Here is a 56256-nt window from a genome sequence, read left to right on the forward strand (position 1 = left end):
CCGACCTGTCCAGGCTGCTGGCCCTGCTGGCCGGGGTGCGCGCGCACCAGGCCTGAACCGGCCGGGCTGCGGGTCCGGAATCCGTGCGCGGGCCTGGCGCGGAGCCGGGTGCGCGCCGGCTCCGGCATGGCCCCAGGATTTACTTGCCCAGCATCGACACCACGTTGTCCGCACCCGGCGCCCCGAACGCCTGCTGCTTGAGGACATGCAGCTGGTCCCGCACCTGCGCCGCCTTCTCGAACTCGAGGTTCTTGGCGTGGTCCACCATGAGTTTCTCGAGGCGCTTGATCTCCTTGCCGATCTGCTTCTCGCTCATCGCCTCGACCTTCGCGGTCTCCTTCGCTTCCTCGAGCATCTCGCGCGCCGCGTTCGGGCTGTAGACGCCGTCGATCATTTCCTTGATCTTCTTCTGCACGCCCTTCGGCACGATGCCGTTCGCCTCGTTGAACGCGATCTGCTTGGCGCGGCGGCGTTCGGTCTCGTCGATCGCGCGCCGCATCGAGTCGGTCACGTGGTCGGCGTACAGGATCGCCACGCCGTTCAGGTTACGCGCCGCGCGCCCGATGGTCTGGATCAGCGAGCGCTCGGAACGCAGGAAGCCTTCCTTGTCCGCGTCCAGCACCGCCACCAGCGACACCTCCGGCAGGTCCAGGCCCTCGCGCAGCAGGTTGATCCCGACCAGCACGTCGAAGGTGCCCAGGCGCAGGTCGCGCAGGATCTCGACCCGTTCCACGGTCTCGATGTCGCTGTGCAGGTAGCGCACCTTGATGCCGTGGTCGCCCAGGTATTCGGTGAGCTGCTCGGCCATGCGCTTGGTCAGCGTGGTCACCAGCACGCGCTCGTCCTTGGCGATGCGGTCGTTGACCTCGCTCATCAGGTCGTCGACCTGCGACAGGGCGGGGCGCACGATGATGCGCGGGTCGACCAGGCCGGTCGGACGCACCACCTGCTCGACCACGTTGTCGGCATGCTCCTTCTCGTACTCGGCCGGCGTCGCCGACACGAAGATCGTCTGCCGCATCTTGCTCTCGAATTCCGAGAACTTGAGCGGCCGGTTGTCCAGCGCCGACGGCAGGCGGAAGCCGTAGTCGACCAGGTTCACCTTGCGCGAACGGTCGCCGTTGTACATCGCGTTGAGCTGGCCGATCATCACGTGCGACTCGTCCATGAACATCAGCGCGTCCTTCGGCAGATAGTCGATCAGGGTCGGCGGCGGTTCTCCCGGCATCGAGCCGGACAGGTGGCGCGAGTAGTTCTCGATGCCCTTGGTGAAGCCGATCTCGGCCAGCATCTCGAGGTCGAAGCGGGTGCGCTGCTCGAGGCGCTGTTCCTCGATCAGCTTGTTTTCCTTGCGGAAGTAGTCGAGGCGGTCGCGCAGTTCGGCCTTGATCGACTCGACCGCCTTCAGCACGGTGCCGCGCCCGGTCACGTAGTGCGAGCCCGGGTAGACGGTGAAGCGCGGGATCTTCTGGCGCACGCGGCCGGTCAGCGGGTCGAACAGCTGCAGCGATTCGATCTCGTCGTCGAAGGTCTCGACCCGGATCGCCAGCTCGGCGTGCTCCGCCGGGAAGATGTCGATGGTGTCGCCGCGCACGCGGAACGACCCGCGCGAGAAGTCCATCTCGTTGCGCGTGTACTGCATCTGGATCAGGCGCGCGATGATGTCGCGCTGCGCCACCTTGTCCTTGTGGCGCAGGGTCAACACCATCTTGTGGTATTCGTCCGGATTACCGATACCGTAGATGGCCGACACCGTGGCGACGATGACCACGTCGCGGCGCTCCATCAGCGACTTGGTGCACGACAGGCGCATCTGTTCGATGTGCTCGTTGATCGACGAGTCCTTTTCGATGAACAGGTCGCGCTGCGGCACATAGGCTTCCGGCTGGTAATAGTCGTAGTAGCTGACGAAGTACTCGACCGCATTCTGCGGGAAGAACTCGCGGAACTCCGAATACAGCTGGGCCGCGAGCGTCTTGTTCGGTGCGAACACGATGGCCGGGCGGCCCGCGCGCGCGATCACGTTGGCCATCGTGTAGGTCTTGCCCGAACCCGTCACGCCGAGCAGGGTCTGGTACATCAGGCCATCGTCGATGCCCTCGATCAAGCCCGCGATCGCGGTCGGCTGGTCGCCGGCCGGCGCGAAGGGCTGGTGCAGCTTGAAGGGGGAGTCCGGGAAGGTGATGACGGTTGGTTCGGGAGAATTTGCGATGGATAGATCAGCCATACTTTCAGACCTTTGCTAGAATGAGGATCCGCTTGCGGCCTTGCAGCATAAGGGCCGCTGTCTATACAACCGCTGCGAACCCAGCCGACAAACTTAGTTTATCACGATGACTTCCACTGCCTCTGCCAGCCTTTTCGGCGCCATTGAAATGGCTCCGCGCGACCCGATTCTCGGTATCACCGAAGCCTTCAACGCCGACACCAACCCCAACAAGATCAACCTCGGTGTTGGCGTTTACTATGACGACAATGGCAAGGTGCCACTGCTCGCCTGCGTGCAGAAAGCGGAAGCGAAACTGATGGAACAGCTGACGCCGCGCACCTACCTTCCGATCGACGGACTGGCGGCGTACGACAAAGCCGTGCAAGAGTTGGTATTTGGGGCCGACAGCGCCGTAATTCAAGAGAAGCGTGCGGTGACCGTGCAAGCCCTGGGCGGCACCGGCGCACTCAAGATCGGCGCCGACTTCCTCAAGCGTTTCTCGCCGGAAGGTACCGAGATCTACATCAGCGATCCGAGCTGGGAAAACCACCGTGCGCTGTTCGAAAGCGCCGGCTTCAAGGTCAACAACTACACCTATTACGACCCGGCAACCCGCGGCGTGAACTTCGAGGGCATGCTGGCCGCACTGAAGGCCATGCCGCGCGGCGCGATCGTCGTGCTGCACGCCTGCTGCCACAACCCGACCGGCGCCGACCTGAGCCAGGACCAGTGGGGCCAGGTGATCGCCGCCGTGCTCGAAGGCGGCCTGGTGCCCTTCCTCGACATGGCCTACCAGGGCTTTGCCGCAGGCATCGCCGAAGATGGCGCCGTGGTGCGCCGCTTCGCCGAGACCGGCACGCCGCTGCTGGTGTCGAACTCGTTCTCGAAGTCGTTCTCGCTGTACGGCGAGCGCGTCGGCGCGCTGTCGATCGTCGCCACCAGCGCCGACGAGGCTGCCCGCGTGCTGTCGCAGCTCAAGCGCGTGGTGCGCACCAACTACTCCAGCCCGCCGACCCACGCAGGCAAGGTGGTCGCCACCGTGCTGGCGAATCCGGAACTGCGCCAGCTGTGGGAAGAAGAACTGGCCGGCATGCGCGTGCGCATCCGCGAAATGCGCGGCGCCATGGTCGAGAAGCTCAAGGAAAAGGCCCCGGGCCAGGACTTCGAATTCGTGCGCAAGCAGGTCGGCATGTTCTCGTACTCGGGCCTGACCAAGGAGCAGGTCGGCAAGCTGCGCGACGAATCGATCTACGCAGTGGACACCGGCCGCATCTGCGTCGCCGCGCTGAACTCGAAGAATATCGATCGCGTCGTTGACGCAATCGCCAAAGTTCTCTAAAATCTTGGCTCTCTGGAACTGATGTAGTTCTTTCCAGAGAGTAGCAAGTGTGTTCTGGTGAAACAGGGTAGTTTGACAGACGTGTTTCATCAGCCATATAATGCTTACCTATTCCCTGATAGCTCAGTCGGTAGAGCGACGGACTGTTAATCCGCAGGTCCCTGGTTCGAGTCCAGGTCGGGGAGCCAGATTTTCGAAAGGCCGCATCCAAGGATGCGGCCTTTTTTGTTTCCAGGGTCTCCCATTGCACAAGAGGATAAGCGTGTGAAGCATCTGCCTCCCAGCCACGGCACTGTCATCGACGGCCAGACCTTCCGCTTCTCGAAGTCGGGGCAGGGCAGTCCCGCCATTGTCCTGCTGAGCGGGGCGGGCGGTCCGCTCGAATCCTGGCACAAGCTGTATCCCGGGATCGAGAAGCTGGGCACCGTGTTCAGCTACGACCGCCCCGGCGTCGGCGGCAGCGGCAAGCCGCGCGAGCCGCAGTATGGCGAGGTCGTGGTGGCGCAGCTGCGCCAGCTGCTGCAGGCGGCGCAGGTGCGGCCGCCCTTCGTCCTGGTCGGCCATTCCTTCGGCGGCCTGCACGCCAACCTGTTCGCGCGCGAGTTCGCGGACGAGGTGAGCGGGGTGCTGTTCCTCGAGGCCACGGCGCCGGAGGATGTGGCGGCGATGAAGCGTTACCAGTCGGGACTGCAGCGGGCGGTGGTGGGGCTGCTCGACCGCATGTCGCCGCGCCATCCCAACGACGAGATCCGCAACGAAGCCGAGACGGTGAAGGATATCCTGGAGGCGCCGGCGTTTCCGCAGGTGCCAGTGACGGTCATCTCGGGCGCCAGGCGCCTGCCGCGCTGGCTGATGCCGGACGCCGCGGTGCGCGAGCGCGAGCGCAACCAGCTGGGCCTGGCGGCGCTGTCGCCGCTGGGGGAGCGGATCCTTGCCGAACGCAGCACGCATTTCCCGCAGATGTCGGAACCGGAGCTGGTGCTGGAGGCGCTCGCCCGCCTGGTGGCGCGGACGAAGTCGGTCTTGCGCGGGTAAACAGTTCTTATTGTTATCCCGGCGTTTGCGAAATCGGGAAGAGCGGGTATAATGCGGCCTCCTTTCCCTGATAGCTCAGTCGGTAGAGCGACGGACTGTTAATCCGCAGGTCCCTGGTTCGAGTCCAGGTCGGGGAGCCAGAATACGAAGGGCCGCATGCAAGTGCGGCCCTTTTTGTTGTTGCCGACCCTATTGTTTTGCCTGCGACAGCACGCAGCGTGCGTTCACGTATTGTTCGTGCCACACCAATCCCTTCTGCTCCTGCGGCGCATTCTTCATCAGGAACTCGCGCGCCGCCTCGCACGCCTCCAGGTTCCTGAACTCGTGGGTCGTGATTTGCGCAGGTGATCCGGACGCTGCTGCGATTGCAATCAGAATATAGCTAAACATGTTCGTTCTCCACGTGTTCGTATCATCAGCAACAGTGTTGGCGGGAGGGGATGCATCTTGTGGCGACCACCGCGAAACGGCCGTTGTCCGGCATGTTAGCGGGTTTGGGAGGGCGCGCAAATGTGGGTGTCGAGTGCGTGCCGGCCTGTTCGCACAAAGGCAACGCAGGTGCACCGGCAGGCCGCGAAGGCAGGGATGCATCGCCGCCGATGGCGGCAATGCCATTGAATGAGGGAAGGGAGTGCGGGCGCCGGCTACTTCGGCATGGCCGCTACCGGCTGCGTGGATCGGTTTGTTTGCCGCTCCTGCAGGGCCGCCAGCTTCTGCTCCGCCGTCACCGTCCTGCGCTTCCACCACAGCACCAGTCCGCTCCACAGCACCCAGATGCTCAGCAGGTCCAGCCCCACCCACAGGATCTTGAGCGCCATCCCGCCGTAATCCCCGAAATGCAGGGGCTGCGACAGCATCAGGGTCGACACATACCACGGCATCTCCCCGCTGGTCACCACCTGGCCGGTGCGGGCATCGATCATCACGATCGACAGCAGCTTCGAGGTCAGCGGCGTATTGCCCTGCATGAAGGCCATGAAATGCTGGGGCGTGGCGAAGTCGTTGCCCGGATAGGCCATGAAGCTCAGCGACTTGCCCGGCTGGGCGCGCTGTGCGGCCGCCACCGCGGCTTCGGCCGACACCGCCCCCTGCACCGGCGGCTGCCGGCGGAAGGGCTCCGCCAGCGCCTTCAGTTCGCTCGCCTGCCATGCCGCGAAGATCGGCTGGTTCAGCGCATTGATGGTCCCGGTCACGCCCACCACCAGCAGCCACACCAGGGTCACCATGTCCAGCAGGTTGTGCTGGTCGAGCCACTTCACCCGCGCGGCGCGGTCGCGCCGGATGCTGCCGAAGCGCAGCTTCTTCATGAACGGCCCGTACACATGGATGCCCGAGACGATCGAGGCCGCCAGCAGCAGTCCCATGAAGCCGAGGAACAGCGTCCCGCCCAGTCCCGCATACATGTCCACATGCAGGCGCAGCATCACGTCCATGAAGCCTTTGCCGAGCGGGAATTCGCTGAGGAATTCGCCGGTGCGCGTGTCGTAGGTGTAGAAGGCCGTCAGCCCCGGCGAATCGACCCGGTCGGCCATGCGCACGTAGATCAGCTCCGGCTCGTCGGCCTCGGCCACCAGGAATTGCGGCACGTCCTGCGGCCGGCGCGCCTGGGCGTCGGCGACGATGGCGTCGATGCTGGCGCGGCCGGCGTGACCGCTTTGGCCGACCTCCAGCTGCGGCGGGTCGGCGCTGTAGCCGAGTGCGTGGTTGATCTCGTGCGAAAAGATCAGCGGCAGACCCGTGATGCAGAGCATCAGCAGGAACAGCGTGCAGACCAGGCTGGTCCATTTGTGCACGGCATACCAGGCGCGAAAGCTCATTCCTGTTTCCTGGGGCTTAGAACGACGCATGCAGGGTCAGCTCGACGCTGCGCTCGGCGCCCATCCAGCAGTTCTGGGCGCTGTGGCAGGCGCCGACGTAGCGCTTGTCGCCGAGGTTGCTGGCGGTGAGCCCCACGCGCCAGGTCTTGTTCAGGCGGAACATGGCCGCCGCGTCGAACACGGTGTAGGAAGGCACGGTGCCGCTGTTGGCCGCGTCCATCTGGCTTTCGCCGACGTAGCGCACGCCGGCGCTGAGGTCGAGCGCTGCGAGCGGCTGGTAGTTCAGCCACAGCGAAGCCTGCCTGTCCGCGACCCAGACCGGGGTCTTGCCGACCAGCGAAGGATCGGATGCATTCTCCGTCACTTCCATGTCGAGATGGGTCAGGCCCAGGGTGAAGTCGAGGCGGTCGGTGACGGCCTGGTTCCACGATACTTCCACGCCCCTGGAGCGCACTTCGCCGTTCTGGGTGTACTGCATGAAGTCCGGCGTGTTGACCACCACGTTCTGCTTCCTGATGTCGAATACCGCCGCCGTCAGCTGGGTGCCGCCGTCCTGCGAGCGGTACTTCAGGCCGCCCTCGACCTGCCTGGCGGTGGTCGGCTTGAAGGCCTGGCCGGTCAGCGAATCGACGCCCGAGGTCGGCTCGAACGAGGTCGAGTAGTTCAGGTAGGGCGCGAAGCCGTTGCCGAGCTGGTAGATCGCGGCGGCGCGGCCGCTGGTGCGGCGCTGCGCGATCGAAGTGGTGCTCGACGACGGGAAGCCGTCGTAGCTGGAATCGTTCACGTCCTCGCTGCGGTAGCGGTCGCGGCGCACGCCGCCCAGCAGGGTCAGCGCGCCGATCTTTACTTCGTCCTGCAGGTAGAAGCCGAGCTGCGACTGGCGGATCGCGTGGCGCTCGGTGTAGAAGCCGAAGGGCAGGGCGGCGACGTCGAACAGGCGGTGGTTCGGATTGCCCAGGTCGATCGACGGCGTACCGGTGCCGAGCGTGTCGCCATAGCGCACGCCGGTGCGCAGCTTCTGGTAGTCGACGCCGGCCAGCATGTGGTGGGTGAAGGCGCCGGTGCGGAAGCGGAAGGCCAGCTGGTTGTCGACCACGAAGCCGTGCATGTCCTCGTCGGTGAAATAGGCCGAGCGGGTCAGGGTGCGCCCGTCGTCCAGCAGGCCGGTGTTGTAGGTGTTGCGCTGCAGGCCGCTGGCCTCCGTGTAGCGGAAGTTCTGCAGGAAGCTCACCGTGTCGTTGAACGCGTGCTCGAACTTCCAGCCCGCCAGCGTCGCCTCGCGCTCCATGCCCGACCAGCCGGCGTCGCCGGCGAAGGTGTCGGAGTCCAGGCGGCCATACGGCGCGTCGCGCAGCGTGCCCAGCGCCGGCAGCGGCGTGGACGGGATCAGGGCCGGATCGTCCTGGTAGTACAGGTTGACGTTCAGGCGGGTCGACGGGCTGATGCGCCAGGTGACCGAGGGCGCGACCAGGCGGCGCTCTTCCTTCGTCGTCACCTGCTGGCCGTCGCGCTCGCGCGCCAGCGCGACCAGGCGGTAGTCGACGTCCGGCGCCAGCGCACCGGTGCTGTCCAGCGCCAGTTCGCGCAGGGCATTGGTGCCGATGCGCGCGCGCACCAGGTGCTCGGGTTTCGAGCGCGGCTGCTTGGCGGTCTGGTTGACCATGCCGCCCGGCGGCGCCGAACCGTACAGCACCGAGACCGGGCCTTTCAGGATCTCGACGCTTTCGGTGGCGAAGGCGTCCACCTGCGGCACCAGGTTCCACAAGCCGTCGTACTGCAGCGGCAGGCCGTCGTAGTAGTTGCGGTAGCTCTCGAAGCCGCGGATCGTGTACTGGTCGAAGATCGTCACGGTGGGGCGGCTCTCCGGGGTCACGCCCGGCACGTAGCGCAGCGCCTCGTTGACGCTGTCGGCCTGGCGCGCGCCGAGCAGCTCGTTGTCGTAGATCTCGTAGCTCATCGGCGCTTCGATCGGCTTGAGGTCCGACTTGGTGCCGGTGGTGCGGTAGCCGGTGGCGGTGACGAATACCTGGGCCGTGTCGCCTGCGGTCTGGCCGGCTGCGTAGGCCGGGGCGAGGGTGGAGAGGATGAGCAGACCCAGCAGGCTGCGCTTCGGAATCACGGGAGTAGGCATGGCGTTCTTCTTGTAATGCGAATGGAAATGAGAATGATTATCAATTACTATGAAAATCATGTCAATTCGCAAAAAAACAACGGCGCAGCACGCCAAGCCTTGCTGCGCCGTCAATCCCCGCAATGCCGGGCTGCGGAAGGGGCGGTCAGCGTTTGCCTGAGACCGGCTTGACCCGGGCGGCGGCTTCGCGCGCGCGTTCGCGGGCGGTCTCGATGTCGCCGGCGCTGGCCAGCGCCACGCCCATGCGGCGGCGCGCGAAGGACTCGGGCTTGCCGAACAGGCGCAGGTCGACGCCCGGCACGCGCAGCGCCTCGGCCACGCCCTCGAAGGCGATGCCGGCTTCGTCCAGCTGGCCGTAGATCACGGCGGAGGCGCCGGGTGCGCGCAGGCTGGTGTCGACCGGCAGGCCGAGCACGGCTTTCGCGTGCAGCTCGAATTCGCTCTGCAGCTGGCTCGCCATGGTCACCATGCCGGTGTCGTGCGGGCGCGGGCTGACTTCCGAGAACCACACCATGTCGCCCTTGACGAACAGTTCGACGCCGAACACGCCCAGGCCGCCGAGGTTGGCCGTGACCCTGGCCGCGATGTCGCGCGCGCGTTCGAGCGCCAGCGGATGCATCGGGTGCGGCTGCCACGATTCGACGTAGTCGCCATGCACCTGCCGGTGGCCGATCGGTTCGCAGAAGCCGGTCTCGACCTGTCCGTCGGCGCCGAGCGAGCGCACGGTCAGCAGCGTGATCTCGTAGTCGAAGTCGATGAAGCCTTCGGCGATCACGCGGCCCGCGTCGACCCGGCCGCCGCTGGCGGCGTAGTCCCAGGCCGACTTGACGTCGCGCGCCGCGTCGACCTTGGACTGGCCCTTGCCGGACGAGGACATGACCGGCTTGACCACGCAGGGGAAGCCGACCTCGAGGCAGGCCTGTTCCAGCTCGGCCAGGCTGCTGGCGAAGCGGTAGGGCGAGGTCGGCAGGCCCAGCTCCTCGGCGGCCAGGCGGCGGATGCCTTCGCGGTTCATGGTCAGCTGGGCGGCGCGCGCGGTCGGGATGCAGGTGATGGCGCCCGCGGCTTCCAGTTCGGCCAGCGTGGCGGTGGCGATGGCCTCGATTTCCGGCACCACCAGGTCGGGGCGTTCCTGCGCGATCAGGGCGGCGAGGGCGGCGCCGTCGGTCATGTCGATCACATGGGCGCGGTGCGCCACCTGGTGGCCCGGCGCGTTCGGGTAGCGGTCGACCGCGATGACTTCCACGCCCAGGCGCTGGAGGGCGATGATCACCTCCTTGCCGAGTTCGCCGGAGCCGAGCAGCATCACTTTGGTGGCCGAAGGGGAGAGCGGGGTGCCGAGAGTGCGGGAAGTGGTCATGGTCTGTCTGTGGAGCGTTGGTGGACTGGCATGCGGCCAGGGTGGTGGGACTATAGCAAAGGGGCCGGCCCCGTGCAGGCGGCGCACCGTTTGCATCCGGCACTAGGCAAACCGGGATTGCCCCGCTATAATGCGGCCTCTTTTCCCTGATAGCTCAGTCGGTAGAGCGACGGACTGTTAATCCGCAGGTCCCTGGTTCGAGTCCAGGTCGGGGAGCCAGAATCATCGAAGGGCTGCGTGCAAACGCAGCCCTTTGTCATTTCCGGCGCGCCAACGAAAGGCACGCCCTGCGGCGTGCCCTGGTCCGTGCGCGCCGCGCCTCAGTCGGCCAGGCAGTGATCCGCCCGCCACCCATACAGCCACTCGAGCGCGTCGTAGAAGCGCTCGGGCGAGGGTCCTTTCCACAGGTCGTTGCGGACCAGCCGCTCGACGCCGCTGGCATGGCACAGGCGGCCGAATTCGCGCGTCATCAGCACCACCCGGGCGGTCCGCGCCACCCGCGAGCGTTCCAGCGCTATGAACGCTCCCTGGGCGAGGTAGTGCAGCAAGGGGCGGGCGACGTCGCCGGGCAGGGTGCTGCGGCCGTAGCTCCAGCGGCCGATCGGCTCGCGGTCGGCGGTGGCCCAGCGCTTCCAGCTGGTCGGCAGATGGAGCAGCTGGTGCGGCAGCGGGTGCATCCGGGTGAAGCAGGACAGCACTTCTTCCTGGCCACGGCTGTGGAAGGTCACGACCAAGTTGTACTGTTGCGCTGGCGCTCGACGCCGGGGGCACGGTCGGCGCCGGCAAGACCCAGGGCGGCGTCATGCCCGGCCTCAGGCACGTCTTCTGATCCAGCGGGCATACCCGATGCGCATCATCCCAAGGGGCTACCAGCATGTCGTGTTCGGCGTGATCCAGTCGGGGCTGACCTGCGCGGTCAGCGCCTTCGTCGCCAGCGCTTCCCGCATCGGCCAAGGCGGCTTCGTCCGCCACTGGTTCTCCTTGTGGCTGCTCTCATGGGCGACCATGCTGCCGGTCGTGCTGGTCGCCGCCCCGTCCATCCGCCGGATCATCGAGCGCTGCACGCGGCACTGGGGCGCCGGGAGCCGGCAGGCCGGCCAGGCAGGCCTGCAGGAACTCGACGCAGACCCGGATCTTGGCCGATCCCGCCAGCCGCTGGGGATAGACCGCCCACACGTTGGCTTCCTGGGTGTAGTCGGGAAGTATCCTCACCAGCTTGCCTTCGTCCATCGATGGCTGCACGTCCCACAGCGAACGCAGCACGATGCCCAGGCCGTCCGTCGCCCAGCGCAAGGCGATTTCGCCGTGGTTGGTCGACAGCGAGCCCGAGACCTTGACCGTCTCGTCGCCGTTCCTGCCGTGCAGCCGCCATACGCCGAAGGGGTGGTCCCTTTCCTTGATCGCCAGGCAGTTGTGGCTCGCGAGCTCCTGCAGGCTTTTCGGCGTGCCGTGGCGCGCCAGGTAGGCGGGCGCGGCGCACAGGATGCGGTGGTTCGACATCAGGCGCCGGGCGATGAGCGTGGGGGCGATCTCGTCGCCCACCCGGATATCGAGGTCGAAGCCCTCCGCGACGATATCGACCAGCCGGTCGAAGACCTCGAAGCGGATCTGCAGCCCCGGGTAGGTCCCGACCAGCTGCGCCATCGCGGGCGCCGCCACGTTCCTGCCGAAACCGAAGCTGCTGCTGATCCTGACCCGTCCGCGCGGCTCGCGGCGGCGCTCGGAGACCTCGTCGAACAGGTTGTCGATGCCTTCCAGGATCGCCTGCGCATGGGCATAGATGCGTTCGCCGTCCTCGGTGATGACGACGCGGCGGGTCGAGCGCTGGAACAGGCGCACCCCGAGTGACTCCTCGAGGATGCCGATGCGCTTGCTGACATAGGCGGGCGACATGCCCAACTCTTCCGCCGCGGCGGCAAAGCTCGACCGGCGCGCGGCGGCGACGAAGACCCGCAGGTCGGCATTCTCGAGATTATTCACGATTCGTGTCTTCTGAAATCACATTGAAGGGGATTATAAACAGAAGCAGTGCAATGTATCCTTGCTCTCAATTAAACCGGTCTCGAAAGGAAATGCCATGAAAGTGTTCAAGATTGCGGCCATCGCCGGCGATGGTATCGGCAAGGAAGTCCTCCCCGAAGGCATCAAGGTGCTGGAAGCAGCCGCGAAGCGCTTCGGCCTGCAGCTCGAATTCACCCACTTCGAGTGGGCCAGCTGCGACTACTACCTGAAGACCGGCGACATGATGCCGCCCGACTGGAAGGAACAGCTGTCCGGCATGGACGCCATCTATTTCGGCGCGGTCGGCTGGCCCGAGACGGTGCCCGACCACATCTCGCTGTGGGGTTCGCTGATCAAGTTCCGCCGCGAGTTCGACCAGTACATCAACCTGCGCCCGGTGCGCCTGTTCGAAGGCGTGCCTTGCCCGCTGGCCAACCGCAAGCCGGGCGACATCGATTTCTTCGTGGTGCGCGAAAACACCGAGGGCGAGTACACCAACCTGGGCGGCATCATGTACCCCGGCACCGAGCGCGAAGTGGTGATCCAGGAGTCGGTGTTCAGCCGCCACGGCGCCGACCGCGTGCTGCGCTATGCCTACGAGCTGGCCAATTCCCGGCCGCGCCGCCACCTGACCGTGGCCACCAAGTCGAACGGCGTCGCGATCAGCATGCCCTGGTGGGACGGCCGCGCCGACGCCGTCGGCAAGGATTATCCGGAAATCACGGTCGACAAGCAGCACATCGACATCCTCACCGCGCGCTTCGTGCTGCAGCCGAACCGCTTCGACGTGGTGGTGGCCTCCAACCTGTTCGGCGACATCCTGTCCGACCTCGGCCCGGCCTGCACCGGCACCATCGGCCTGGCGCCGTCGGGCAACCTGAACCCGGAACGGAAATTCCCCTCGCTGTTCGAACCGGTGCACGGCTCGGCGCCCGACATCGCCGGCAAGGGCATCGCCAACCCGGTGGCGATGATCTGGTCGGGCGCGATGATGCTGGCCTTCCTCGGCGACGGCCCCGACGCGGGACCGGAGCTGCGCAACGCGCACGACGCCATCGTGGGCGCGATCGAGCAGGTGCTGCGCGAAGGTCCGCGTACCGGCGACCTGGGCGGCAAGGCCACCACGATCGAAGTCGGCGACGCGATCGCCGCGCTCCTGGCGCAGGGCTGACGAAAAGACCGGGCGCCTACACCGCCAGCGCTGCCGCCCTGGGTGCGCCGGCGGTCATCGCGGGCAGGCGCATGAACCAGGGCTGGGCCTGTTCGAGCTGGGCCGCCAGCTGCAGCAGCCGGTCTTCGCGGCCGAAGGGCGCCACGAACTGCACGCCCAGCGGCAGCCCGTCGGCGGTCCAGTACAGCGGCACCGACATCGACGGCGTGCCGGTCATGTTCGACAGTTGGGTGAACGGCACGTAGCGCAGGTTGTCGCGCGCGATCCGGTCGACCGTGCTGTCGAGCAGGCCGAGGCGGGCCAGGAGTCCCAGCAGGCCGCTGCCTTGCAGGAAACCCAGCACCGCCCGCTGCCCGGCCGGCACGTCGCCGGCGCCGTGGCGCACCGGCGGATGGGCCAGGGTCGGCGTCAGCAGCAGGTCGTAGCGCTGGTGAAAACGCCCGAGCGCCCGGGCGAAGGTATTCCACTGCGCCAGCTGGGCGGTCAGCGCCGGCGCATCCATGGCCCGTCCGAGCGTCACCAGCAGGCGCGTCATCAGCTCGATCTCATCGCCTTCCGCGCCGCGCGCCCTGTTTTGCGCGACCAGCGCCGGCACCTGGCCGAAATAGACGTGCAGGTAGCTCTTCGCCAGCGCCGCGCCGTCGATCCCGGGCGCGGCTTCCTCGACCTCGTGGCCCAGCCTGGCCAGCAGCGCCGCCGCATGGCGCACCGCGTTCACCGCTTCCGGATGCACTTCGGCGCCGATCGGCGAGACGGCGCTGAAGCCGATGCGCAGCCGGCCCGGCTCGCGCCGCACCAGTTCCGCATACGGTGCGCAAGGCGGGGCGATCACGAACGGGTCGCCCGGCTCGGGACCCTGCAGCACGTCGAGCGCGCGCGCCGTGTCGCGCACGCTGCGCGACAGCACGCCCTCGCTGTTGGCGCCGAACCAGATCTCGCCCGCCTGCGGCCCGGACGAGACCCGGCCGCGCGACGGGCGCAGCCCGAACAGGCCGCAGCAGGCCGCGGGGATGCGGATCGAGCCGCCGCCGTCGTTCCCGGCCGCCATCGGCACGATGCCGGCCGCCACCGCCGCGGCCGCGCCGCCGCTCGAGCCGCCCGGCGTGTGGGCGAGGTTCCAGGGATTGCTGGTGCGGCCGAACAGCCCGGGATCGGTCACGGCCTTGAGGCCGAACTCGGGCAGGTTGGTCTTGCCGAACACGACCAGCCCGGCGTCGAGGTAGCGCCGCACCACGGCCGCATGCTCATGCGGTATGTAGCCGCGCATCGAACGGCTGCCGCTGCAGGTCGGCAGGCCGGCATAGTCCTGCAGGATGTCCTTCAGCAGGAAGGGCACGCCCGCGAACGGGCCATGCAGCGGCTCGCGCAGCCGGGCGCGGGCCTGGGTCTCCATCAGCCGGCAGACCGCGTTGACCCTGCCATGGACGTCGGCGTTGCGCGCCAGCGCCAGTTCCAGCAGTTCGCCGGGGGTGACCGCGCCCTCGGCGACGAGGGCGGCGAGGGACGTGGCGTCGTGGCGCAGGTAATCGGCAAATTGCATGGGGCGGCTCCAGGTGAACTTGCCCAAGATGACATATTCCGGCGCCGGGCCTGTCAAGCGAAACCTGTAGAGGGGGAACTCAGCGCCGCCTGCGTTCCAGCAGTTCGTAGATGCCCATGCCCGCCACCATGGCCCCGAAGAACAGCAGCGGTTTCATTCCGCCCAGCGCCACCGAGACCAGGGCCGGCCCCGGGCAATAGCCGGCCAGGCCCCAGCCCACGCCGAACACCACGCTGCCGAGCACCAGGCGGCGGTCGATGGCCGAGGAGGCCGGCAATTGCGGCGCTGCGCCCAGCAGGGTGCGGCGGCGCCGCACGACGAAGGCGTAGGCCGGCGTGGCCACCAGCAGGGCGCCGCCCATCACGAACAGGAGCGACGGATCCCAGGCCCCCGCCAGGTCGAGGAAGGCCAGCACCTTGGCCGGATTGGCCAGGCCGGACAGCAGCAGGCCGGCGCCGAACACCAGTCCGGCCAGCAGGGCGGTGAGCAGGCTCATGGCGCGGCCAGCCCGGCGACGTGGCGCAGCAGGAACACGCTGGCGAAGCCGGTCGCCATGAAGGCGGCGGTGGCGGCCAGCGAGCGCGGCGAGCGGCGCGCCAGGCCGCAGATCCCGTGGCCGCTGGTGCAGCCGGAGGCGTAGCGGGTGCCGACGCCGACCAGCAGGCCCGCCAGCAGCAGGGCCGGCACGCTCGCCGCCACCTCGGCCGCCGGCAGCGGCGCCAGCAGCGCCCAGCCGAGCGGCGCGGCCAGCATGCCGGCGATGAAGGCCAGGCGCCAGCCGGTGTCGCCGCGCACCGGGCGCAGCAGGCCGCCGAGGATGCCGCTGATGCCCGCGATGCGCCCGTTCAGCAGCAGGAAGGCGGCGCTCGCCAGGCCGATCAGCAGCCCTCCGGCCAGGGAAGTCCAGGGAGTGAAATGGTTCCAGTCGATGCTCATGGCCCCTCCACGTGGCGGCAGTGCACGAAGCATAGTTGTAGCACCGCCGGCGCTCGAGAGCCAGTCCTAGCGCCGCTGTTTCTTGCTGTTCGAGGTGAAGGTGCGGGTATGGAAGCCCGGCGGCTTGTTCGCCACCCAGGCGATGAAGGCCTGGATGTCCTCGTGCGCGCGCAAGGCTTCCCAGGTATGGTATGAATGATGCAACTCGCGCTCCGACAATGTCGAGTGGATCTTGCGGTGGCAAATCTTGTGGATCGGGAACTGTTCCTTGCCTTTGTAGGTTTTCGGAATCAGGTGATGGCGGTCGATGTTCACCGTTCCCAGAACGCGCCCGCACAGCGGACAGGTTTCCTCCTCGGACACGATTGCTCCTGCGAATGACGGCATGTATCCCATATGGCGCCGTAGACGGACCTTGCAAGAGCATGTCGTCAATACATAGCACGGAAACATTATTCCCGACACATTTTACAAATGCATGGTGTAGAATTAATGCTTACCTTTTTGCAATACCCTTGGTGGGACCAGCCCTGAAAGCGACGCCGTTGCAATGATCGAAGACGACTCCACCGCTTGTTCCGTGCTGTTGATCGACGATGAGTCCTTTGCCCAGGACATCATCGCCCATGGCTTGCAAGGCTGTACCGGCCACACGCTGTGCTATGAATCGAGCGCCCCCCGTGCGGTCGAGGTGGCGCGCGCGGTGAAGGCGACCGTGGTGCTGGTCGACCTGCGCATGCCCGACCTCGACGGCTTCGAGGTCACCGCGCTGCTGCGCGCCCATCCCGAGACCGCGGACGTGCCGGTCATCCTGCTGTCTTCCGAAGACGATCCCGACATCAAGGCCAAGGCCTTCGCCGTGGGCGCCAACGACTACCTGGTCAAGTGGCCCGACCCGCGCGAACTGGTGGCGCGGGTGCGCTACCACAGCGGCGCCTGCGTCGCGCGGCGCCAGCGCGACGCGGCCTTCGCCTCGCTGCGCCTGAGCCAGGAACAGCTGGCCGCGAGCCAGTCGGCGCTGCACCAGGCGCAGAAGATGGAAGCGATCGGCCAGCTGACCGGCGGCGTGGCGCACGACTTCAACAACGTCCTCCAGATCATCGGCGGCAACCTCCAGCTGCTCAAGCTGGTCGGCGGCCTGCACGACGCCGCGCGCATCCGCGTCGAGATGGCGCTGGCGGGCGTCGAGCGCGGCGCCAAGCTGGCCTCGCACCTGCTCGCGTTCGCGCGCCGCCAGCCGCTGCAGTCGGTGGTCATCGACCTCGGCCACCTGCTGCGCGAGATGGACGACATGATGCGGCGCGTGCTCGGACCGAGCGCGCGCATCGTCACCGAGATCGAGCCGGGCCTGGGCCGCACCATGGTCGATCCGAACCAGCTCAACAACGTGCTGCTGAACCTGGCCATCAACGCGCGCGACGCCATGGCCGGCGGCGGCACCCTCACGATCAGCGCGCGGAACGCCGGCGCCGGCAGCGCGCTGCCGCCCGAGGTCTCGCAAGGCGACTATGTGCTGATCGAGGTGGCCGACACCGGCAAGGGCATGCCGCCCGAGGTCGTGCTGCGCGCCTTCGAGCCCTTCTTCACCACCAAGCCGACCGGGCAGGGCACCGGCCTGGGCCTGTCGATGGCCTATGGCTTCGTCAAGCAGTCCGGCGGCGAGATCCTGCTGAGCAGCGAGGTCGGGCGCGGCACCAGCGTCCGCATCTACCTGCCGCGCTGCGAGGCCGCGCCGAGCGTCGCCGAGCCGCTGCAGCCCATGCCGCTCAGCGGCGGCCTGGAGACCATCCTGGTGGTCGAGGACGAGGACGAGGTGCGCTCGTCGACCTGCGGCATCCTGTCGGCGCTCGGCTACGAGGTGCTGGAAGCGGCCGATGCGTCGGGGGCGGCCGAGATCATCGAGGGCGGCCGCCATGTCGACCTGGTGTTCACCGACGTGATCATGCCGGGACCGGTCAGCAGCCTGCAGCTGGGCGAGATCGTGCGCGAGCGCCTGCCCGAGTGCCAGATCCTGTACACCTCGGGCTATGCGGAAGGCGTGCTGGCGCACGAGGGCAAGCTGGACGCCTCGGTCCACCTGCTGCAGAAACCCTACCACCCGGATGCGCTCAGCGCGCGCATCCGCCACCTGCTGCGGCGCACCCGCCGGGCGCCGGGGCGGGCGGCTTCCCAGGCTCAGCTGGGCTTGACGTAGCGGCGCGAGCCTGGCGGCGGTTCGTTCAGCACCGCCCAGAAGATGCCGAGGTCGGAGATCGCGCGCACGAATTCGGTGAAATCCACGGGCTTGACCACATAGGCGTTCACCCCGAGTTCGTAGCTGCGGATCAGGTCCTGTTCTTCCTTCGACGAGGTCAGCATGACGACCGGGACCGGCTTCAGGCTCTCGGTCTGGCGGATTTCCTTGAGCACCTCCAGGCCGTCGACCTTGGGCAGCTTCAGGTCGAGCAGGATCACGGCCGGGTTGCCGACCGCGCGCCTGGCATACTCGCCGCGGCGGTGCAGGTAGTCGAGCGCCTCGGCGCCGTCGCGCACCACGACAACCTCGTTCGCGAGCTGGCTTTTCGCCAGCGCGATGAGGGTCAGCTCGAGGTCGTTCGGGTTGTCTTCCACCAGCAGGATGGGCTTGAGCATGATGCGGCCTTAAGGGGTTGGGAGTTGTTTCGGGATACTGAAGGAGAAGGTCGCGCCTTCGCCCTGGACGGAGTCGGCCCAGGCGCGGCCGTTGTGGCGCTCGACGATGCGGCGCACGTTGGCCAGGCCGATGCCGGTGCCCTGGAAGTCTTCCATCCGGTGCAGGCGCTGGAACACGCCGAACAGCTTGTGCACGTAGTCCATGTTGAAGCCGGCGCCGTTGTCGGCCACGTGGAACACGGTGTCGGTGCCGGTGTCCTCGAAGGTGATGCGGATCACGGCCGGGTCGCGCTGGCTGGTGAACTTGACCGCGTTCGACAGCAGGTTGTACACCGCCAGGTGCAGGAAGCTGGGATCGGCATGGACCGTGGGCAGGGCGTCGATGTGCCAGTCCACGTTGCGGTCGCGCATGTCGATGGCCAGCTTGTCGATGCAGGCCGAGACCAGTTCGGCCATGTCGACCGTGGTCGGGCGCAGGGCCGCGCGGCCCATCTGCGAGAACGACAGCAGGTCGTCGACCAGCTTGCCGGCCAGGCGCGCCGATTCCTTGATGTTCTTCAGGAAGCGCTGGCGGCGGCCGGCGTCCTCGGCGCCGTCCGACTCGAGCAGGAGGTCGGAAAAGCCGACGATATGGCGCAGCGGCGCGCGCAGGTCGTGCGAGACCGAGTACGAGAAGGCTTCCAGTTCCTTGTTGGCGCGTCCCAGCTCCTCGGCCAGTTCGGCCATCTGCTCGGCGCGCTCGAGGGCGATGCCCAGCAGGGCGCTGCGGAACTCGGTCGTCAGCTCGATCTCGGCGCTGTGCCAGGGCAGGCTGTGGCCGTGGATGGTCTCGCGCCAGGCGGCGAAGCTCTGGCGCGGCGACAGCTGCGTCGGCGCGTCCGGCGACGCCTGCTTTTCGTACGGGTTGCCGGCCCACTCGACGGTCCGCACCAGCTCCGGGCGGAACCACAGCAGGTAGTGCTTGTGGATGCGCGAGATCGGCAGCGCCAGCAGGCCGCTGGCGTTGCGGACCAGGTCGCGCGCCGGCGGATACAAGGACGCCAGGTGGCTGGTGTGGAATACCTCGGTGTGGCCCTGCACCGCGAGCCAGGTGGAGAGGTCGCGGATCGCCTGCTCGTCGGGCGTGTCGCCGTAGCCGAGGATGCGGTCGTCGGCGACGATCGCGACCCCGCCCGCGCGCGCGAAGCGCAGCAGCTCGGGGAACACGCCGCTCATGTTTTCCAGGAAGTCGCTGCCCTTGGTCAGGTGGCCGAGCAATTCGACCATCACGCGCCGCACCTCGAGGCGGAACTGCAGTTCGCGCGCGTCCTCGCGCGACTCGATGCACAGCGCCAGGATCTGGCCCAGCTGCTCGCAGGCGGTGCGCTTCTCGACCGGCACCGGGCAGGGCGTGGCGTTATGGCAGGAGACCAGGCCCCACAGCTTGCCCTTGACGACCAGCGACACCGACATCGAGGCCAGGGTGCCCATGTTGCGCATGTATTGCAGGTGCACCGGCGAGACGCTGCGCAGGGCGGCGAACGACAGGTCGTTGGCGGCGCCGGTCGCGGGATTGCGCGGCGGCACCAGCGCGGAAGGGTGGTAGTTCGCGTCCTGGATCAGGCGGATCGGCGACAGCGTGTACAGTTCGCGCGCCTGGGCCGGGATGTCGCTGGCCGGGAACGACTGGCCGAGGTAGGAGTGGTAGCCTTCGGCCTTCGATTCGGCCACCACGCGGCCGTGGCCGTCCGGGTCGAACTGGTAGATCATCACGCGGCCGAAGCCGGTGACCGCGCGCACGTGGCGCGCCGCCACGTCGGTCAGGGCCGGGATCGAGGCATGCTCATTGACCTTGGCCAGGAAGTCGCTGATCAAGGGGTACAGGTGGCGGAAGTCGGCCGGCTGCGGACGGTCGACCCGCTCGAACTCGGCGATGACCAGCTTGTCCCAGGCGTGGCCGAGGACGTCGAAATGGCGGCCGTTTTCCAGGGTCACGGTGCCCAGGTAGAGCGGGCGCGATCCCAGCGCGCCGCCGCCCAGTTCCGGCGCCAGGCGCGCATGCGCGGCCGCGCCCAGGACGCTCGCCAGCGGCCGGCCCAGCACCTGGGCCACGGCGCAGCCGGTCCAGTCTTCCAGGTTGGCGCTGGCCTGCAGCACCTCGAGCGCGGGCGACAGGGTCAGCATGAAGCCATGCGGCTGGATGCTGCCGGGCGTGCGGATCGGCTCGCGATCGCAGGAGGAGAGGTCGAGGTCGGCGGGTTGGGCCTGGGTCATGTGCTCTTGGTGAGACGCGAAATAACAGGCAAGTATTGTAACGGAAACGCCACCCGGCAATTCACACCCTGCCATTTTCACAACAGCCGAGGCGCCGGCCTGGCTCAACAGGGCGGGGTCTTATTGCTGGGCAGATGTATGATAGGATGATTTTTTGGCCCCCCAGTATTTCAGGAAGCGCAAGGCCCATGGACTCTTCTTTACCAGCAAGGCAGGAACTGACCGGCGAACTGCGGTTTCAGTATCTGATCGCTGGCATCAGCGATTACGCGATCTACATGCTCGACCCGCAGGGCTACGTCAACAGCTGGAATGCGGGCGCCCAGCGCTTCAAGGGCTATGTCGAACAGGAGATCCTGCACCAGCACTTCTCGCGCTTCTACACTCCCGAAGACCAGGCCAGCGGCCTGCCGGCGCGCGCGCTGGCCGAGGCCCTCGAGCAGGGCAAGTTCGAGGCCGAAGGCTGGCGGGTGCGCAAGGACGGCACCCGCTTCTGGGCCCACGTCGTCATCGATCCGATCTACGACGAGCACCGCACGCTGCTGGGCTACGCCAAGATCACGCGCGACGTCACCCAGCGCAAGCTGGCCGAGGATGCGCTGCGCGACAGCGAGCAGCGCTTCCGCCTGCTGGTGCAGGGCGTGACCGACTACGCGATCTACATGCTGTCGCCGGAAGGCGTGGTGTCGAACTGGAACGTGGGCGCCGAACGCATCAAGGGCTACACCTACGACGAGATCGTCGGCCAGCATTTCTCGCGCTTCTACACCGACGAGGACCGCCTGGCCGGCGTGCCGGCGCGCGCGCTCGGCACCGCGGGCGTCGTCGGCCGCTACGAGGCCGAAGGCTGGCGCATGCGCAAGGACGGCACCCGCTTCTGGGCCCACGTCATCATCGACGCGATCCGCGGCGATGACGGCGAGCTGCTCGGCTTTGCCAAGATCACGCGCGACCTGACCGAGAAGAAGGCGGCGGCCGACGAACTGGCGAAGACGCAGGCGGCGCTGTTCCAGGCGCAGAAGATGGAATCGATCGGCCAGCTGACCGGCGGCATCGCGCACGACTTCAACAACCTGCTGTCGGTGCTGGCCAGCGGCCTGGAAGTGCTGAACATGAGCCGCCCGGGCGGGACCGACGCCAAGACGATCGACAGCATGCGGCGCGCGATCGACCGCGGCGCCACCCTGACCCAGCAGCTGCTGGCGTTCGCGCGCCAGCAGCCGCTGCAGCCCGAGACCCGCAACGTCAACCGCCTGATCAGCGGTTTCGAGTCGGTGCTGCGGCGCGCGGTCAACACGGCGATCCGGTTCGAGCTCAGGCTCGATCCGCAGGTGCGCAACACGGTGATCGACGCGGCGCGCTTCGAGTCGGCGCTGCTGAACCTGGTGGTCAACGCGCGCGACGCCATGCCCGACGGCGGCCGCATCGAAGTCTCGACCGCCAACGTAAAACTGGCCGCCGGCGACGCCGGCACCGCGCCGCCGGGCGAGTACGTGTGCATGACCGTGACCGACAGCGGCACCGGCATGCCGCCGGACGTCGCGGCGCGCGCCTTCGAGCCGTTCTTCACCACCAAGGAAGTCGGCAAGGGCACCGGGCTGGGGCTGTCGCAGGTGTATGGCTTCATCAAGCAGTCGGGCGGCGAAGTCACGATCCGCAGCGGGGAAGGCGAGGGCACCGCGATCTCGATCTACCTGCCGGCGGTCGCCGCGCACGACCACGACTTCCATCCGGTCCAGACCGAGGCGGTGCTGATCGTCGAGGACGAACCCGACCTGCTGGACGTCGCCTCGGCGCTGTTCATGAGCATGGGCTACGACGTCATGACCGCCGCCAGCGCCCAGGAGGCGATGAAGGTGCTGGCCAGCCGCGACGTCGACATCCTGTTCACCGACGTGGTCATGCCGAACGGGATCAACGGCATCGAACTGGCCGCCTACACGCGCGAGAACTACCCGCACATCAAGGTGATGCTGGCTTCCGGCTATCCGCAGCCGGCCCTCAAGCTGGACCGCAACCGGCTCGGCGAATTCGCCTTCGTCAGCAAGCCCTACCGCCTGTCGGACCTGGCGCGCAGCCTGCGCAGCGTGCACTGACGGCGCCGCACGTCGGTACGCCGTTGCGTTGAACAGTTACAACCCGAAGATGATGTCGCTGATCCGCTCGTACAGCGGATCGGCCGACGGCCCCCGGTTCGGCCAGTTCAGGATGTCGAAGTGGTCGTAGCCCGGATAATTCCCGAGGAAATTCCAGGTCCCGCGCAGCGAGCTGCCGTCGTAGTCGCGCGCCGGGTGGCCCGCGGGCGCGCGCATGCTCACCGTGTTGACCACGCCGTCGTTCGGAAACCAGTCGCTGTCGATCCGCACCCGTCCCGGCGCATGCTGGGTGTAGCCGCCGATCCCGTTCTGCAGCAGGGACGGCACGATCCATTCGCCGGCGAAGGACTTGAAGTAGGGGATCATGTCCGCGCGCGGATACTGGTGGGACGTGGTCTGGATCGGCGCGATCACGCGGTCGGTGCCGTTGCAGCACCAGCTGCCGGCCTCGGTCGCCAGCGTGCCCACCGAATAATAATAGACATGCGGGGAGGTGCGCGCCCAGCGGTTGAATTCGCGCGCGCCATCGGGCGCCAGCTCCCAGCGGGCGGCGCGGTTGCCGAATAGCTCGCGCAGCGGCAGGCGCAGGCTGGGCAGGACCGCAAGCACGGCGTCGCTCAGGGTGGTGCCGTTGTGCGGGGCCGAGATGGTCGTCACGCTGCGCACCCAGCCGGCCTTCCCGCCGCCGTACAGCTCAGCGCCGCCTTCGTCCTCGGGCGAGCCGTGTTCCAGCAATTCCACCAGGGCGCGGATCGTGGTGCCGCCCTGGCTGTGGCCGATCAGGTGGATCGGGTGGCGCGCGTCCCATGCGGGATAGAGCGCCAGCGGATAGCCGTGCGGGTTGTTCGCCGGGTCGGCGGCCCAGCACTTGCCGGGCGGCTTCTGCAGCTGGCCGGGGATGCCCTGGCGCCGCACGTGGGCCGCGCCATAGTCGACGCAGCCGCCCTTGATCTGGGCGTACAGGTCGGCGGCGCGGTCCCAGTTCGAGTTGATCGGGCCGACGCCCGCCGCGTACACCGTGCGCGGCCCGCGGTAGACGCGCATGTGGGCGGCGATGTCGCCGTAGCCGCCCCAGTAGCTGAAGCCGCTGCGCTCGAACTCGTCCGGACCGAAGCCGAGGAAGCCGTGCACCAGGATCACAGGATCGTTATTGGCGGCGCCGACAGGCAGGCCCAGCGCGGCAAGCGCGAGCAGGGCGGCGGCGCACGTGTGAGAAACGCGCAACATCTTCCTTCTCCAATCAATGGCATCAGGCACATTGTCGGAGTTGCCGGGACAGGCCGGTTTGCGCTGGGTCGGACGGCGATGCGACAGCGGTTTTCACGCACGGAAACAGTGCGCGCCAGGCTTGACACGGGCTGCGCCCCGGCCGCCGCTGGCGGCCGGGGAGGGATCATCAGCGGGTGCTACCCACCGAGGTGGTCGGCGCGGAGCTGGCCGGCGCCGCCGGCGCCGGCGTGGCCGAGGCGGTTGCGCGGATCTTCTCGGCCTGGTCGATGCGTTCGCCGTTCCAGACCACATAGTCGTCGACCGAGTACAGGGTGCACGGCTCGGTGCTCTTGGCCGTGCAGGTGGCCAGCGCGCGGCCGCCCGGGTCTTCGCCTTCCTCGGCCCAGGTCCAGGCGCCGCTCGGCGACACCGCGAAGGCGCGCGGGGTCATCTTGGTCAGGTAGTCGCCATAGGCGCGCTTGCCGTTCTCCGACAGGAAGGGTACGGCGTCGACGTCGTCCACCTTCGCATACCCGGTCTTGGCGGGGCTGGGCGGGGCCGGCACCTCGAACAGCACCCTGGTCGGCATCCCGATCTCGTTCAGGAATTTCTCGGTGTCGGCCAGCCACACCTTTTCGCCGTCGCGGCTGGCCAGCATGCCGTGCGCGTCGCGCTTGAAGGGGGCGAATTCGACCAGGCGCGCGCGCCCGCCGGCCTGCTCGAAGGCGGCGTGCATGCGCTGCGCCAGCTCGGGGCCGAACAGCGAATCGTTCTGGCCATACATCCACAGGCTCGGCAGCTTGTTCCTGGTGCCGTATTCGGCGAAGGCCGACACCAGCTGCGAGCGCCATGCGCAGCGGTCGCTGTCGTCGCGCAGGCCGCCGGCGAAGTTGATCAGGCCGCGCACGCCGGGCAGGTCCTGGGTGCCGAGCGCGATCGTGGCCAGGCCGCCGTAGGACTGGCCGGCGACCACGATGTGCTCCTTGTCGATCCAGCTCTGCTGGTGCGCATAGGCCAGCGTGGCGCGGATGTCCTCGGCCTGGCTGTAGCCGTTGGCGGTCATGTCGCAGCCGTGGTCGCGGTAGCGGCCGGTCGAATTGGCGAAGCCCTGGCGCATCGGCACCATCACCGCGTAGCCGCGCTTCACGAAGGCGGTGGCCATGTGATAGAAGCGGTCGCGCTGCTGCAGGCTGGGGCGGCCCGAGTCCTTGCCGTGGTTGATGATGATGAGCGGGAAGGGGCCGGAACCGTTCGGCTGGAAGACGGTCGTCTCCAGCATCGCCTGTCCTTGGGAGCCCGCCGGCACCTGGACGATGCGCTCGTTCATCCTGTAGTCAAGTTGCAATTCCTGCTGGATCGCGACCCCTGGCAACATGCCCAGGGAAACGATGACGGCGGCGAACAGGGAACGGACAGATGGGCGTGCTTTCAACATGGAGGGGACTCTGGATTGCGTGCCGATGAAAATAATTTCCGTAAGGAATAACTTGATTCTAGGCAGGCAGAATAGGTAGAGCAATATCCGTTTGGCCAGTTACAACGCAAAATTTTTGCATGTGATCAAAGAGGCTATTCAATTGCTCCACGGACATGCGCAGCTGGGCCGGTTCCGAGTTCGCCGCGCTCGCGCCCGACAATGCCCCCGGCAACTTCGTCAAGATCGCCCAGCGCATCCCGGCACGTCTCAGCATCGATGCCGAGCATCGACGAGTTGACGCAGGAAGCCGCGCTGGACGCCGCCGCGCTGGCGGTGGCGGCGAACACCGCCTCGGGCTACCTGAACCTGCTCGGGCTGCACGCCCAGCTGGCCTTGGCGAAAGCAACCCTGGCCTCGCGCGAGCGTTCGTTCGCGCTGGCGCGCCACCAGTTCGAGGTCGGCTATGGCTCCCAGCTCGAGATGGCGCAGGCCGAGGCCGAGCTGCGCGCCACGGCCGGCGCCATTCCGCAGCTGGAGCGGGCGATCGCCCAGCAGGAACAGGCGCTCAATCTGCTGGCGGGCGCCAGCCCCGGCCCGGTGGCGCGCGGTACGGGCCTGGCGGCGCTGCACATGCCCGACACGGCCCCCGGCCTGCCATCCGAACTGCTGCGCCGCCGGCCCGGCATCGCCCAGGCCGGGCGCGCCGTGGCGGCCAGCGACGCCAGCCTGGCGCGCCTGCTGCGTTCACCTGTGGAATTGTGGAGCATCGGCGGCAGCGCGCTGGCGCCGATGCTCGACGGGGGCTGCCTGCGGGCCCAGGCCGGGATCGCCGCCACGGTACGCGACCGCGCCGTGTTCACCTACGAGAATGTGGTGCGCGGCGCGTTCTCGGAAACCGAGAATGCGCTGGCCGGGATCGACACCCTGACCCGCCAGCTGGTCGAAGCCGACGGTGGCCGCCGGCGAGGTGCTGCGGGTGGCGCATAACCGCTATGCGAACGGCTACGCCTCGTATCTCGAAGAGCTGGACGCCCAGCGCACTGCCTTCGACGCCGACCTCGGCGTGCTGCAGTTGCGCGCCAGCCTGCTGGCGGCGCACGTCGACCTGTACCGCGCGCTCGGCGGCGGCTGGACTCCCGCACCCTGACGCGCTCAGAGCACGCTGACGGCCTGCTCGAAGTTCAGGCGCGGATTGCGCGGGTGGAGCGATTCCGGGTCTCCGTAGCCGAGGTTGACCAGGAAGTTGACGCGATAGCGCCCGTCAGGGAAGAACTCCTTGTGGACAGCGGCCGCATCGAAGCCGGACATCGGGCCGGCGTCGAGGCCGAGCGCACGCGCCGCCAGGATCAGGTAGCCGCCCTGCAGCGAACCGTTGCGCTGAGCGGTCGCGTCGAGCAGGGCGGGATTGGCGTCGAACAGCGCCTTGGCGTCATAGGCCGGGAACTGTTCCGGCAGATGCTCGTGGAAGCTCGAGTCGTGCGCGACGATGACCACGGCCGGCGCAGCCAGCGTCTTGTCGCGGTTGCCTGACGACAGGGCGGGGGCGAGCCGCTGTTTCGCTTCAGGCGAGCGCAGGATGACGTAGCGCGCCGGCTGCGCGTTGAAGGCGGTCGGTCCCCACTTCAGCAGGTCGTACAGGGCGGTGATGGTCGCATCGTCGACGTCGCGCGGCAGGAAGCGGCTGTAGGTGCGGGCGTTGCGGAACAGTTGGTCGAGTGCGGTGTCGTTCAGTGGTGCAGGCAAGGTGGTGGCTCCTCCGGCAGGTTCTTCGATTATAGCGCCGGGTTCGCACCGGGTGAACGAAGCATCCCGAGGAAGCATATTCGGAACCCGTCCTGGCGGGCTGCCCTGCGGTCCATGCTGTGCGGCGCGCAGCAGGCTGTCGCTTTGCAGCCAGCGGCGGCGTCCCTTGTGCTGCTTTGGCAGCAGTCCGGTCCTCCAGGCGCTTGGCACGCATCCTGCTCGGCTAAAGCCAGCCTGCCGCAGATCGCCATGGCGCCACCATCACAAGAGGATCCTGCATGACTACTGAATTCATCTGGCAACTGCCGACCAGCGGCGACGGCCGCTACGGAAACGCCGAGTCGACCCGCCGCGGCGAACGCACCACGCCCGGCCATGTTCCCTTCACCGAAGGCGTGAGCGATCCGCGCGGCGACCGCTTCAACTACTTCGACTACCTGCACCAGGTGGCGCGCGCCGCCGACCTCACCGGTTTCGACGGCGTGCTGGTGCAGCACGACCTCGAAGGCGACGAGTCGTGGATCGCCGCCGCCTACCTGGCGCGCGGCACCCGCCGCGTCAGGCTGATCGCAGGCTTCGATGCGTCCTGGGGTTCCGCGGTGTACGCGGCCAAGAACGCGGTCAGCTTCCAGCGCGCCAGCGGCGGGCGCTTCGCCTGGCAGATCGGCCAGGGACCGGACGCCGCGACCCGCCGCCGCCATGCCGACAACGTCGACGACGGGGATGTGCTGGCGCGCATCGACGAGCTCGTGACCGTCGCGCGCGGCGTGCAGACGGGTGCGCCGTTCGACTTCAAGGGCCGCTTCTTCGAAGTGCAGGGCGGCGGCTTCCGCGGCCCGCTGGCGGGCAATCCGCTGCCGCCGGTGTACCTGGGCGGTGACTCCGAGGCGGCCTTCGCCCTGTCGGCGCGCCAGGCCGACGTCCACGTGCTCGACGCCGCGCCGCTCGAGCAGTTGCGCCCGGCCATCGCGCGCCTGCAGGCGCTGGCGGCGGAGCAGGGACGCCCGCTTTCGATCGGCCTGCGCATCGACGTGCTGGCGCGCGAGAGCGCGGAAGAAGCCGTGCGCGACGCCGAGACCTACTGGGCGCAGACGGGACGCGGCGCCGAGGATCCGGCCGGCTTCGCCGACAGCCAGTTCTGGGAGGACTTCGCCACCCGCCGTACCGGCGCCCGCGGCGCGCTGGTGGGCAGCTACGGGCAGGTCGAGCAGCGCCTGGCCGAGTATGCCGAAGCCGGCATCTCCAGCTTCGTGCTCGGCGCCACGCCGCACCTGGAAGAAGCCTACCGCTTCGGCGAGCACGTGCTGCCGCGCCTGCGCGCCCGGCTGAACCAGGACCGCCAGGCGGCCTGACCGATCCCCGCATCCATCCAACGGACAACCACCATGACCATCGATATCTTCTGGCGCATTCCCACCCATGGCGAACCGAGTTCGCACCGCAGCCGCGCGCCGCATCGCGGCGACTGGTTCCCCGGCAACGACAACCTGCGCGAGGCCAGCCTTGCCGGCGGCAGGGGCGGTTTCAGCTACATCGACTATATCGCCGAGATCGCCCATGCGGCCGAGATCTCCGGCTTCCAGGGCGGCCTGATCCCGTCCTTCCCGATGACCGACGAACCGTGGGTGATCTCCTCGCTGCTGGCGCGCGAGACCAGCAGCTTCCGCTTCATGATCCCGTTCCAGCCGGGCTTCCTGAACCCGGTGGTGGCGGCGCGCATGACCGCCAGCCTGCAACGCGCCACCGGCGGCAGGGCCTTGTACAACGTGATCACCGGCGGCGGCGGGCCGGCGCAGCTGTGGTGGGGCGATCCGGCCGGCCACGACGACCGCTACACCCGCACCACCGAGTTCCTCGATGTCGTGCGCGGCGTCTGGCGCGGCGGACCGTTCTCCTACCAGGGCAAGTTCTACCAGGTCGAGGACGCGGGCCTGGCGCATCCGCTGTCGGAGCAGGACTTCCCGGAGATCTACTTCTCAGGTTCTTCCGACGCGGCGCTGGCGTCGGCGTCGAAACATGCCGACTACTACCTCACCTGGCTCGAGCCGTTCGAGCAGCTGCGCGAGAAATTCGCGCGGGTCAAGGAGAGGACCGAGCGCCTGGGCCGCAAGATCAAGTGCGCGGTGCGGGTCGACATCGTGGCGCGTCCGACCGAGGAAGAGGCGTGGGCGGAAGTCGCCAAGGGCTTCGCGAACGTGGACAAGGCCACGCTCGACCAGTTCCTGGGCGTGGACGGCAGCGACTCGGTGGGCGCGGCGCGCCAGCGCGGCAACCGCCCGACGACACTCAGCAGCTACAAGGACCTGATCGTCGAGCCGAACATCTGGTCCGGCTTCAACCTGCTGCGCGGCGGCCAGACCCAGGGCATCGTCGGCAGCTACCAGCAGGTCGCCGAGCGGCTGGACCAGCTGGTGCAACTCGGCGCCGACGCCTTCATCCTGGCCAGCACGCCGCACCTGGAGGAAGCCTACCGGGTGGGCGAGGAAGTGCTGCCGCTGGTACGCGGGCATGGCGGCCAACAACTGCTGCGCGCCGTCGGCTAAGCACCGCTGCCGACGCAGCCTGCGACCCGGCCGGAGCAATCCGGCCGGGTTTTTTTGTTGGCCATTCAGGGTCAGGTCTGTCATTCGGACACCGATGGAACACCTTTGCTCTATCTTCAAATGCTGGTTTGTTTATCCCAAACTCGTCAATGCTCGGCTCACATTGATCACCGAAACCCGCGCATCACGGACAAGGTCGGAAAGAGGAAAAGAGTCTCAGCATACTTAAAGCCGTTTTGAGATTTCGCAAGGATTGTGCGTCCATGTCCGAATGACAGACCTGACCCTGAATGCCGCATTTCGTCCTGCTCATCTGTGAAGAATTTTTTTTGTGCGGTCACCGTGTCGACGCTGTCCCTTGTGCGCTGTTCCTCGCGCGGCAGCCGGCTTGCGCTGCACTGCACCAATTCCAACAACCGCTCCTGAATTGCTAGCAAATCAGCACAAAAAGCCCCGGTCCGGGCTGCTTTTCCCCGGCACGGAGCTTGCGAAGAAAGAAAGCATCCAATCACCGTTTCCAATAAGGATGCATATGCGCAGTTCGAACTCCTCCGCCCAGGCCGGGCAAGCCGCCGTCTTCCCTCAAACCCTGCTGGTGCGTGCCTTGCGCGCCGCCTTCGCCGTGGCGCTCGGCTCCGGCGCCATGGCCGGCATGGCGCATGCCGGTCCGGCCGACGCCCCGGCCGCGGAAGCCGCGCCTGCGGATGCCGGGGCGGGGACCGCGGATAGCGGCGCATTCGAAGCGGCGCCCGAACCCGCGGGAGCGGGCGCCGGTGTCGTGCTGCAGACCGTCACCGTGACCGCGCAAAAGCGCGAAGGACGCGCCCAGGACGTGCCGAGCGCGATCAGCGTGCTGGGCGGGGCGGAGCTGCTGGCCGAAGGCGTGGGCCGCTCGGCCAGCGAGATCCTCAACTATGTGCCGAACGCCTCGGCCGGCACCCAGCAGCACAGCCGCCCGCGCTGGTGGATCCGCGGGGTCGGCGCCGGCCAGCAGCAGCTCGATTTCCCGAACCCGGTGGGCTTCTACCGCGACGACGTCTATATCAGCAACTCGAGCGCCACCGGCTTCCCGCTGTTCGACCTCGAGCGCGTCGAAGTGCTGCGCGGCCCGCAGGGTACGCTGTGGGGCAAGAACACCACCGGCGGCGCCATCAACGTGGTGTCGCGCAAGCCGACCGACTACACGGACGGCTATTTCAAGGCCGACTACAGCAGCAATGAAACCGTCCTGCTGCAAGGCGCGCTGGGCGGCAGCATCGCCGGCGACGTCCTGGCCGGGCGCCTGTCCTTCCACTCGGAAGAGCAGCGCGAAGGCAACTTCAACAACCTGTTCAAGGGCAGCAAGGACGGAGAGCTCAATGACAATGCGGTGCGCGGCCAGCTGCGCGCGAAGATCAATCGCGACTTCACCGCCAACCTGTCGCTGCACTACCGCGACTACCAGGTCGACGGCGCGACCACCACGACGGGCAGCTACGCGGCCAACGGCTTGTACCGGAACGGCTACTTCCCCAGCGCGAATCCGAAGGATGTCAGCACCAACGCACCCTCGGTCCAGAACATCGAGCAGCGCGGCGCCAACCTGACCCTGGACCACGGCTTCGGCGACTACGCGCTGACCTCGGTGACCGGCTACGAGGACTTCGAGTCCGACAACCTGGGCGATTCGGACAACACGCCGCTCGAGATCAGCCGCGGCCGCACCCAGGCGCGCAGCCGCCAGTTCTCGCAGGAGCTGCGCCTGGCCTCGCCCAAGGCGGACCGGGTCGACTGGGTCGGCGGCCTGCATTACTTCCGGGAGACCATCGACTCGGATGCGGCGGTGGCGCGCCTGCCCGAGGCGCAGGCCGCCGGCCTGGCCGGCAGCACCCAGCCGGTCGGCTACAACAACACGGTCTACAAGCACAAGACGCGCAGCTTCGCCGTGTTCGGCAGCGCCACCGTCGACTTCACCGACCGGCTGCTGGCCACGTTTGGTGTGCGCTGGACCACCGAGACCAAGGACCTCGACCTGCGCCGGGTGCAGGCCGCTTCCGGTTCGGTGGCCTTCGGCAGCGCCGACGACTGGTGGAACAGCGTCATCGGCGGCAACTACGCGGCGCCCGCCGTCGCGCGCAACAACTTCAGCTCGAACCCGTCGACCACCTGGCGCGCCTGGACCTACGACTTCACCCCGCAGTACAAGATCGACGACAACAAGCGCGTCTACCTCAAGTACGCGCACGGCATCAAGTCCGGGGGCTACAACACCAGCGCCACCGATGTGCGCGCCCTGAACACTGTGGAGCCGGAGGAACTCGACTCGCTCGAGCTGGGCCTGAAGTCGGAATGGCTGGGCAGGCGCCTGAACCTGAACGCCAACCTGTTCTACTACGATTACCGCAACGTGCAGGTCAACATCACCGGCATCTTCAACGGCGATCCGACCCAGACCGTGAACTACCTGCAGAACGTGGAGCGCGCGCACGTGGCCGGCGCCGAACTCGAACTCGAGGCGCGCCCGACCGACGCACTGCACCTGCAGGCCAGCGTCGGCCTGCTGCGCACCCAGTTCGACCGCTTCCAGATCCAGAACAATGGCGGCACCCGCAACGGCAACGAGTTCGTCCGCTCGCCCCACGTCACCGCGCTGCTGGCCGCCGACTACCGGATCCCGCTGGCCGGCGGAGGCAAGATCGTGATCGGCGCCGACGCCCACTACACCGGCAAGCAGTTCTACTATGTCGACCCGCAGACGCCGTCGCGCTACCTGCTGAACCAGCCCGGCTACACGCTGACCAATGCGCGCATCATCTACACGGCGCCGGGCGGCCACCACGTGTTCACGGTGTATGCCGACAACATCGCCGACAAGGTCTACAAGAACCACACGCTGACGGCCTTCGTGCCGGGGACCACCAACGGCGACGTGATCTATTGGGCCCCTGGCCGCAGGGCGGGCGCCTCGTACACCTATCACTTCTAGGCGCGCCTGTTGAGGGCGCAGCAGCAGCGCCAGGCGACGCTGCTGGCCAGCCAACACTTGCCCCCATGGCCTGCTGGCAGCCGCGCATGCACCCGGCGCGGCAGGCGGGCCAAGGCTGGCACACCGTTTGCAAGACAGTAGCCATCAGTCCACCAACCATCGGAGCACCATTCATGAGCGACACCGCAGAAGCAGTCAAACCCGACACCGCCACCCGCCTGAACGAGAAGGTCCTGGCCTTCGTCGAACAGACCCGCAAGGATGCCCAGCTGGCCTTCAGCGCCCTGCGCGAGACCGGCAGCCTGACCGCCTTCGGCACCGTCGGCTTCGTCGAGCGCGTGCCGGGCGAAGACCTGGTCGTGATCGTCAACGACCCGGGCCCGTTCCGCAAAGGCGAGCCGCTGGTGGCCACCGTGGCCGGCCTGGACGGCACCGTCCACGCCGGCAATGGCGGCGCCGGCGCCGGGCGCTACCTGAAACTGTTCCGCACCCATCCGGACGTGACCACCATCTCGCACGTGCACTCGCCGGCGCTGGGCGCCTGGGCGCAGACCCATCGCACGCTGCCGATCCGCTACGTGCCGGTGCAGCGCTTCCAGCTGATCCGCGAAATCCCGATCTACATCGACCGCCGCCAGCCGGAGGTCGACTTCATCCTCGACGAGATCGCGAAGAACACGCATGCGACCGCGATCCTGGAAGCCAACGGCGGTTCGACCGTGTGGGGCAAGCAGGGACTGCTGAAAACCGCTGAGTTCATCCTGCTGCTGGAAGAGGGCGCGAAGATCCAGATCCAGGCCGAGGCCATCGGCGGCTCGCGCGACTTCGGTCCCGGCGTCCTGCTGCAGCAGTGGAAGATGAGCAAGCTGATCGAGCAGGCGCGCTCGCTGTCGCTGCTGCCTGCGACCGACCTGTAAGCGCGCCAGTCGCGCCATCCAGCAACGAGGATTTCAATGATGCCTGATTCAAGATTTGATGTGCAGCGCCGCAGGGCCGGCCTGCTGGGGGTGGCGCTGGTTGCGCTGCTGGCGCCGTTCCCGGTCCGGGCCGCGGAACCCTTGCCGGATGCGCTGAGGATCGCCGCCGTCTCGCGCACCGGACCGTCGGGCAAGACCTTGTTCTCGGGTTCCTCGGCGCTGGTGGCGGAGCAGGGCTGGCTGGCCGCCGAACTGGGCAAGCTCGGCGTCAAGCTGCAATGGGTGCCGGTGACCACCAACTCGGTGGCGGTCCAGGTCAACGAGGCCTTCGCCAACAAGTCGATCGACTTCGCCCACTACGGCGACCTGCCGTCCATCATCGCCAACGCGTCCGGCCTGCGCACCCAGCTGGTCGTCCCCGGCGGCAGCATGAACAACACCTACCTGGTGGTGCCGGCGCATTCGACGGCCCGTTCGATCAAGGACCTGAAGGGCAAGAAGATCGCCCTGCATCGCGGCCGGCCCTGGGAATTCCCGTTCTCGCGCCTGCTCGCGGCGAATGGCATGAGCCAGAAGGACGTGCGGATCCTGAACCTCAACCCGCAGGCCGGCGCCTCGGCGCTCGCCAGCGGCAGCGCCGACGCCTTCTTCACGCTGAGCGACGCCTTCCTGCTCGAGGACAAGAAGGTCGGCAAGATCATCTGGTCCAGCAAGCAGGCGCCGCAGGACTGGAAGATGCGCGCCGAACTGTGGGGCGACAGCGCCTTCCTGAAGAAGTATCCGCAGCTGGCCCAGCTGGTCGCGACCGCCTACGTGAAGGCGCACCAGAAGGTCGCCGGCGGCAATGGACGCGAGGACTACATCCAGCATGAAGTGGCGGCCGGCCACGCGCGCAGCCTGATTGAACGCGAGATGGAGGGCGACACCACCAAGTGGAACGAACGCTGGGCGCCGCTGTTCACTCCCGAGCTGCGGGCCCACTACGCCGCCGGCGCGGCCTACGCGCAGCAGGCCCGCCTGATCGGCAAGCCACTCGATACCAGCGGCCTGTATGCGCCCCAGTTCGTGGAGCAGGCGCTGGTGCAGCTCAAGCTGCAGAACTACTGGGCCGGGCGATGAATCCGGGCGCCATCTCGCCAGGCGCGCGCGGCTTGCCGCCAGCCGTGCGCGCCAGGAAGGCGGTGCAGCCGGAGCGCACCGAACCGCCCAGCGCCGCTCCCGTGCGCGCCGCCCGGCCGCGCGCACGGCGCGGCCTGCTCGAGCGCTGGCTGTCCTGGCGCTGGTCGGCCTGGACCTCGCCCCTGCTGGTGCTGGCGGCCTGGGTCATCGCCACGGCGCTGGAATGGGCGCCCGAACAGATCCTGGTGCCGCCGCTGCAGGTGCTGGCGAGCGCCTGGGAGCTGGCCGACAGCGGGGAACTGGGCGAGCACGTCTCGATCAGCCTGGTGCGCCTGCTGTCCGGCTTCCTGATCGGCAGCGCGGCCGGCATCGTCTTCGGCCTGCTGGTCGGCCTGTCGCCGCGCCTGGACGCGTACACGGCGCCGAGCTTCCAGGTGCTGCGCCAGATCCCGTCGGTGGCGCTGATCCCCTTGTTCATCCTGGTGTTCGGCATCGGCGAAACCTTCAAGCTGGTCATCGTCGCCAAGGCCAGTTTCTTCATCGTGGCGCTGGCCGTGCACGATGCGGTCACGGGCCTGCCGGCCCGCTATGCCGAAGTGGCGGCCGTGCTGCGCTTCTCGCGCCTGCAGGTGATCCGCAAGGTGGTGCTGCCGGCCATCGTGCCGGCCACCCTGACCGGGGTGCGGATCGCGCTCGGGCGCTCGTGGATGGTGCTGGTGGGGGCGGAGCTGCTGGCCGCCGAGAACGGCCTGGGGCAGATGATGGAAATGGCGCGCCAGATGTTCCGGCTGGATGTCGTCATGGTCGGGGTGGTGCTGACCGGCCTGATCGGCGTCACGCTCGACCGTGGATTCCGCCTCCTCGAGGCTTACCTGATGCGCTGGCAGCGCCGTTGATGCAGGAGCGACGATGAAACCGATATTGACCGCGGTGGCCGGCCCGCTGCGCGGATTGCTGTTGCCGGCGCTCCTGCTGCTGGCCTGGCAGTGGGCATCCGGCAGGGGCGCCAGCGCCGCCTACGTGTTCGTGCCGTTGGAGCAGCTGTGGGACGGCCTGCGCGAGCTGCTCGCCAGCGGCACGCTGGCGCTGCACGTCGGCGCCAGCCTGGAACGGGCCCTGACCGGGCTCGCATGCGGCGCCTTGCTGGGCATCGCGACCGGGACCCTGATGGCGCAGTCGCGCATCGCCGAGCGCCTGGTCGGGCCGCTGTTCCACAGCATCCGCCAGGTGCCGCTGCTCGGCCTGGTGCCCCTGATCGCCCTGTGGGCCGGCAGCGGCGAGTTCGCCAAGCTCCTGATCATCGGGATCGCCGCCTTCTATCCGACCGTCCTGAATACCTTCGAGGGCATGCGCCAGGTCGATGTGCGCTACCGCGAAGTCGGGGCCATGCTCACCCTGACGCGCGGCCAGATGTTCCGCCACGTGCTGCTGCCGGCCGCGCTGCCGGCGATGATCACCGGCGTCACCCACGCCCAGGTGTTCGCCTGGCTGGCCTGCCTCGGCGGCGAGCTGCTGTTCGCCGCGGCGCCGGGCATCGGCTCGCTGCTGCAGACCAGCGAGCAGGCGGGCCGGATGGACGCGGTGCTGCTGTCGGTGCTGGTCATCGCCCTGCTGGCGCAGGCATTGAACCTGCTGTTCACGCGCGCCGCGCGGCTGCTGGTGCGCGGAAGGACCAGCCAGTGAGCGGCGCCGGTCCAATCGCGGCGCCGCTGCATGGCGCGGACGAGTTGCGCCGCTTCCTGGTCGGCTTCATCGGCCTGACCCTGCTGTCCGGGATGACGATCGGGATGAACAAGGTGCTGGCCACGATGTTCGGCCTGCACCTCGGCGTCAGCAACTTCCAGCTGGCCCTGATCAGCAGCGCGGAAAGCTGCGCCATGGCGCTCGGTACGCTCCCGGCCGGGAGGATCCTCGCGCGCGGCAACCCGAAATACCTGTATGCCGGCGTCAGCCTGAGCTTGTCGGCCCTGTTCTGCATCCTGCCCTGGCTCCCCGGCTGGCAGTGGGTCGCCTTGCTGATGTTCCTGGTCGGCCTGTGCATCGCATTGCGCGTGGTCGCGATGAGCACCGTGTTCCTGGTGCGCCTGCCCGAGCTCGGGCAGGGCAAGGCCGGCTGGTACAAGGGCACCTTGACCTTCGGGATGCAGTTCGCCGGTCCGCTCACGGGCAACTACCTGATCGCGCACCTGGGACTGACGGCAGGCTTCTTTGTCTCGGCGCTGATGTTCGCGATCCTCGCCGTGCTGGGCTGGCAGGTGCTGCCCTCGCATGCCGGCCACCGCGCCGGCGCGGCGCGCGATGCTTCGGGCTGGCGCGAGCTGCTGCGCCTGCCGGCGGTGCGCAACACCTACCTGTTCGAGGTGCTGGCCAGCTTTACCGCATCGAGCGTCGGCGTGTTCTCGATCCTGCTCGCGATCCAGGTGCTGCACTGGCCGCACGAACACGCGGTCTGGCTGATGGCGGTGCAGGGGCTGAGCTTCGTGGCGGTGCTGTTCGGTCTCGGCAACGCCGTGCTGGGTAGCCGTCACCGGGAACGCTATTACGGCGGCGCCCACCTGGCGATCATGGCCGCGCTGCTGCTGCTCGGGCTGTTGCCGTCGACCGCCAGCTACCTGTGCGCATCAAGCCTGCTGGGCCTGGGACTGGGGATCAACACGCTCGTCAACACCAACCGGATCGCCCATGCGCCGGTCGACAAGGCGCGCGTCTCGGCCCACCTGACCCTGTTCGGGATGGCGGCGGGGACGCTGGGCGCGCTGGCGGCCGGCCGCCTGGGGGACCTGATCGGACTGCGGCAGGTGTTCCTGCTGTGGCTCCTGCCATGGCTCGCCGCCTGGCTGTTCTATCACTTCCGCGCGGCGCCGGCCGCCGCGGTACAAGGAGAAAGCATATGAGTGGAATACACGCCCCGCTGGCGGGGGAAAGCCGCCAGGTCGCCCGTTCACCGCGGCGCGCCGGCGGCCTGCGCATCGAGCATGTCAGCAAATCGTTTCCGCTGAAAGGCGAAGCGCTGCTGGTGCTCGACGATATTTCGCTGACGGTCGAACCGGGCGAGTTCGTCGCCATCGTCGGCGGCTCGGGCTGCGGCAAGTCGACCCTGCTGCGCCTGCTGGCCGGGCTCGACACCGATTACCAGGGCACGCTGCTGCACGACGGCGCGCCGATCCACGGCCCCGACCTGCAGCGCGGCCTGGTCTTCCAGGACCACCGCCTGTTCCCGTGGCTGACGGTGGAGCAGAACATCGCGATGGCGTTCACGAATACCACTGTGCCCGCCGCCGAGCGCCGCTCGCGGGTGGCCGCCGAGATCGCGCGCGTCGGCCTGGACGGCTTCGCCGGGGCTTATCCGCACCAGCTCTCGGGCGGCATGTCGCAGCGCGCGGCGATCGCGCGCGCCCTGGTCGGGCGGCCCGATGTGCTGCTGCTCGACGAGCCGCTCGGCGCGCTCGATGCGCTGACGCGCCTGCACATGCAGCAGGAGCTGCGCCGCCTGTGGCTGGACGAGGGCATCACGATGCTGATGGTGACGCACGATATCGAGGAAGCGGTCTACCTGGCCGACCGGGTCGTCGTGCTCGAAGCGCGCCCGGGGCGGGTCAGGCGCATCCAGGACGTCGCGCTGGCGCATCCGCGCCAGCGCCGCGAGAGCAGCTTCGTCGCGCTGCGCGACGGCCTGCTGGCCGATTTCGGCGAACTGGCGGAGACGCCCGCCCAGCCGGCGCCGTTCGGGGCGGCGACAGCCAGGTAGGCCGGGTTGCCGCCCGCCGGGGCGGGCGCTGCTACAATCGGCGGCCATGAACCAGCCTGCCACCAAACGCCCCGTCTGCGCCACCTGCCTGCGCGCCCGTTCCGCCTGCATCTGCGCCTGGATCGCGCCCGTGCAGGCGCAGGCGGCGCTGCTCATCCTCCAGCATCCGCTCGAGGTGGGCAACGCCAAGAACAGCGCGCGCCTGCTGCACCTGAGCGTCACGGGCAGCGAACTGGCGGTGGGCGAAAGCTTCGAGCCCGGGGCGCTGGAGGCGCTGCTGCATGCGGGCGGGCGCACGCCGGTGCTGCTGTATCCGGACACCCCTGGCGATGCGAACCTGCCGGCGCCGCCGCCCATGCCGCCGCTGCCGGCGCAGGCGCTGCGGCTGGTGCTGCTGGACGCGACCTGGCGCAAGAGCCGCAAGATGCTGTACCTGAACCCTGCGCTGCAGCGCCTGCCGCGGCTGGCGCTGATGGATGCCGCGCCGTCGAACTACCGCATCCGCAAGGCCCATGCGGCGCACCAGCTGTCGACCCTGGAAGCGGCGGCGCAGGCGCTGGGCCAGCTGGAAGGGGAGGACGGCCGCTACCAGGCCCTGCTGGACGCCTTCGATGGCTTTGTGGCGCAGCAAGCCGCCTACACGCCGCACTTGAATTCAGCCTGAGCGCCGCGTAATATACTGTATAAATGTACAGTATGGAGCCAGCCGTGGCCAAACCCGACCAAGCGACCCGCCGAGAGCCTGTGGAGGAGCAAGCAATGCCCGGCCCGCGTCCGCCTGTTGCACGCAAGGGGCGCGGCGCGGTGTCGAACCTGCAGGGGCGCTACGAGGTCAACGGCCGCGAGCGCTTCGACGACGGCTGGGAGCATGACGAGGACGAGGCGCCGGCCCTGCGCACCGTCGTGACCGACGAGGTCGCCAAGAGCATCCTGACCCGCAACACTTCGCCCGACATTCCCTTCAACGTGTCGCTGAATCCCTATCGCGGGTGCGAGCACGGCTGCATCTATTGTTTTGCGCGGCCGACGCACAGCTACCTCGGCCTGTCGCCGGGGCTGGATTTCGAGACCCGCTTGTTCGCCAAGGTGAACGCGGCCGACCTGCTGCGGCGCGAGCTGGCGCGCCCCGGCTACGTGCCCGAGCACATCGCCATCGGCGTCAACACCGACGCCTACCAGCCCTGCGAGCGCGAACGGCGCCTGACGCGCCAGGTGCTGGAAGTGCTGCACGAATGCGGGCACCCGGCGGGCCTGATCACCAAGTCCTCGCTGATCGAGCGCGACATCGACCTGCTGGCGCCGATGGCGGCCCGGCGCCAGGCCTGTGCGGCGATCACCATCACCACGCTCGACCCGCAGATCGCGCGCACCCTGGAGCCGCGCGCCGCCGCGCCGGCGCGGCGCCTGCGCACCATCCGCACCCTGACCGAAGCGGGCATCCCGGTGAGCGTGAGCGTGGCGCCCATCATTCCTTTCGTCACCGAACCCGAGATCGAGCGGATCCTCGAGGCCTCGTTCGAGGCGGGCGCGGTCGGCGCGCACTATGTCGTGCTGCGCCTGCCGCACGAGATCAATCCGCTGTTCCACGAATGGCTGGAAGCCCACTTCCCGGAGCGCGCCCAGCGCGTGATGAACCGGGTGCGCGACCTGCGCGGCGGGAAGGACTACGACAGCGACTTCGGCAAGCGCATGAGCGGGGAGGGCGTGTGGGCCGACCTGATCCGCCAGCGCTTCGACAAGACCATCAAGCGGCTCGGCATGAGCGAGCTGAGCGGGCGCTTCGGGCGGCTCGACGGCTCCAAGTTCCGACGGCCGCTGGTGGTGCCGGCGAGCCTGGGCAAGCGGTCTGGCAACGCGGCGGGGCAGCTCGACCTGTTCTAAGCTGGCTGCCCAGATCGAAGGCACGAGCCGCCATTATTCTGCGGAAGTATGCGTGACACCGCTCTGTTCGAAGAACCAGTCCTGGAATCGGTTCAATGCGCTGTCGTCCGCCTTGTCCTCGCGATAGGCAAAGTAATGGCGTGTCTCTTCAAGCACCAACTCCTCTTCGACCGGTTTGGTCAGTTGGCCCTTGTCGATGAGGGGGCGGACCAGGTGGTCAAAGCCCAAGGCAACGCCCTGGTTGCTCAGCACCATGTGGATCAGCACGTTGTAGTCATTGGCGTTGAAGTAGTGTGCGCCATTTCTCAGTCGATCCTCGATGTCCAGGTGATGGATCGCCAGCCATATGCCCCAATCCACGTGCTCGGCAACCTGGGATCGGCCGTAAGGACTCAGGTTCAGTAGCACACCACTTCTCAGTCCCTCGAGGCTGCGAATCTCGGGATGTTCGCTGAGATAGCCCGGCGTGCATACCGGGTAGATCCGGTCGTGGAACAGGGGCCTGCTCACATAGCCATCGCGCACCCGCGCCATCTTGGTGATGAACACGTCCGGTTGGATTCCCGGCTCCAGCGAGAGGAAGTTCTGCGTGGTGACGAGATCGAGGTCGATGTCGGGGTTGGCGCTGAAAAAGCTGGGGAGCCGGGGCGCCATCCACAGTGCCGAGAACGCAGGGGAGCAGCAGAGCACCACCGTGCGCCTGGCGTTGGCGCCGTAGTCTTTCCGGATGCGTGACGCGGCTTGCGCAATGTTGAGAAAAGACAGCTGGGCCGCTTCGAAGAAAATGGATCCAGCAGTCGTCAGCTTGACCGCGCGTCCGACCCGCTCGAACAGGATCGTACCGAGATGCTCTTCGAGTTCCCGGATCTGGCGACTGATCGCGGCCTGCGTCACGCACAAAGCCTCGGCGGCGCGGGTAAAGCTCTGATAGCGCGCAGCTGCGACAAAGCACTTTACCGCCCTCAGTGAAGGCATGTTGAGCAGAGTCTGGTCGGTGGAGAGAGGTTTTTTCATAACGCCATGTTATCAATTCCGCGGACAAAAAGTCGTTTGTGCTTGATTCGTGGCCTCTCTACACTGGGATCACTAACAAAACATTATAGAAGCAGCATCCCGTATTTGCTCATGAATCAACGCCTATCCACCTCCAGGCTGGCGGATAGGGTGTTCGAGAAATAGTACGGCGTTGGATGAGTTGGCTGCCGCACAACTAATCCAAAGCGGGATTCCCTTTGCTGTCGCACTGATTTATTTCTGCAAGGCAGTGTTTGCCGATACTAAAAAAGCAGAAACGGAGACAACATGATCAAAGTAACTGTTACACCCAAAGACGATGCGATGTGCGGTTGGTATCACACCGCCCCGGCCCGCCAGGCCAGGCCCGCGCATACAGGCGAGAAAAACACCCGTTGGGCAGTCGTGGGCGCCGGCTTTACCGGCCTGGCTGCGGCGCGGCAGCTGGCATTGAATTTTCCAGACGAGGAAATCGTCCTGATCGATGCGCAGGAAGTCGGTTTCGGCACCTCGGGCCGCAATGCCGGCTTCGCCATCGACCTGCCTCACGATATTGGCGCCGATGACTATATCGGTGACATCGATATCGCCAGGAGTACCCTCAAGCTTAACCGGCTGGGCCAGGGCATTCTCCATGCGCTCGTCGAGAAGCACGGGATCGATTGCCATATGCGGCCCAGCGGCAAATACCAGGCCGCTGTCGAGAACCGCGGCATTGCGGTGCTGGATGCCTACCGGCGCGGCCTGGACAAACTGGGCGAGCCTTACGAGGTCATCGCGGGCAAGGACCTGCCGGATCACATCGGCACCACGTTCTACCGCCAGGGTCTGTTCACGCCCGGCACCATGCTGCTCCAGCCTTCGGCCCTGGTCAAGGGCCTGGCGGACAGCCTGCCCTCCAACGTGACGCTGTATGAAAACACGGCGATCACCGACGTGGACTATGGCGACAAGGTGGTGCTCAGGCATCCCCGGGGCCGCATCGTCACGGACAAGCTGGTGCTGGCCAACAACGCGTTCGGCGCGCGCTTCGGCTACCTGCAACACACGGTGCTGCCGATGTATCTCTACGCCAGCCTGAGCCGGCCGCTCACCGAAGCCGAACAGGCGCAGTTGGGCGGCAAGGCGTTCTGGGGCGTGATTCCCGCCGATCCGTTCGGCAGCACGGTGCGCCGCACGCACGACAACCGCATCCTGATGCGCAACAGCTTCAGCTTCAACCCGGACCAGCAGTCCAGGCCGCATTGCCTGGAGCGCTTCCTGCACAAGCACCGTCTCTCCTTCGAACGGCGCTTCCCGATGCTGCCGGATGTCGGGTTCGACTACACCTGGAGCGGATCGCTGGCCCTGACGCAAAACCACAAGGGATTCTTCGGCCAGCTCGCGCCGAATGTCTACGGCGCGCTGTTTTGCAACGGACTGGGCGTTACCCGGGGCACCGTCACTGGCACTTTGCTGGCAGACATGATTGCCGGAAAGCGCCATGAACTGATCGACTTCTTACTGTCCACCTCCGGCCCCAATACGCTACCGCCAGAACCGTTTTTATCCATCGGCGTCAATGCCACGCTGTGGTGGGGACAGCGCAAGGCTGGCCAGGAAAGCTGAGTCTCGACGATCGACACCGGTCGTCGATCCAATCGGATGGCTGCAATCCAGTCCGGGAGCTATTCACTAATTAAAACCATTCAGTGCTCTCTCCAGATCGCGGAAGTGATTCGGAAGGATATTCGTATCCGCAGAACTATTAATACACCAGGAGACAATCTGCCATGAGTAACAGCGCCGTATATTCCAAAAACAGTCCTTTAATATCCATCGAAGATGTTCCATTAAATTGGTTCCACCAGTTGATGACCTTGCGCGCAGGCGGAGGATGGATTCTCGATGGCTATATTCTGAGCATTATTGGCGTGGCTATCGTGCAGTTTTCGGATTACCTGAAACTGGATTCGTTCTGGCAGGGGATGGTGGCTGCCTCGGCCATGCTCGGCACTTTTTTCAGCGGATTCCTGGGTGGCTGGCTGACCGACAAGCTGGGGCGCCGACGCCTGTTCTTCGTTGGCCCGATCCTGTTCATCGTGGGTTCCCTGGGGTCGCTCTGGGTCGAATCGGGCATGGCCTTGTTCATTCTCCGCTTCCTGGTCGGCATGGGGGTGGGCCTGGAATATCCCGTGGCAGGTTCGCTGCTGACGGAGTTCTTGCCGCAGAAGAATCGTGGTCCGCGCCTGGCCGGCCTGACCATCCTGTGGTTTGTCGGCGCCGCACTGTCTTACATCATCGGTAACTTCATCCTGGCCCACGGTGGGGAGGAGGGATGGCGCCTGGTGCTGGCAAGCTCCGCGGTGATCGGCCTGCTGCTGTTGCTGGTACGCCTGGGAACGCCCGAATCGCCGCGCTGGCTGGTCAGCAAGGGACGCTTTGCCGAGGCGGACCGGGTCATCAAGAAGGTGTATGGCCCGTCGTTTTCGGTGGCAAACATGCCCAAGGAAGATTCGGAAAAGAAGGTGTCGCTGGGTGACTTGATGCACTCCGGCTATGGCAAGCGCATGCTGTTCGTGATCGTCTTCTGGACTGCTGCGGTGGTACCGATGTTTGCCGTGTATTCCTTCGCTCCCGTGGTCCTGCAGGCGCTGAACCTGAAAGGCAACTGGGCTGCCTATGGTTCGGTGCTCATCACCCTGCTGTTCGTCGTCGGCTGCGTGATCGCTACCCGCCTGATCGATGTCATGGGCCGCCGGCCTCTCGTCATCCACAGCTTCCTGTGGTCCAGCCTGGCGCTGTTGGGATTGGGCGCCTTCTCGAACGGGGCGGAGATCGTGGTTCTGCTGATGTTCGGCGCCTATGCGCTCTTTATCGGCGGCGCCCAGGTGCTCGAACTGGTGTACCCCAACGAGCTGTTCCCCACCGAAATCCGCGCATTCGCGGTAGGCATCGGCTCATCGATGACACGCGTCGGTTCTGCCGTGGGCACATGGATGGTGCCGTTTTCCCTGCACAGCATCGGCATCGGCAACACCATGTATGCGGCTGCGGCGGTATCGATCGTCGGCCTGGTCGCTTCAATCTGGCTGGCGCCCGAGACGCGCGGCATGAGCCTCGAACAGGCGTCGTCGCTCAAGCGCTGATTCTGCTTCCACCCTGGATTTGACGAAATCGTCCTTACCTCATTTAAAAGAGATCATCATGAAATTCGAAGGCATCTATACCCCCGCGATCACCCCCCTGAACGCCGCTGGCGCAATCGACAGGACGGCATTTGCCGACGTGCTGGAGTACCTGGTCGCCGAAGGCGTCCACGGCATCATCATCGCAGGCTCGACCGGCGAGTATTACGCCCACACGACACAGGAACGTCTCGAGCTCGCAGCCTTGGCCAAGGAAGTGATCGGCGCGCGCACGCAGCTGATCATCGGCACCGGCGCGATCCGCACCGAGGAATCCGTCGAGTACGCCAAGCTGGCCAAGGAGATCAAGGCCGATGCCATCCTGGTGGGAACGCCGCCGTATGCGCTGCCGACCGAGCAGGAGAATGCGGCCCATGCGCTGGCCATCGACCAGGCCGCAGGCCTGCCCATCATGCTCTACAACTATCCGGGCCGCATGGGCATGTCGATGGGCCGCGAGTTTTTCCGCACCGTGACGCAGGCGTCGAAGAATGTCGTTGCGATCAAGGAAAGCTCGGGCCAGACCGGACAACTGCACATGCTGGCGCGTGAGTTTCCCGGCATTAGCCTCTCCTGCGGCTGGGATGACCAGGCCCTGGAGTTCTTCGCCTGGGGCGCGCGCAGCTGGGTGTGCGCCGGCTCGAACTTCATCCCGCGCGAGCACATCGCGCTGTACCAGGCCTGCGCCGTCGACAAGGATTTCGACAAGGGCCGCCGCATCATGTCGGCCATGCTGCCGCTGATGGACTTCCTGGAGGGCGGCAAGTTCGTGCAGTCGATCAAGCACGGTTGTGCGCTGGCCGGCCTGCGTCCGGGTGGCGTGCGCGCGCCTCTGCAAGGCCTCGACGACAGCGAGAAGCAGGCCTTGCAGGCCGTCGTCACCCAGCTCAAGAGCGACGTGGCAGCCATCGTCGGAGGGAAAGTCTGATGGCCGCCGAACTGTTGACCGCTGCCCAGTACACGGCCCTTGCCGGGAGCATCGCACTGCCGACGCAGGCTTTCGTCGATGGCGCCTTCCGCCCCGCGCTGTCGGGCAAGACGTTCGAGACCACGAATCCGGCTACCGGCGACGTGCTCGCGCAGATCGCTGCCTGTGGCCCCGAGGACGTGGATCTCGCCGTAGCCCATGCCAGGGCGGCATTCGAGGATGGGCGCTGGAGCCGCATGGCGCCTGCCGCGCGCAAGCACACGCTGCTGCGCTTCGCCGACCTGCTCGAGCAGCATGCGCACGAGCTGGCTGTCATGGAGAGCCTGGACAGCGGCAAGCCGATCCGGGAATGCCAGAACACCGACGTGCCCGAGACCATCCACACCATCCGCTGGCACGCCGAGCTGATCGACAAGATCTACGACCACACGGCCCCGGTGGGTTCGAACGCGCTGGCCCTGGTGGTGCGCGAGCCCATCGGCGTGGTCGGCCTGGTCCTGCCCTGGAACTTCCCGCTGCTGATGCTGGCCTGGAAGATCGGGCCGTCCCTGGCGGCAGGATGCTCGATCGTCGTCAAGCCAGCCAAGGAAACCACCTTGACCGCGCTGCGCGTGGCCGAGCTGGCGCACCAGGCGGGCGTGCCTGCCGGCGTGTTCAACGTCCTGCCAGGCGGCGGCCGTGAAGTGGGCGAACCGCTGGGGCGCCACCGCGACGTCACCATGGTGAGCTTCACCGGCTCGACCGACACGGGCCGTCTGTTCCTGCACTACGCGGCCGAGTCGAACCTCAAGCGCGTGGTGCTCGAATGCGGCGGCAAGAACCCGGCCGTGGTGCTGAAGGACGTGGCGGACCTCGACACCGTGGCCCGGCACCTCGTCAACGGCGCGTTCTGGAACATGGGCGAGAACTGCTCGGCCTCGTCGCGCCTGATCGTCCATGCCGACATCAAGGCGCAACTGCTGGAGCGCATCGGCGTGCATCTGCGCGAATGGAAGATGGGCAATCCGCTCGATCCGGACAATCGCCTGGGCGCCATGGTCAGCAAGGCGCATTTCGAGAAGGTGCGTTCCTATCTCGAGCAGGCCGCAGCGGAAAAGCTGAAGCTGGCCTTCGGCGGCGAGACCGAGCAGGGCATCTACGTGCAGCCCACCGTGGTCGATGGCGTGGGCCAGGCCAGCCGCCTGTTCCAAGAGGAAATCTTCGGCCCCGTGCTCTCGGTCACGACCTTCACCACGATCGACGAGGCCATTTCCCTGGCTAACGACTCAGTGTATGGCCTCGCAGCCTCGGTCTATACGGACGATCTGCGCAACGCGATCAAGCTGTCGCGCGAGATCCGCGCCGGCGTGGTCACGGTAAACTGCTTTGGCGAGGGCGACGTCAGCACGCCATTCGGCGGCTACAAGGAGTCGGGCTTTGGCGGCCGCGACAAATCCCAGTGGGCGCACGACCAGTACACCGAGATCAAGACCATCTGGATCGACGCCCAGGCGTGAATCCGCACCAGCAGTGAACACGGCGCCCCGCGGTAGCGGGCGCCGTGTCGCATAACCTCGAGTGACGAAACCATGAAAAACACGAACAAGGCCACGCTGATCGGCCTGGTGGCCATCTTGCTGTGGAGCTCGATTGTCGGCCTGATCCGCAGCGTCAGCGAGCACCTGGGCCCCACGGGCGGGGCCGCCATGATGTACAGCGTGGCCTCGGTATTTCTGCTGCTGTCCGTCGGCTACGTCAAGCTGAGCGAATTTCCGCGCCGCTATCTCATCTGGGGCAGCCTGCTGTTCGTGACCTATGAGCTGTGCCTGGCGCTCTCGATTGGCTATGCCAACACCGCCCGCCAGGCCATCGAGGTGGGCATGGTCAACTATCTGTGGCCAACGTTTACCATCGTCGCGGCGATCCTGTTCAACCGGCAGAAGAGCAACTTCCTGATCGTTCCCGGGTTCGTGCTGTCCATCGTCGGCATCTGCTGGGTGCTGGGCGGGGAACAGGGTCTCGATCTGGCCGGCATGCTGGCCAACGTGCGCGACAACCCCCTCAGCTACGGCCTGGCGTTTGCCGGCGCATTGCTCTGGGCCGCCTATTGCACCGTGACGGCCCGGATCGCGGGCGGCAAGAACGGCGTGACGCTGTTCTTCATCCTGGTCTCCGTGACCTTGTGGATCAAGTACTTGCTGGAAGGCGGCGGCCACATGGAGTTCAGCGTCGAGGCCATCGTCTACCTGGTCCTGGCCGCCGGGGCCATGGGCTTCGGTTACGGGGCGTGGAACGTGGGCATCTTGCACGGCAACGTCACGATCCTGGCAGGCGCCTCGTATTTCATCCCGGTTTTCTCCGCGGCGCTCTCGACCATCCTGTTGCGCGCACCGCTGTCCTTGGCCTTCTGGCAAGGCGCAGCCATGGTGTGCGGCGGCGCGATCCTGTGCTGGCTGGCGACGCGCGCGAAACGCGTCCTGCAAGTCGCCGACTGAGTCGGCTCCCGCAACCGTTCACATGCACACCCCGGCCACGTGCCGGGCAAGGGGGATTTTTACCCTTCGAAAAGAGGCGAGAAGAGCGCCCTGGAAAACAACGCCAATCATGGAGACTTCAACATGCACCGCAATCAAGCCCTGCTGCTGGCCTGTGCCGTCCTTGGCACGCTGGCGTCGTCGACGCCCGCCCGGGCGCAAGCCGCCGTCTCCGTCAACGGCATGCTCGATCTCGGCGTGTTTCACGGCTTCGACGGTGTGAACCAGGTGGGCACCGTCCAGCGCAGCAATATCGCCTTCTCGGGATTCGAGGATCTGGGCGGAGGTGTGAAAGCCGTGTTTCGCATGAGCACCCGCGTGGAACTGGATACCGGCATCAGCGAAGGCGCGGGTTTCAAGCCCTTCTGGCACGACGAAGCGACCGTGGGCCTGAAAGGCGGCTGGGGAACGGTGCGTGTGGGGCGTGCGATGACGGCGATGTGGGCACAGGACTGGAAGTTCGATCCTTGGGCTAACTACAACCGCATCGCCTCGCCGGCCTGGCAGCACTGGCATTACCTCACGCCCAGCGATCCTTTCGCCAACAACGGCACGGCAGAGTATGGCCGGCTGAACAACGGCATGTTTTACGACTCACCGATGGTGGGCGGCTTCACGCTGCGCTTGAGCGGGTCTCCCGAGCGCCAGCGTGAACCGGGCGCCACGGGCCGGCCGTATTCCGCCGTGCTGGAATATGAACGCAAGGCCGTGCTTCTGATGGCGGCCTTCGAGCGCAACAGCGTTGGAGACAACAATGCCTTCGTGGCAGGCAAACTCACTTTCGGCGCCGCGGCAGTCATGGCCGCTTACGACGATAGCCGCACCTTCGACGACAGCGGCATATCGCGTTCTGCCACCTTGTCAGCGACCTACCGGCTGGGCCGGACCACGCTGAAGGCGGGCTACAGCCGTCAGCGCCTGAATGCGGACACCAACTATGTCGCCTCGCTGGGCGCGGACCATGCCTTGTCCCGGCGCACCGTGCTGTACGCCAGCCTGGGACGCAAGCGCGACGCGCGCCAGGATGGGCGCACGGCGTTTGGCGTGGGGATGTCACACGCATTCTGAGTGCCGATGCGGGGGTGAATCCGGTTTTTTCATCCTGACGAGGGGATTTGTCATGGATGCGCTCTACTGCGGAGGACAGGCTTTACGCCTGTCCTCTCCGCTCACGCCTGGAAGTGCGCGCGCTCGATGTGGTCGGCGGGCAGGCCTTCCTTCTCCGCGTGCAGCCCGAAATCGAACTCGATCGTGTAGTAGGGCGCATCGACCTCCCGGGCGCGCAGCGCGGCCGGATCCTCCACCTTCTTCATCTCCGGCACCAGGCCTTCGCGGGTGGCGAAGGCGAAGTCGTCCCACAGGTAGGGATCGTTCTCGATGTTGATCTGCGTGGTCAGCTTGCGGTGGCCCGGCGCGGTCACGAAGAAGTGGATGTGCGCCGGACGGGTGCCGTGGCGGCCCAGCAGCTTGAGCAGCTTGTCGGTGGAGCCGCCCGGCGGCACGCTGTAGCCCACCGGGACCTTGCTGCGGAAACGGTAGCGGCCGTCGGCGTCGGTACGGATCGAGCGCCGCAGGTTGTACGGGCTCTGGCTCGGATCGAAGAAGGAATAGCGGCCCAGGTGGTTGGCCTGCCACACTTCCACCAGCGCGCCGGCGACCGGCTTGCCGTCCGCGCCGCGCACCTGGCCCCCCATGAACAGCACCTCGCCGGGCTGCTCGTCCTGGTCCAGGCGCGCGCTGCCCAGCGATTCGGGCGCGCCGGCGACGTACAGCGGTCCTTCGATCGTGCGCGGAGTGCCGCCCGACACGCCCTGGCGCGCTTCCGCCTCGTCCATGCGCAGGTCCAGGAAGTGTTCGATACCCAGTCCCGCCGCGATCAGTCCCCATTCGCCGTTGCGGCCGGCCTCGGTCATGTAGCTGGCGGCGCTCCAGAATTCATCGGGCTGGATGTCCAGCTCTTCGATCGTCAGGCACAGGTCGCGCACGATGCGGTTGACGATGGCCTGCACGCGCGGATTGCCGCTGGCGGTTTCGGTGCTTTCGATCTTGCTCAGCAGTGCTTCGATGGCTTGCTTGTCCATGGTGGTCTCCTGGTTGGTATGAATAATGTAACTCGCTCACAGCGCCCGGAACAGCGGGCTGCGCGCGCCTTGTCCGGCATCGGCCGCGGACAGGAATTTTTCGGTGAAGATGTCCTTCTCGAACAGCCGTCCCTGCATCAGGGCCGAGATGCTGGCTTCGATCATCGGCGGCGGGCCGCACAGGTAGGCGCGCCAGCCGCGGAAGTCCTGGCCGAAGCGGCGCGCCGCCAGCTCATGCACGTAGCCGCGTTCACCAGTCCAGCCTGACGCCGCCGGCTCGCTCGACAAGACCGGCAGGTACTCGAAGTTCGGGTGGCGCGCGCTGAGTTGCTCGAACTCGGCCCGGTAATACAGCTCGTCCAGCGTGCGCGCGCCCTGGATCAGGCGAATCTGGCGGGTGTCGCCCGATTCCAGCAGGTCCAGGACCATCGAGCGCGGGCTGGACAGCCCGGAGCCGCCGGCGATGAACAGCAGGGGGCGCGGATCGCTCTTGCGGACGAAGAACCGGCCCTGCGGTCCCGACAGCATCACGTTGTCGCCGACCGCCAGCTGCTCGTGGACGTAGGAGGTGACTTTCCCGCCCGGCACCAGCCGGATGTTCAGCTCGATTTCATTCGACGATGGCGCCGAGGCGATCGAGAAGGCGCGCGGCGCCGCCTCGCCGGCCAGCCACAGGTTCACGTACTGGCCCGGCTGGTAGGGCAGCGTGTCGCCGCCCTCGATCTCGAGGAAGACGCCCTTGATGGTCGGGGTCAGCGTGTCGATGCGCGCAACCCTGGCCCGGTAGTCCATCAGCGGCAGGCATTGCGCATCCGGATCCGGATCGATGTCGGCCTCGATGGTGATGTCCGACTGCACCGTGGCGCAGCAGGCCAGGCACTTGCCCTCGTCGCGCTCGAAGTCCATCAGCGCAAAGGGCGAGGCCTCGCCGTGTTCCAGCTCTCCGCCGCTGGTCTGCACCTTGCAGGTGCCGCACAGGCCGTGGCCGCAGGCGTGCGGCAGCCACACGCCCGCACGCAGGCAGGCGTCCAGGATGGTCTGGCCTTCGGCCACGTCGACCGTCTGGCCCAGCGGCTCGATCGTCAGTTGGTAGCTCATGCTGCTCTCCTTCAGTTGCCGCTGCCGCCGATGCCGGTGAGTTCCGGGGTTCGCAGGCGCAGCACGGATTTGTGGCCCAGGCCGTTGGCGGCCAGGCTGGCGTCGAGGTCGGGCATGAAGGGTTCGCCGGAGCGCAGCCAGCTGGCCGTGTTCCAGTCGATGGAGGCGCCTTCGGGGTGCGCCGCCAGCAGCGGCTGCAGCACCTCGCTCACCAGCGCCCTGAACGGCATGGCGGGCGGCAGGGGCAGGGTGAACGGGCTGCAGAACAGCATGTGGCGGTCCCACCCGAAGTACACGAGCTGGTTGCCGTGGAAGTTCTCGACGCGGTCGCGGACTTCGCCCTGGTAGTCGGGTGCTAATGCGATCACTGGCATGATGGTCTCCTCGCGTGCCGCTCAGGCGGCGCTGTCGTTGTTGTTGGTGTTGGCGGTCCAGCGCTCCCAGTTGGCGCGGTCCGCGGATTCGGCGTAGTCGCCGGCGTCTTCGGGTTTCAGGTGGTACCAGTCCAGCACCTCCGGCAGCGTCGGGCCGCCGCAATTGCCCTGGAAGATCTGGTGCACCGGCAGCCAGGCCTGCACGTACTTCTCCGGCTCGTCCTTGAAGATGTCGCAGCAGCCGTCCGAGCAGAAGTGGTAGCTGTCGCCCTTGTGCTTCGCTTCGCGGTAGCAGATCTGCGTCGGGTCGCCCGGCTCGGGGAAGGCCATCGGGATCTGGCACACCTGGCACAGCATCGGCAGGCCAGGATTGGACCAGCGCTTGCCGGCCTTCTGCTGTTCCTGCCAGTAGCGCAGGCGCGGCAGGTAATGCTGTTCGAAGCTGTCCGGATACTGTTCCTTCAGCCATGCCAGCTCGCTTTCCTCCGGCACCCAGGTGTGGAAGGCGGCGGCGTGGTTGAAGTTGTAGAAGATCGACCAGGCGATGTGCGACAGGTGGTCCTTTTCCTGCGCGGCCTGCTCGTGGTACTTGGGCATGCGTATTCCGTAGCGGGCCAGGTCCGCGAACAGGGCGCCGCCATTCTGCTCGAAGTAGATCTCCCAGGCTTCCTTCCAGCTCATCACGCGCTTCGGCAGCATGTAGTCCATCATCATCGACACCAGGGTGAGCAGGCGGTAGCCGCGCCAGAACCACTTGTCCACCCACTTCTGGATGATCGGCAGGTTGGCCGGATCCTGCTCCAGCATGAACTTCACGACTTCCAGGCCGAGCGTCATGTGGCGCGATTCGTCGGACTGGGCGGAGAAGCCGAAGGTGACGGTGGCCATGTCGCCGTTGTAGGCCGCGCCGGACATGAAGGGCATGAACAGCAGGTTGGTCAGCACGTATTCGAACGAGAACGAGATCGAGGTGATGAACTCGAACGGGCCGGCCGTCATCGCGTCCTCGAAGTAGGACTTGGGCACCGACAGGTACCACAGGCGGTCGTGCATGTGGCGCCAGTCCGCGAAGCCGTTGAAGAACTTGTTGTACTGGCTGATGGTGTGGACCTGGGTCTGGCAGTGGCGCAGTTCGTCCACCGACTGCATCTGGCAGGCCACGCGGGCGCCCGCGCCGCGCAGGTTGCGGCCGGCCATGGCGAAGCCGCGGTGGGCGGCGTATTCCAGCGGCGAGACCCCGGTCAGGAACAGCTTGAGCGCGTTCACATAGCGCGCGTCCGTGACGTTCAGCTGGCCGTTGTTCTGCTGGAAGGCGTCGATGATGGCGTACAGCTTGCGCTCTTTCTCGGACTGGAATTTCCAGTAGGCGTCCATGGTCATGCGGAAGGGATCCTCCCAGCCGTCCCAGTTGTGGATGACGATGCCTTCGAATGTATCGTGCGGGAAGACGGCGTCCATCGCCTGGTAGCTGGTGTCCCAGCCCAGGTCGCGGGTCAGCAGGGCGTACTTGTCCTTCAAGGACATCTTGGCCGCCGGCTTGGCGGTCGCCTGGTCCGGCGCTGCCTTGGTTACGGTGTTCATTGCTTGTCTCCTTTGTTGTATTCAGCGCCAGGCCAGCACGAACTGGTCTTCGGTTTCGTCGATGTTGCCGGCCAGTGAGATCAGGCCCAGCTGCAGTTCCTGCATGTCCCAGTTGCGGCCGATCAGGTCTTCGATGGTGGCGCGGTTGATCTCCAGGCGGCCCGGCGCATCGATCTTCACCATGGCCGGGTAGCGGTGCACGGTGGCGTGCGGGTTGTCGGCCTCGATGGCGTCGATGATGGAACGGGTGTCGTCGTTGGTCTGCAGGGCGATGAAGACGAGTTGGGTGCTCACGATGCGGCTCCTTCGCGGGTGAGGCCAAGGGTGGCCAGGCGTTTCTCCAGCGGCGCCGAGACGGCCGCCAGCACGTCGCCGCCGTCCTCGCCGAACAGGCGGCCGGCGATGGGCGCCAGCGCGCCGGCGAAGCGGTCCAGCCATTCGAAGGCGAAGCGCGAGAGGACGGCTGCGTTGGCGCTGCTTTCCTGGGCGGCGGTCTTCACCACCGCATCGACCCAGCGGGTGGTCTCCGCGTACCACGCCTGCATGAAGTCGGTGGCCAGGGCGTAGGAGGGGCCGTGCCGGGTCGCCAGCTGGGTGTCGAGCTTCTGGTAGAACAGCGGGTAGACCAGGGCGTCGAACACCAGGTTCTGCGCGACGAACAGCTCGAACCAGTCCTGGCGCACCAGCAGGTCTTCCACCGCATGGCGGGTGGGCTGCCATGCCGGGTCCTGCAGCCATGCGGCCTTGGCTGCGTCGACCGCGGGCTTGCCGCCGATGAGCAGGCCGATGCGGGTGAGGTACTGGGCCAGGGCCAGGCGGTCCATGGTGTGGAACATGGACGCTTCCGTGATGGCGGAGCCGTAGCCGTAGGCGGTGATGGACGCGTTGTTCATGTTGGCGGCCCACTCGGCATGCCGCAGCACGACCACGGTGGAGGCCAGCAGCTCCCTCACATCGTCGGGCAGGCTGGCCAGCAGGGCGCGCTGTTCGATGAACTCCAGGTTCCTTTCCATCGATTCCTGCTGGCGCGCGCGGGTGTTCACCCAGGTGCCGTAGTAGAACTGGCGCGGGTCCTTCAGCGCATACCAGTCCGCCATGACGACCGCGGTGCGGCGCCTGTCGTACAGCTCGTACTGCGGCTGCCACAGCGGGCGGTAATGGAAGCTGGTTTCAGGCTGCAGGTCGAACATCGCTTCCTGGTAGCGGGTGGCCGGCTTGTCCGCACCCAGCCGGCGGGCGATGTGGGCGAAGGTCTGCCGCACCGGCTTGATGCTGTCTGTCCGAATGTCGATTTGCATGCTGTTGTCTCCTAGGTGTTGTAGTCGCGGGCTGTTTCTGCGCTGCCCGGGACGCTGTCGTGCCAGTGGCGCCGTTCGTGCTCGAGCTGCGCGGGTGAGGCGTCCGGCAGGACGATGGCGTGCTGCTGGCGCAGGAAGGCTTCGTATTGCGCCGGACGCATGGTGAGTTCCACGCACAGGTCCGGGTCGCCGATGGAAAATTCGAACTGCACCCAGCCGGCGTCGCGCGAGGTCACGCGCACGAAGCGGCTGGGTACGTGGGGTGCTTGATGCATGTCTCCTCCTGTTTTTTCTGGTGCCGCCACAGCTGTTTAGCAATGCGCGTGCCAGGGAGGTAAGTCCTTGAATTTACAAGTGAAGCAGCGCCAGACCCCGGCTTGGGACAGCGCGCGGGTTCATGATTTCATGAGGTGCCGAGGCGGGGCCTTCAGCAAATGCGCAGGCAGGGGCGACGCCGGGCGCGGAAGAGCGACATTCAGGGTCAGGTCTGTCATTCGGACACCGATCGAGCACCTTTGCTCTATCTCAAAATGCTGAGTTTTTTATCCAAAACTCGTCAATGCTCGGCTCACAGTTGTCACCGGAACCTGCGCATCACGGACAATGTCGGAAAGACGAAAAAGGTCTCAACATGCTTAGAACCGTTCTGAGATTTCGCAAGGCTTGTGCGTCCATGTCCGAATGACAGATCTGACCCCGAATGCCCTGGGGCGGGGCCTTCAAATGCGCGGGAGGGAAGAAAAACGCCCGGGGTGATGCCGGGCGGGCGGGGGCTTATTTGAGGCCGTTGAGCTTGTCCAGCCGATAGGCCAGTTGCGGACGCGTGATGCCGAGCAGGCGGGCGGCGTGGGTGATGTTGCCGTCGGCCTTGGCCATGGCGGTGCGGATCAGGCGCGCTTCGAGGCGGTTCAGGCTGAAGTCCTCGCCGAGCAGCCGTTCGCACAGTTCGTCGGGGCCGGCCTTCGCGGCAGGGGCGGGCGGCGCCTGCAGGCGGCCGGAAGGGGCGACGGCTTTCATGCCGCCGGGTTCGGCCAGCGCGGGGAACAGCACGTGCACGTCGATCATCTGGTTGCTGTCGGTGAGGATGACGCCGCGCTCGATCATGTTCTCCAGTTCGCGGATGTTGCCCGGCCACTGGTAGTGCATCAGCGCCTGCATGGTCTTGTCCGAGACGCCCAGCGTGCGCTTGTTGTACATGGTGTTGTACTTGCTGATGAAGTGCTCCGTCAGCAGGGCGATATCATCGGTGCGCTCGCGCAGGGGCGGTATGTGGACCGGGTAGACGTTCAGGCGGTAGTACAGGTCGGCCCTGAACTTCCCCTTCGCCACGGCCTCTTTCAGGTCCTCGTTGGTGGCGGCCACGATGCGCACGTCGATCCTGTGGCTGTGCGTGCCGCCCACCCGTTCCAGTTCCCCTTCCTGCAGCACGCGCAGCAGCGAGGCCTGGGCGCGCGGGGACAGTTCGACCACTTCGTCGAGGAAGATGGTGCCCCGGTCGGCCCGCTCGAACTTGCCGGGGCGGCTGACCGCGGCGCCGGTATACGCGCCTTTCTCCACCCCGAACAGTTCCGCCTCGATCAGGTCCGGCGGGATGCAGGCGCAGTTGATCGCCACGAAGGGCTGGCCCGCGCGCGGCGAGGCGGCGTGCAGGCCGCGTGCGAACACTTCCTTGCCCACGCCGGTCTCGCCCAGCAGCAGCACATTGGCGCGGCTGGCGGCCGCGCGGCGTATCAGCTGGCTGGCTTCCCTGAAGGCGCGCGAGCGCCCGACGGAATTGGCCAGGGTGTCCTGCTTGCCGGCCCGGATGGTCTCCTGCAGTTCGCTTACCTGGCTTTGCAGGGCGAACAGCTCTTCGGCGATGGAATTGCGCAGCAGTAGCTGCTCCGTCTCGGCGTGGTCTTCCCATTCCTCGGCGGGCTTGCCGACGATTTCGCAGTGCGCGCTGCCGCAGCCGGCGCAGGCGACTTCCTTGTAGATGATGGGGCGGCCCATGAAGTAGGTGGTGTAGCCGCTGGCGTAGCCCAGCTGGCTCCAGCATACCGGATCCTTGCTGATGTCGTGATGCTGGAGGTAGACCTGGGCCTCGAAGGAATTGCGCCATTCGAAGCGGCCGAAGAAGCTTCCCTTGTCCAGGTCGAAAT

The 56256-nt window shown here is 66.8% G+C and carries 49 protein-coding genes, 3 tRNA genes and 2 pseudogenes (2 of these 54 only partly in view); 29 read left to right on the forward strand and 25 right to left on the reverse strand.

Translation table 11 applies throughout. The annotated features are described in order from the left end of the window. Nucleotides 1–56 carry the 3' portion of a hybrid sensor histidine kinase/response regulator gene (locus H162_RS0107860; RefSeq protein WP_051109896.1) on the forward strand. Its footprint begins 1963 nt before the window's first position, so 56 of the gene's 2019 nt are visible here — the last part of the coding sequence; its start codon lies off the left edge, out of view; the stop codon is at nt 54–56. A gap of 83 nt (nt 57–139) precedes the next feature. Here H162_RS0107860 and uvrB read toward each other — a convergent pair whose 3' ends face one another. Continuing rightward, on the reverse strand, nt 140–2227 hold the full coding sequence (gene uvrB / locus H162_RS0107865; RefSeq protein ID WP_020652909.1) for an excinuclease ABC subunit UvrB: 2088 nt from the start codon (nt 2225–2227) through the stop codon (nt 140–142). 106 nt (nt 2228–2333) lie between these two features. Between uvrB and H162_RS0107870 the strand changes: the two genes are divergently transcribed. The 4 genes from H162_RS0107870 to H162_RS0107885 all read left to right on the forward strand — a co-directional run bounded on the left by H162_RS0107870 (nt 2334) and on the right by H162_RS0107885 (nt 4723). After that, nucleotides 2334–3548, forward strand: coding sequence for an amino acid aminotransferase (locus tag H162_RS0107870; RefSeq protein ID WP_026354382.1), 1215 nt, complete (start codon nt 2334–2336; stop codon nt 3546–3548). A gap of 112 nt (nt 3549–3660) precedes the next feature. Continuing rightward, nucleotides 3661–3736, forward strand: a tRNA-Asn gene (locus tag H162_RS0107875). Between the two features lie 76 nt (nt 3737–3812). Next, nucleotides 3813–4583 (forward strand): alpha/beta fold hydrolase, encoded by a 771-nt coding sequence (locus H162_RS0107880; protein WP_020652911.1) that lies wholly within the window; start codon nt 3813–3815, stop codon nt 4581–4583. Nucleotides 4584–4647: 64 nt separating this feature from the next. Further along, nucleotides 4648–4723 (forward strand) — tRNA-Asn (locus tag H162_RS0107885). A gap of 49 nt (nt 4724–4772) precedes the next feature. Here the strand turns inward: H162_RS0107885 and H162_RS0107890 are convergent. The 4 genes from H162_RS0107890 to purT all read right to left on the reverse strand — a co-directional run bounded on the left by H162_RS0107890 (nt 4773) and on the right by purT (nt 9891). Then, entirely contained in the window at nt 4773–4973 is a 201-nt protein-coding gene (locus tag H162_RS0107890; protein WP_020652912.1) for a hypothetical protein, read from the reverse strand. A 254-nt stretch (nt 4974–5227) separates the two neighbouring features. Continuing rightward, nucleotides 5228–6400 carry a PepSY-associated TM helix domain-containing protein gene (locus H162_RS0107895; protein ID WP_020652913.1) on the reverse strand — a complete coding sequence of 391 codons (1173 nt, stop codon included), beginning with the start codon at nt 6398–6400 and terminating at the stop codon, nt 5228–5230. Between the two features lie 16 nt (nt 6401–6416). Further along, nucleotides 6417–8531 (reverse strand): TonB-dependent siderophore receptor, encoded by a 2115-nt coding sequence (locus H162_RS0107900; RefSeq protein ID WP_040786805.1) that lies wholly within the window; start codon nt 8529–8531, stop codon nt 6417–6419. A 145-nt stretch (nt 8532–8676) separates the two neighbouring features. Then, entirely contained in the window at nt 8677–9891 is a 1215-nt protein-coding gene (gene purT, locus H162_RS0107905; RefSeq protein WP_026354383.1) for a formate-dependent phosphoribosylglycinamide formyltransferase, read from the reverse strand. Nucleotides 9892–10034: 143 nt separating this feature from the next. Here purT and H162_RS0107910 point away from each other — a divergent pair. Then, nucleotides 10035–10110 (forward strand) — tRNA-Asn (locus H162_RS0107910). A gap of 101 nt (nt 10111–10211) precedes the next feature. Here the strand turns inward: H162_RS0107910 and H162_RS0107915 are convergent. Beyond that, a pseudogene (locus tag H162_RS0107915) lies at nt 10212–10637 on the reverse strand (FAD-dependent monooxygenase); the annotation flags it as partial. Nucleotides 10638–10737: 100 nt separating this feature from the next. Here H162_RS0107915 and H162_RS33140 point away from each other — a divergent pair. Further along, nucleotides 10738–10890, forward strand: a pseudogene (locus tag H162_RS33140) (DUF2798 domain-containing protein); the annotation flags it as partial. Here the strand turns inward: H162_RS33140 and H162_RS0107925 are convergent. After that, on the reverse strand, nt 10885–11871 hold the full coding sequence (locus H162_RS0107925) for a LysR substrate-binding domain-containing protein (RefSeq protein ID WP_020652918.1): 987 nt from the start codon (nt 11869–11871) through the stop codon (nt 10885–10887). The pseudogene H162_RS33140 and the gene H162_RS0107925 sit on opposite strands and share 6 nt — an antisense overlap. Nucleotides 11872–11968: 97 nt before the next feature. On the opposite strand from H162_RS0107925, the gene H162_RS0107930 reads away from it, so the two are divergent. Then, nucleotides 11969–13063: a tartrate dehydrogenase gene (locus tag H162_RS0107930; RefSeq protein WP_020652919.1), complete on the forward strand. Its 1095-nt coding sequence runs from the start codon at nt 11969–11971 to the stop codon at nt 13061–13063. Between the two features lie 16 nt (nt 13064–13079). Here the strand turns inward: H162_RS0107930 and H162_RS30380 are convergent, their stop codons facing one another. The 4 genes from H162_RS30380 to H162_RS0107950 form a co-directional block, all read right to left on the reverse strand. Next, nucleotides 13080–14603, reverse strand: a complete 1524-nt coding sequence (locus H162_RS30380; protein ID WP_040786807.1) for an amidase — start codon at nt 14601–14603, stop codon at nt 13080–13082. A 79-nt stretch (nt 14604–14682) separates the two neighbouring features. Beyond that, the gene (locus H162_RS0107940) at nt 14683–15099 is read right to left on the reverse strand and encodes a DUF6691 family protein (RefSeq protein ID WP_020652921.1); all 417 of its coding nucleotides are present in this window, start codon (nt 15097–15099) and stop codon (nt 14683–14685) included. Beyond that, the gene (locus H162_RS0107945) at nt 15096–15539 is read right to left on the reverse strand and encodes a YeeE/YedE family protein (protein ID WP_020652922.1); all 444 of its coding nucleotides are present in this window, start codon (nt 15537–15539) and stop codon (nt 15096–15098) included. The genes H162_RS0107940 and H162_RS0107945 overlap by 4 nt, the downstream gene beginning before the upstream one ends. A 66-nt stretch (nt 15540–15605) precedes the next feature. Beyond that, nucleotides 15606–15902 (reverse strand): hypothetical protein, encoded by a 297-nt coding sequence (locus H162_RS0107950; protein WP_229451978.1) that lies wholly within the window; start codon nt 15900–15902, stop codon nt 15606–15608. A gap of 187 nt (nt 15903–16089) precedes the next feature. Between H162_RS0107950 and H162_RS0107955 the strand changes: the two genes are divergently transcribed. Further along, nucleotides 16090–17733, forward strand: a complete 1644-nt coding sequence (locus tag H162_RS0107955) for a response regulator (protein WP_020652924.1) — start codon at nt 16090–16092, stop codon at nt 17731–17733. Here the strand turns inward: H162_RS0107955 and H162_RS0107960 are convergent. Both H162_RS0107960 and H162_RS0107965 read right to left on the reverse strand, forming a co-directional pair. Next, nucleotides 17715–18170, reverse strand: a complete 456-nt coding sequence (locus tag H162_RS0107960; protein ID WP_020652925.1) for a response regulator — start codon at nt 18168–18170, stop codon at nt 17715–17717. The genes H162_RS0107955 and H162_RS0107960 overlap by 19 nt on opposite strands. Nucleotides 18171–18179: 9 nt before the next feature. Further along, the gene (locus H162_RS0107965; protein WP_020652926.1) at nt 18180–20423 is read right to left on the reverse strand and encodes an ATP-binding protein; all 2244 of its coding nucleotides are present in this window, start codon (nt 20421–20423) and stop codon (nt 18180–18182) included. A 188-nt stretch (nt 20424–20611) separates the two neighbouring features. Between H162_RS0107965 and H162_RS0107970 the strand changes: the two genes are divergently transcribed. Further along, nucleotides 20612–22519: a hybrid sensor histidine kinase/response regulator gene (locus tag H162_RS0107970; RefSeq protein WP_020652927.1), complete on the forward strand. Its 1908-nt coding sequence runs from the start codon at nt 20612–20614 to the stop codon at nt 22517–22519. Between the two features lie 36 nt (nt 22520–22555). On the opposite strand, the gene H162_RS0107975 is transcribed toward H162_RS0107970, so the two are convergent. Both H162_RS0107975 and H162_RS0107980 read right to left on the reverse strand, forming a co-directional pair. Further along, on the reverse strand, nt 22556–23746 hold the full coding sequence (locus tag H162_RS0107975; protein ID WP_020652928.1) for an esterase/lipase family protein: 1191 nt from the start codon (nt 23744–23746) through the stop codon (nt 22556–22558). 169 nt (nt 23747–23915) lie between these two features. Continuing rightward, nucleotides 23916–25163: a dienelactone hydrolase family protein gene (locus H162_RS0107980; protein WP_229451980.1), complete on the reverse strand. Its 1248-nt coding sequence runs from the start codon at nt 25161–25163 to the stop codon at nt 23916–23918. 258 nt (nt 25164–25421) lie between these two features. On the opposite strand from H162_RS0107980, the gene H162_RS30390 reads away from it, so the two are divergent. Continuing rightward, nucleotides 25422–26132 (forward strand): TolC family protein, encoded by a 711-nt coding sequence (locus H162_RS30390; RefSeq protein ID WP_051109897.1) that lies wholly within the window; start codon nt 25422–25424, stop codon nt 26130–26132. After that, nucleotides 26098–26292, forward strand: a complete 195-nt coding sequence (locus tag H162_RS33940; protein WP_020652931.1) for a TolC family protein — start codon at nt 26098–26100, stop codon at nt 26290–26292. Before H162_RS30390 ends, H162_RS33940 begins: the two co-directional genes overlap by 35 nt. 5 nt (nt 26293–26297) lie before the next feature. On the opposite strand, the gene H162_RS0107990 is transcribed toward H162_RS33940, so the two are convergent. After that, complete coding sequence (locus H162_RS0107990; protein WP_020652932.1) at nt 26298–26888, reverse strand: malonic semialdehyde reductase; 591 nt, start codon at nt 26886–26888, stop codon at nt 26298–26300. A 278-nt stretch (nt 26889–27166) separates the two neighbouring features. On the opposite strand from H162_RS0107990, the gene H162_RS0107995 reads away from it, so the two are divergent. The 11 genes from H162_RS0107995 (at nt 27167) to H162_RS0108045 (ending at nt 40061) form a co-directional block, all read left to right on the forward strand. Next, complete coding sequence (locus H162_RS0107995; protein ID WP_020652933.1) at nt 27167–28240, forward strand: LLM class flavin-dependent oxidoreductase; 1074 nt, start codon at nt 27167–27169, stop codon at nt 28238–28240. Nucleotides 28241–28273: 33 nt separating this feature from the next. Further along, a complete protein-coding gene (locus tag H162_RS0108000; RefSeq protein ID WP_020652934.1) occupies nt 28274–29431 on the forward strand; it encodes an LLM class flavin-dependent oxidoreductase in 1158 nt (385 codons plus the stop codon). A gap of 532 nt (nt 29432–29963) precedes the next feature. Then, entirely contained in the window at nt 29964–32396 is a 2433-nt protein-coding gene (locus H162_RS0108005; RefSeq protein ID WP_020652935.1) for a TonB-dependent receptor, read from the forward strand. 173 nt (nt 32397–32569) lie between these two features. After that, on the forward strand, nt 32570–33313 hold the full coding sequence (locus tag H162_RS0108010) for a class II aldolase/adducin family protein (RefSeq protein ID WP_020652936.1): 744 nt from the start codon (nt 32570–32572) through the stop codon (nt 33311–33313). Nucleotides 33314–33352: 39 nt separating this feature from the next. Further along, nucleotides 33353–34432, forward strand: a complete 1080-nt coding sequence (locus H162_RS0108015; protein WP_169444455.1) for an ABC transporter substrate-binding protein — start codon at nt 33353–33355, stop codon at nt 34430–34432. After that, nucleotides 34429–35328: an ABC transporter permease gene (locus tag H162_RS0108020; protein ID WP_020652938.1), complete on the forward strand. Its 900-nt coding sequence runs from the start codon at nt 34429–34431 to the stop codon at nt 35326–35328. The genes H162_RS0108015 and H162_RS0108020 overlap by 4 nt, the downstream gene beginning before the upstream one ends. Nucleotides 35329–35341: 13 nt before the next feature. Next, nucleotides 35342–36115 (forward strand): ABC transporter permease, encoded by a 774-nt coding sequence (locus H162_RS0108025; protein WP_051109898.1) that lies wholly within the window; start codon nt 35342–35344, stop codon nt 36113–36115. Further along, complete coding sequence (locus H162_RS0108030) at nt 36112–37326, forward strand: MFS transporter (protein WP_020652940.1); 1215 nt, start codon at nt 36112–36114, stop codon at nt 37324–37326. The genes H162_RS0108025 and H162_RS0108030 overlap by 4 nt, the downstream gene beginning before the upstream one ends. Continuing rightward, nucleotides 37323–38180, forward strand: coding sequence for an ABC transporter ATP-binding protein (locus H162_RS0108035; protein WP_020652941.1), 858 nt, complete (start codon nt 37323–37325; stop codon nt 38178–38180). Before H162_RS0108030 ends, H162_RS0108035 begins: the two co-directional genes overlap by 4 nt. Nucleotides 38181–38226: 46 nt before the next feature. Further along, complete coding sequence (locus tag H162_RS0108040) at nt 38227–38844, forward strand: tRNA-uridine aminocarboxypropyltransferase (RefSeq protein ID WP_020652942.1); 618 nt, start codon at nt 38227–38229, stop codon at nt 38842–38844. A 95-nt stretch (nt 38845–38939) separates the two neighbouring features. Continuing rightward, nucleotides 38940–40061 (forward strand): PA0069 family radical SAM protein, encoded by a 1122-nt coding sequence (locus tag H162_RS0108045; protein WP_020652943.1) that lies wholly within the window; start codon nt 38940–38942, stop codon nt 40059–40061. Between the two features lie 33 nt (nt 40062–40094). Here H162_RS0108045 and H162_RS0108050 read toward each other — a convergent pair whose 3' ends face one another. After that, nucleotides 40095–41075: a LysR substrate-binding domain-containing protein gene (locus H162_RS0108050; protein WP_020652944.1), complete on the reverse strand. Its 981-nt coding sequence runs from the start codon at nt 41073–41075 to the stop codon at nt 40095–40097. 288 nt (nt 41076–41363) lie between these two features. Here H162_RS0108050 and H162_RS0108055 point away from each other — a divergent pair, with 288 nt between their 5' ends. From H162_RS0108055 to H162_RS0108080, 6 genes are all read left to right on the forward strand, one after another. Further along, nucleotides 41364–42683: an NAD(P)/FAD-dependent oxidoreductase gene (locus tag H162_RS0108055; protein ID WP_026354389.1), complete on the forward strand. Its 1320-nt coding sequence runs from the start codon at nt 41364–41366 to the stop codon at nt 42681–42683. 164 nt (nt 42684–42847) lie between these two features. Further along, nucleotides 42848–44203 carry an MFS transporter gene (locus H162_RS0108060; protein ID WP_051109899.1) on the forward strand — a complete coding sequence of 452 codons (1356 nt, stop codon included), beginning with the start codon at nt 42848–42850 and terminating at the stop codon, nt 44201–44203. Nucleotides 44204–44261: 58 nt separating this feature from the next. Then, entirely contained in the window at nt 44262–45170 is a 909-nt protein-coding gene (locus H162_RS0108065) for a dihydrodipicolinate synthase family protein (protein ID WP_020652947.1), read from the forward strand. Next, nucleotides 45170–46666: an aldehyde dehydrogenase gene (locus tag H162_RS0108070; protein ID WP_020652948.1), complete on the forward strand. Its 1497-nt coding sequence runs from the start codon at nt 45170–45172 to the stop codon at nt 46664–46666. Before H162_RS0108065 ends, H162_RS0108070 begins: the two co-directional genes overlap by 1 nt. A gap of 72 nt (nt 46667–46738) precedes the next feature. Further along, nucleotides 46739–47644: an aromatic amino acid DMT transporter YddG gene (gene yddG / locus H162_RS0108075; RefSeq protein ID WP_020652949.1), complete on the forward strand. Its 906-nt coding sequence runs from the start codon at nt 46739–46741 to the stop codon at nt 47642–47644. A 123-nt stretch (nt 47645–47767) separates the two neighbouring features. Beyond that, nucleotides 47768–48751, forward strand: coding sequence for a porin (locus H162_RS0108080; protein WP_020652950.1), 984 nt, complete (start codon nt 47768–47770; stop codon nt 48749–48751). A 101-nt stretch (nt 48752–48852) separates the two neighbouring features. Here H162_RS0108080 and catA read toward each other — a convergent pair whose 3' ends face one another. The 8 genes from catA to H162_RS0108120 all read right to left on the reverse strand — a co-directional run. Beyond that, the gene (gene catA / locus H162_RS0108085; RefSeq protein WP_020652951.1) at nt 48853–49764 is read right to left on the reverse strand and encodes a catechol 1,2-dioxygenase; all 912 of its coding nucleotides are present in this window, start codon (nt 49762–49764) and stop codon (nt 48853–48855) included. Between the two features lie 36 nt (nt 49765–49800). After that, a complete protein-coding gene (locus H162_RS0108090) occupies nt 49801–50862 on the reverse strand; it encodes an NADH:ubiquinone reductase (Na(+)-transporting) subunit F (RefSeq protein ID WP_020652952.1) in 1062 nt (353 codons plus the stop codon). Between the two features lie 11 nt (nt 50863–50873). Next, complete coding sequence (locus H162_RS0108095) at nt 50874–51236, reverse strand: phenol hydroxylase subunit P4 (protein ID WP_020652953.1); 363 nt, start codon at nt 51234–51236, stop codon at nt 50874–50876. A gap of 21 nt (nt 51237–51257) precedes the next feature. Further along, complete coding sequence (locus tag H162_RS0108100; RefSeq protein WP_020652954.1) at nt 51258–52817, reverse strand: aromatic/alkene/methane monooxygenase hydroxylase/oxygenase subunit alpha; 1560 nt, start codon at nt 52815–52817, stop codon at nt 51258–51260. A 21-nt stretch (nt 52818–52838) separates the two neighbouring features. After that, complete coding sequence (locus H162_RS0108105; protein ID WP_020652955.1) at nt 52839–53111, reverse strand: MmoB/DmpM family protein; 273 nt, start codon at nt 53109–53111, stop codon at nt 52839–52841. Next, nucleotides 53108–54115 (reverse strand): aromatic/alkene monooxygenase hydroxylase subunit beta, encoded by a 1008-nt coding sequence (locus H162_RS0108110; protein WP_020652956.1) that lies wholly within the window; start codon nt 54113–54115, stop codon nt 53108–53110. The genes H162_RS0108105 and H162_RS0108110 overlap by 4 nt, the downstream gene beginning before the upstream one ends. An 11-nt stretch (nt 54116–54126) precedes the next feature. Beyond that, nucleotides 54127–54390 (reverse strand): phenol hydroxylase subunit, encoded by a 264-nt coding sequence (locus H162_RS33145; RefSeq protein WP_026354393.1) that lies wholly within the window; start codon nt 54388–54390, stop codon nt 54127–54129. A 499-nt stretch (nt 54391–54889) separates the two neighbouring features. Continuing rightward, nucleotides 54890–56256 carry the 3' portion of a sigma-54-dependent Fis family transcriptional regulator gene (locus tag H162_RS0108120; RefSeq protein WP_020652958.1) on the reverse strand. Its footprint extends 325 nt past the window's final position, so 1367 of the gene's 1692 nt are visible here — the last part of the coding sequence; its start codon lies off the right edge, out of view; the stop codon is at nt 54890–54892.

This window comes from Massilia niastensis DSM 21313 (assembly GCF_000382345.1).
GTDB lineage: Bacteria > Pseudomonadota > Gammaproteobacteria > Burkholderiales > Burkholderiaceae_D > Telluria > Telluria niastensis.

What these genes read in the sequence shown, in the direction of transcription:
- uvrB (WP_020652909.1), bottom strand. Translation starts at nt 2,227, where the DNA reads ATGGCTGATCTATCCATCGCAAATTCTCCCGAACCAACCGTCATCACC.
- H162_RS0107870 (WP_026354382.1), top strand. Translation starts at nt 2,334, where the DNA reads ATGACTTCCACTGCCTCTGCCAGCCTTTTCGGCGCCATTGAAATGGCT.
- H162_RS0107890 (WP_020652912.1), bottom strand. Translation starts at nt 4,973, where the DNA reads ATGTTTAGCTATATTCTGATTGCAATCGCAGCAGCGTCCGGATCACCT.
- H162_RS0107895 (WP_020652913.1), bottom strand. Translation starts at nt 6,400, where the DNA reads ATGAGCTTTCGCGCCTGGTATGCCGTGCACAAATGGACCAGCCTGGTC.
- H162_RS0107900 (WP_040786805.1), bottom strand. Translation starts at nt 8,531, where the DNA reads ATGCCTACTCCCGTGATTCCGAAGCGCAGCCTGCTGGGTCTGCTCATC.
- purT (WP_026354383.1), bottom strand. Translation starts at nt 9,891, where the DNA reads ATGACCACTTCCCGCACTCTCGGCACCCCGCTCTCCCCTTCGGCCACC.
- H162_RS0107930 (WP_020652919.1), top strand. Translation starts at nt 11,969, where the DNA reads ATGAAAGTGTTCAAGATTGCGGCCATCGCCGGCGATGGTATCGGCAAG.
- H162_RS30380 (WP_040786807.1), bottom strand. Translation starts at nt 14,603, where the DNA reads ATGCAATTTGCCGATTACCTGCGCCACGACGCCACGTCCCTCGCCGCC.
- H162_RS0107940 (WP_020652921.1), bottom strand. Translation starts at nt 15,099, where the DNA reads ATGAGCCTGCTCACCGCCCTGCTGGCCGGACTGGTGTTCGGCGCCGGC.
- H162_RS0107945 (WP_020652922.1), bottom strand. Translation starts at nt 15,539, where the DNA reads ATGAGCATCGACTGGAACCATTTCACTCCCTGGACTTCCCTGGCCGGA.
- H162_RS0107955 (WP_020652924.1), top strand. Translation starts at nt 16,090, where the DNA reads ATGATCGAAGACGACTCCACCGCTTGTTCCGTGCTGTTGATCGACGAT.
- H162_RS0107960 (WP_020652925.1), bottom strand. Translation starts at nt 18,170, where the DNA reads ATGCTCAAGCCCATCCTGCTGGTGGAAGACAACCCGAACGACCTCGAG.
- H162_RS0107965 (WP_020652926.1), bottom strand. Translation starts at nt 20,423, where the DNA reads ATGACCCAGGCCCAACCCGCCGACCTCGACCTCTCCTCCTGCGATCGC.
- H162_RS0107970 (WP_020652927.1), top strand. Translation starts at nt 20,612, where the DNA reads ATGGACTCTTCTTTACCAGCAAGGCAGGAACTGACCGGCGAACTGCGG.
- H162_RS0107975 (WP_020652928.1), bottom strand. Translation starts at nt 23,746, where the DNA reads ATGTTGCGCGTTTCTCACACGTGCGCCGCCGCCCTGCTCGCGCTTGCC.
- H162_RS0107980 (WP_229451980.1), bottom strand. Translation starts at nt 25,163, where the DNA reads ATGTTGAAAGCACGCCCATCTGTCCGTTCCCTGTTCGCCGCCGTCATC.
- H162_RS30390 (WP_051109897.1), top strand. Translation starts at nt 25,422, where the DNA reads ATGCCGAGCATCGACGAGTTGACGCAGGAAGCCGCGCTGGACGCCGCC.
- H162_RS0107995 (WP_020652933.1), top strand. Translation starts at nt 27,167, where the DNA reads ATGACTACTGAATTCATCTGGCAACTGCCGACCAGCGGCGACGGCCGC.
- H162_RS0108000 (WP_020652934.1), top strand. Translation starts at nt 28,274, where the DNA reads ATGACCATCGATATCTTCTGGCGCATTCCCACCCATGGCGAACCGAGT.
- H162_RS0108005 (WP_020652935.1), top strand. Translation starts at nt 29,964, where the DNA reads ATGCGCAGTTCGAACTCCTCCGCCCAGGCCGGGCAAGCCGCCGTCTTC.
- H162_RS0108010 (WP_020652936.1), top strand. Translation starts at nt 32,570, where the DNA reads ATGAGCGACACCGCAGAAGCAGTCAAACCCGACACCGCCACCCGCCTG.
- H162_RS0108015 (WP_169444455.1), top strand. Translation starts at nt 33,353, where the DNA reads ATGCCTGATTCAAGATTTGATGTGCAGCGCCGCAGGGCCGGCCTGCTG.
- H162_RS0108020 (WP_020652938.1), top strand. Translation starts at nt 34,429, where the DNA reads ATGAATCCGGGCGCCATCTCGCCAGGCGCGCGCGGCTTGCCGCCAGCC.
- H162_RS0108025 (WP_051109898.1), top strand. Translation starts at nt 35,342, where the DNA reads ATGAAACCGATATTGACCGCGGTGGCCGGCCCGCTGCGCGGATTGCTG.
- H162_RS0108035 (WP_020652941.1), top strand. Translation starts at nt 37,323, where the DNA reads ATGAGTGGAATACACGCCCCGCTGGCGGGGGAAAGCCGCCAGGTCGCC.
- H162_RS0108040 (WP_020652942.1), top strand. Translation starts at nt 38,227, where the DNA reads ATGAACCAGCCTGCCACCAAACGCCCCGTCTGCGCCACCTGCCTGCGC.
- H162_RS0108045 (WP_020652943.1), top strand. Translation starts at nt 38,940, where the DNA reads ATGCCCGGCCCGCGTCCGCCTGTTGCACGCAAGGGGCGCGGCGCGGTG.
- H162_RS0108050 (WP_020652944.1), bottom strand. Translation starts at nt 41,075, where the DNA reads ATGAAAAAACCTCTCTCCACCGACCAGACTCTGCTCAACATGCCTTCA.
- H162_RS0108055 (WP_026354389.1), top strand. Translation starts at nt 41,364, where the DNA reads ATGATCAAAGTAACTGTTACACCCAAAGACGATGCGATGTGCGGTTGG.
- H162_RS0108060 (WP_051109899.1), top strand. Translation starts at nt 42,848, where the DNA reads ATGAGTAACAGCGCCGTATATTCCAAAAACAGTCCTTTAATATCCATC.
- H162_RS0108065 (WP_020652947.1), top strand. Translation starts at nt 44,262, where the DNA reads ATGAAATTCGAAGGCATCTATACCCCCGCGATCACCCCCCTGAACGCC.
- H162_RS0108070 (WP_020652948.1), top strand. Translation starts at nt 45,170, where the DNA reads ATGGCCGCCGAACTGTTGACCGCTGCCCAGTACACGGCCCTTGCCGGG.
- yddG (WP_020652949.1), top strand. Translation starts at nt 46,739, where the DNA reads ATGAAAAACACGAACAAGGCCACGCTGATCGGCCTGGTGGCCATCTTG.
- H162_RS0108080 (WP_020652950.1), top strand. Translation starts at nt 47,768, where the DNA reads ATGCACCGCAATCAAGCCCTGCTGCTGGCCTGTGCCGTCCTTGGCACG.
- catA (WP_020652951.1), bottom strand. Translation starts at nt 49,764, where the DNA reads ATGGACAAGCAAGCCATCGAAGCACTGCTGAGCAAGATCGAAAGCACC.
- H162_RS0108090 (WP_020652952.1), bottom strand. Translation starts at nt 50,862, where the DNA reads ATGAGCTACCAACTGACGATCGAGCCGCTGGGCCAGACGGTCGACGTG.
- H162_RS0108095 (WP_020652953.1), bottom strand. Translation starts at nt 51,236, where the DNA reads ATGCCAGTGATCGCATTAGCACCCGACTACCAGGGCGAAGTCCGCGAC.
- H162_RS0108100 (WP_020652954.1), bottom strand. Translation starts at nt 52,817, where the DNA reads ATGAACACCGTAACCAAGGCAGCGCCGGACCAGGCGACCGCCAAGCCG.
- H162_RS0108110 (WP_020652956.1), bottom strand. Translation starts at nt 54,115, where the DNA reads ATGCAAATCGACATTCGGACAGACAGCATCAAGCCGGTGCGGCAGACC.
- H162_RS33145 (WP_026354393.1), bottom strand. Translation starts at nt 54,390, where the DNA reads ATGCATCAAGCACCCCACGTACCCAGCCGCTTCGTGCGCGTGACCTCG.